Origin of the sequence: Rhizobium sp. S96 (genome assembly GCF_030382195.1) — a bacterium.
Taxonomy (GTDB): Bacteria; Pseudomonadota; Alphaproteobacteria; order Rhizobiales; family Rhizobiaceae; genus Rhizobium.
The window spans coordinates 171,775-227,389 of sequence record NZ_JAUDRY010000037.1 but is presented as its reverse complement, the minus strand read 5'-3'; the positions used below and the strand labels follow the sequence as shown (position 1 = coordinate 227,389).

The window sequence follows — 55,615 nt, the reverse complement described above, 5'->3', positions numbered from 1 at the left end:
CAGCGAGGTAGCCGAGCACCGTGCCCAACCGTAGCCATTTGAAAATGGGCGCCGAAACAACGGCGCCGCCGAGGAGCAGAATGGTTTCGGTGAAAACGGTGTTCGGCTCGGACATGGTGGCTGGCTCTCTCGATCGGCGGCACGCGAACTGTTTAAAAAAGAATCGGTGGTGTCGGCCTTGATGCTTTCCGTAGCGCACAATAAATGGAACGCGAAGGAAAGGCCAAATCATGTCCTCTGAAATCGACTCCTCGACGCTTCTTTCCCGCGCAAGCCAGCTGATCGATCTGGCAAAGAAGGCAGGGGCCGACGCCGCAGATGCCGTCGTCGTGCGCTCCCGTTCGCAGTCCGTCAGCGTGCGCCTGGGCAAGGTGGAGGGAACTGAATCCTCCGAAAGCGATGACTTCTCGCTGCGCGTCTTCATTGGCAAGCGCGTTGCCAGCGTCTCGGCCAACCCGGGTTTCGACCTCTCCGCTCTGGCCGAGCGCGCCGTCGCCATGGCCAAGGTATCGCCGGAAGACCCGTTTGCCTGCCTGGCCGATGAAGACAAGCTGGCAAAATCCTACCCGGATCTCCAGCTTCTGGACACGACCGAGGTCTCCGCGGATCAGCTTCGCGAAGGAGCGCTGGCAACCGAGGCTGCCGCGCTTGCCGTCAAGGGTGTCACCAATTCCTCCGGCGCCGGTGCGTCGGCCGGCATGGGTGGTCTCGTTCTCGTGACGTCGCATGGCTTCCAGGGCAGCTACATGGCCTCGCGTTTCGGCCGCTCGGTCAGCGTCATCGCTGGCGAGGGTACGGGCATGGAGCGCGATTACGACTTCGATAGCCGTCTTTATTTCGCCGATCTGGATGACGCCGCCGAGATTGGCCGGCGCGCCGGCGAGCGGGCGATCCGTCGTCTCAATCCGCGCCAGGTCGACACCGGCAAGGATATCACCGTCGTTTTCGATCCGCGCGTTGCGCGCGGCTTCGTCGGGCACATCGCCGGCGCGATCAACGGCGCGTCGGTCGCCCGCAAGACGAGCTTCCTGCGCGACAAGATGGGACAACAGGTTCTGAAGACCGGACTGTCGATCACCGACGACCCGTTGATCGTCCGCGGCCCGTCTTCGCGTCCCTTCGACGGTGAGGGCATCTCAGGCGAGCGGCTCGTGATGATCGAGGATGGTGTTTTGAAGCACTGGTTCCTGTCGACGTCGACCGCGCGTGAAATCGGGATGGAAACCAATGGTCGCGGCGTACGCGGCGGCAATTCGGTAACGCCGGCCTCCACCAATCTCGCGTTGGAACCGGGCGACATCTCGCCGGAAGACCTGATCCGCAGCGTCGGCAATGGTTTCTACGTCACTGAACTGATCGGCCAGGGCGTCAACATGATCACGGGCGAATACAGCCGTGGTGCCACCGGCTTCTGGATTGAAAACGGCGAACTGACCTTTGCCGTCTCGGAAGTGACGATCGCATCGAACCTGAAAGACATGTTCATGCGCGTCACGCCGGCAAACGATATCGACCGCAAGTACGGCGTTGCCGCCCCGACGCTGGCGATCGAGGGACTGACGCTCGCGGGACGCTGACAGATTGGATTGATGGAATGAGCGACTTGGATATGGCCCGCTGGCAAAGCGATCTTGAGTTGATCGCCGATGCCGCAAGGCAGGCGGGTATCGTCGCTCTCAGTCACTTCAACCAGTCGCCCGAGGTCTGGTGGAAGAACGAGGGCAGGTCCCCCGTCAGTGCCGCCGATTTTGCCGCGAACGAGAAGCTCGAGACGATCCTGCGCGGCGTGCGTCCTCAGTATGGCTGGCTTTCGGAAGAGACAGACGACGATGGCGTCCGGCTGTCGCATGAGACGCTTTTCATCATAGACCCGATCGACGGCACGCGCGCATTCATCGCCGGCCAGAACCTCTGGTGCGTAAGTGTCGCCGTCGTCCATCGGGGGAGGCCGGTCGCGGGCGTGCTTTACGCTCCGGCGCTGGATGAATTCTACGAGGCGACCGCGGACGGCATCGCGCTCAGGAACGGAAGGCCGATCGCGGTGTCGTCAGCCTCCGAGGGGCCGTCTCGCTTTGCGATCGCCGAAGATGTGCTCGCGGCATTTCCGCACGGGCTACGGCACTCGATCGAGCGGGTCAAACACGTTCCCTCGCTGGCCTATCGCATCGCCATGGTCGCCGACGGTCGCATCGATGGCACCTTCGTCAAGCGCAACTCCCATGATTGGGACCTTGCCGCCGCTGACCTTATCCTTGAGCGGGCCGGGGGGCGCCTGGTCGATCTCGATGGAAGGCCGCTTGTTTATAACCGTTCTCAGGTTAGCCACGGCGAACTTTGCGCGGCGCCCAACTCACGCCTGAACGACCTGCTAATAGGCCTTGCCGAACGACGAGGCAGTTGACGTTTCCGTCAAAATCCCTCAGATGAAACGGCGGAGGAGACGACAAAAGAAAGAGAAGAAAAATGACCGCATCGAGCGAAAAGAAACAGCTGTTGCACCTTGTATTTGGTGGCGAATTGGAAAGTCTTGACGACGTTCAGTTCAGGGACCTCAAGGACCTCGATATCGTCGGCATTTTTCCGGACTACGCGTCCGCACTGACGGCCTGGAAGTCCAAGGCGCAATCGACGGTCGATAACGCGCATATGCGCTATTTCATTGTTCACATGCATCGCCTGTTGGACCCGGAAGACAAATCCGCAAAGTAATTGCTGGTCCCGGCGCTCCTCCTCGCTGCGAAGTCGGCGGCTGACGCATTCTGAACAAACTGCTCGGCCATTGCGGCCGCAACGATAATTGGGAATGGGTTCATGTCGATCACCGTTGATCGGAGAGATACCAGATGAGCGGTCGCATGGCGCGTGTAGCGCTAGGCGCCTATCAGGCAACCGGCACCTTGCTGGCCCCGTTCGTCGGTGGCTACCTGGCGTATCGGGCCGCCAAGGGCAAGGAAGACCGCGCCCGGCGGCTGGAGCGCTCGGGCTATGCCAGCGCCGACCGTCCGGCAGGTCCGCTCGTGTGGTTCCATGCTGCAAGCGTCGGCGAGATGAATGCGGTCATTCCGTTGATCCGCGAAATCCGCCGCCGCGACATTCACGTCATTTTGACGACCGGCACGGTGACCTCCGCGAAACTGGCGACGCAGCGCATTGGCTCCGAAGCGATCCATCAATACGTGCCGCTCGACCTGAAGCCGGCTGTCAGCCGCTTCCTGGATTATTGGCAGCCCGATTGCGCGCTGATCGCCGAGTCCGAAATCTGGCCGGCCACCGTTATGGAGCTCGGCCGGCGCCGCATCCCGCAGATTTTGGTCAATGCCCGGATGTCCGACCGTTCCTTCGCCAGATGGAGCCGGCGTCCGTCGCTTGCCGAAGCGCTGTTTGAAAATCTCGCATTGGTCATCGCCCAATCCGACCTCGATGCCGAGCGTTTCCGCGATCTCGGCGTGCGCCAGGTCATCATGTCCGGCAATCTGAAGGTTGATACGGATGCGCCGTCCTATGACGCAGCCGTCTTTGCCCGTTACAAGAAGCAGATCGGCGACCGAAAGACCTGGGCTGCGATCTCCACATTCGACGGCGAGGAAAAGGCGGCCGGCATCGTCCACCGCACGCTCAAGGAGCGCGACGGCCAGCTCACTATCATCGTTCCCCGCCATCCCGAGCGCGCCGATGCCATCGAGGAAGAGCTGGTCAAGCAGGGGCTGAAGGTCGCGCGGCGAACGCGAGAAGATGTACTCTCGCCGGATGTCGATGTTTTCCTCGGTGACACGATCGGCGAGATGGGACTTTATCTCAGGCTTACGGAAGTGGCCTTCGTCGGCCGCTCGCTTTTTGGCGAAGGTGGGCAGAACCCGCTGGAGCCGGCCATGCTTGGCTGCGCTGTGCTGTCGGGCAGCAATGTGCAGAATTTCCGCGAAGCCTATCAGAAGCTTGCCCGCCGCGGCAGCGCTCGCATGGTTCGCGATACCGAGATGCTCGCCAAGGGCGTCCATTATTTGCTGTCCAACGACGACGCGCGCCGCAAAATGATCGAGGCCGGCATCGGAGCTGTGCAAGAAATGCGCGGTGCGCTGACAGCGACGGTGAAGGGGCTCGAACCCTACATCAACCCGCTGACGGTAAAGGCAAGGCTGCTGCCGAAGACGGCGGCGCAACGCTAAGGGCGACTGACATGCGAGCGATCAAGGGCATCCTCTTCGACAAGGACGGCACGCTTCTCGACTATGACGAGAGCTGGCTGCCGGTAAATCGCGAGCTTGCGCGTATTGCATCCAACGACGACCCGGACCTAGCCGATCGCCTGTTGCTGGCGTGCGGCATGGACCCGGTGACCGGCCACATCGTTCCAGACAGCCTGCTCGCCGCCGGTAACACGCGCCAGATCGCCGACGGTCTTGTCGCTGCCGGCTCCCCGATCGACGTTGTGGCTCTCACGGTTCAGCTCGATGAGCTCTTCTCGAATGCGGCCGAGTTCTCTGTTCCGGTGACGGACCTTGCCGGCTTCTTCGCTCGTCTTCACGCGCGCGGTTTTCGCCTCGGCATTGCGTCCAGCGATAATGAACGGTCGATCCGGCAGACGGCGCTGCGCTTCGGTTTTGCCGAGTTCGTGGATTATGTTGCGGGCTATGACAGCGGTTTCGGCACCAAGCCGGAGCCCGGCATGGTTCTCGGCTTCTGCGAGGCGACGGGTCTTCATCCTTCCGAGGTTGCCGTCGTCGGCGACAACAATCACGATCTCCACATGGGGCGCAATGCCGGTGCCGGCCTGTCCGTGGCCGTGCTGACGGGCACCGGATCGCGCGAGTCGCTCGCTGCGGCGTCCGACTATTGCCTCAATGACATCACCGAGCTTGAGGGGCTGTTGCCCGATCTCCAGCTCGCCTGATTGACCAAAGGCTTGCTTTTTCTTGAAAATTGCCTTCTCTTTTCGCCCGGTTGAGGATGAGAGCCGCCGGCTACCGGCCTGCGGTCCGAAAGGCAGGACGGGAAGAATGGTATCCGAAGCGCCGCCGTTTTGGTGGACGAAGGCCGATTGGCGCGCCTGGACACTCTATCCTGTTTCCTTCCTTTACGGTCGCATCGCCGGTTATCGCATGGCGCATGCCAAGCGCGCCTCCGTACCGATCCCGGTCATTTGCGTTGGCAATTTCACCGTCGGCGGCGCCGGAAAGACGCCAACGGCGCTGACGATCGCTCGTGCTGCGAAGGCAAAGGGCCTGAAGCCCGGCTTTCTCAGCAGGGGCTATGGCGGCTCGCTCGACGTGACCACCGTGGTCGATCCCGCGCATCACCGCGCCGTTGCCGTCGGCGATGAGCCGCTGCTTCTCGCTCGCGAGGCGATGACGGTCATTTCCCGCCGCCGCGTCGAAGGTGCGCAGCGCCTCGTCAAGGAGGGCGCGGACCTGATCATCATGGATGACGGCTTTCAGAGCGCGCGGCTGGCGATCGACTATGCCCTACTGGTGATCGATGCAACGCGTGGCCTTGGCAACGGCCATATCGTGCCGGGCGGCCCGGTGCGCGCGCCGATCCGCCAGCAATTGAGCTACGCGACCGCGCTGCTCAAGGTCGGCACCGGCACGGCTGCCGATACCATCGTCCGCATCGCGGCCCGCGCCGCCAAGCCTTACTTTACGGCTGCCTTGAAGGTGTCTGACGGCGCTGATCTGGCCGGGCGCCGCGTTCTTGCCTTCGCCGGTATTGCCGATCCCGCCAAGTTCTTCAGGACAGTGGAATCCGTGAGTGCCGAGATCGTGGTGCGGCGCTCCTTCGGAGATCACGAGCACCTGACGGACGACGAGATTGACGATATCCTGTCAACCGCCGATCGCGAGGATCTTCTGATCGTGACGACGTCGAAGGATTTCGTGCGGCTGGCCGGCCATCACGGCAAGGCCGAGCAATTGGCCGCGCGATGCAGGGTCATCGAGGTCGAGATGGCCTTTGCCGATCATCGGGCGCCTGATCTCATCATCGAGCGCGCGCTCGAAGCCTGCCGTACGCGGCGGCTCAGGGAAAAGACGAAAAGCTGAGGCTCAGCGCTTCTGGTTCGGCAGGACGCCGGCGCGCTTATCCGCTTCCAGGGACGTCATGGCATCGGCATAGGGCTCCTGCCGGGCAACACTCCAATAGCGCAACTCGTCAAGCGGGATCTGCTTGCCCGATATGGCACAGACGACATAGGAACCTGGCGACAGGATCTGAAAATCCGCATCGAGATACCGTATCTGCGCCTCGCGGTTTCCATGTCCTTCAAACAAATTCATACGCTCCGTTCCTTGCGGCTGGTTGTTTCCCTGCCATACTCCGCCGCCGCCGGCATTGCCAGCATTTTTCAGCTCCTGCCGAACAGGCGCTCGATATCGGACAGCTTCAGTTCGATATAGGTCGGGCGTCCGTGATTGCACTGGCCGGAGCCGGGGGTCACTTCCATTTGACGCAGCAAGGCGTTCATTTCCTCCGGCCGCAGGCGCCGGCCCGAGCGCACGGACCCGTGGCAGGCCATGGTCGCCGCAACATATTCGAGCTTTGCAGAAAGGCCGGAAGCCGTGTCCCATTCCGCGATCTCGTCGGCGAGCTGGCGAATGAGGCCGGTGGCATCCACTTCGCCGAGCATCGCCGGCGTCTCGCGAACAGCGATCGCACCGGGACCGAAACGCTCAATTGCCAGCCCAAGCTCGCCCAGCTCGGCGGAAAACTGCATGAGCCGATCGCAATCCTCTTCCGGCAGGTCGATGATTTCAGGGATGAGCAGAACCTGGGAAGCGAGCCGCTTCGAATGCAGCGCCTTGCGCATCGCCTCGAATACCAGCCGTTCGTGCGCCGCGTGCTGGTCGACGATCACCAGGCCGTCGTCGGTCTGCGCGACAATGTAGTTCTCGTGGATCTGCGCGCGGGCGGCACCCAGCGGGAAGCGGGACGGTGCCTCGGCTTCAATCGGTGTTGGGGGCTGTGAAATGGGTGCCGGTGCTTCGGCACGTGCGGTGGGCGATACCAGACCGTCGAACGAGGCCTGCGGCCGTTCGCTGAAACGGCTATCGCTGGCCGGTGGCTGGTAAGGTCGGGAAGGGGAGGTCTCCGGCGTCCACGGCTGGGGCCGATAGCCATTCGGCTGGAAACCGGGCCGGAAGGATCGAAGCATCCCGTCTGCGCCGGTCGTCGCTGCCCGGCTACCGTCGCGGGCAAGGGCCTCGCGGATGGCGCCGACGATCAGGCCGCGCACCAGTTGCGGATCGCGGAAGCGCACATCAGACTTGGCGGGGTGAACGTTGACGTCGACCAATGCGGGATCGATCGTGATGGAAAGGACCGCGACCGGATACCGCCCCGACGGAATGGTTTCCGCATAGGCACCCCGGATGGCCGAGAGGATGAGCTTGTCCTGAACCGGGCGGCCGTTGACGAAGGCGTATTGATGCGCCGAGTTTCCGCGATTGAATGTCGGTACGCCGGCAAAACCGGTCAGCGTCACATCTTCGCGCTCGGCATCGATCTCGATGGCGTTGTCGCGGAATTCCTTGCCGAGGATCTGCGCCATGCGCGCAAGATGGTCGTCGCCCGTCGCCGGGAATTCCAGCGTCGTCCGGTCCGTGCCGGAGAGCACGAAGCGTACGCCGGGGAAGGCGATTGCCATCCGCTTGACGATCTCGGTGATCGCGGCCGCCTCGGCCTTTTCCGTCTTCAGGAACTTCAGTCTTGCAGGCGTCGCGAAGAACAGATCGCGGACCTCGACGATGGTGCCGGGGTTCGATGCGGACGGGCGCAGATGCAGGAGCTTGCCGCCGGCAACCGCGATCTCGCTGCCGCCGGCGCTATCCTTGCGGCGGCTGGAAATGCTGAGGCGCGCCACCGATCCAATCGAAGGCAAGGCCTCGCCGCGGAAGCCGAGCGTGCGGATATCGTCGAGCGTGTCCGAGATCTTCGAGGTGCAATGCCGCCGGACGGCAAGCTCGAGATCGGTGACATCCATGCCGGAGCCGTTGTCGGACACCCGCAGCAGGCTCTTGCCGCCGCCGGAGGTTGCGATTTCGATGCGCGTCGCGCCCGCATCGAGCGCATTCTCGATCAGTTCCTTCGCAGCACTTGCCGGTCGTTCGATGACTTCGCCGGCGGCGATCTGGTTGATGAGCGTCTCGGAAAGCTGTCTGATGGCCATGCGCTTATTTTCGCGGATTCGCAGGCCTTAGGGAAGGGCGAAAGCGCAGCCGGCAATGCTTGTACGGCCCCTAATATTCCACTGCTTAATGTTAAGCGCACCTTAAGACAAAGCTGGCATTTTGCCACTTGCCTCCGAAGAATACTTGCAATCGGACAGATGTGGGACGCGTAAGAATGGGTGCCGGCTTCGAAAAAGCGGACACATCATCTATGAATGGCGAAGGGCCGGCTGAAGCCAGCCTGCAGACAGCGCTATTCGACGCGGTTTGCGAGAGCCTTTCCTCCGCGTTCATTGTCTACGACAAGACAGACCACCTGGTCTTCGCCAGCCGTCAGGTGCTGGATTTCTTTCCGATTGCAGCGACGATGCTGAAGCCCGGCACGCGGCTTCGCGATTTTCTCGGCGCGATCTACGACACCGGCATCCGCAACCAATCCGCCGGAAAGAAGAGCGCGCTCAACCGCGAAGACTGGCTGTCCCAGAAGATCGCCTCGCATTGGCGCGAACGCTTCGAGTCCGTCGAACAGGCCAGCGATTGCTGGATCCGCTTCCAGAAGCGGCGCCTGGCGAGCGGCTTTGGTGTCTGCGTCATCTCGGACATCTCGGAAGACAAGAAGCGCGAAGAGCAGTGGCGGCTCGATCTCGAACGGGTGCAGCTGACCGAGGATATTCTCGACAATCTGCCGTTCCCGCTCTTCGTCAAGGATCGCAATCTCAACTACGTCGCGGTCAACATCGCGTTCTGCGAGAAGTATCAGTCGAGCGTCGACGAAGTGCTGGGGCGCAAGAGCTCGGATCTGTTTTCGCCCGAGATCGCCGAGCGCTTCGAGGAAAGTGACCGGCATGTGCTCGAAACGGGCGAGATGTCGATCTCGCGCCAGCGGCAGGTTTCCCGCGACGGCGCCGAGCGCGATATCGTCACGCGCAAGCATCGCATCGGAAAGCCGGGTCGCTATTTCCTGGTGGCGACGATGCAGGATCTGCCGCGGGACGGCGCCGATCTTGATGAGTTCGAGCTCGCCTCCGCGGTAACCACATCGAGCAAGAATTCCTATCGCAGAGCCTATGTACCGATGACGGCGAGCACCGAGCGTCGCGAGCCCGCGGCGATGGAGGCGATCGTCCCGGAGAACTTTTCCGGCCGCAAGATCCTGGTGGTTACGGCCGATATCGCTGCCGAAACGGCGGCGCTGCGGATGCTGGCGAAATACGGCTTCGAAGCCTGCTCGGTGCGCGGCGAGGACGAGCAAGAGCATTTCCTGGAGCTTGCGGGGCAGGAGGGTATCGCCCTCGACCTGCTCATCATCGACAACCAGATGGGCATGCGATGCCTGGAACTGGCCGATCAGCACGGTATCCCGTCGCTTGTCATGGACGGCTTTCAGCTCGCCAATGAACTGACGTTCCAGATCGCGCGGCACTTCAACCGCAACAAGCGCGGTGTGCAGCTCGACCCGATCGACACAGACTGGGAAATCACCACCGTCGAGGAGGTGCGCTCGCTCGACGTCCTTGTTGCCGAAGACAATGATATCAATCAGATCGTCTTCTCCCAGATCCTCGAAGGTCTTGGCTATCGCTACCTGATCGCCGCCAGCGGCGACGAGGCCGTGCGGTTGTGGACCGAGCATAAGCCGAAGATTGTCCTGATGGACATCTCGCTGCCTGGGCTCAATGGCTTCGAGGCGGCCCGGATGATCCGGCAGATGGAAGAAGGAACAGGCTCCACCACTCCGATAGTCGGCGTGTTGACGCAAGCCTTCGAGCGCGATCGTGCCGAGTGCACGAAGGCGGGCATGAATGATGTGATCATGAAGCCGGTCAGCCCCGATATTCTGGAGACGGTTTTCCAAAATCATCTGGCAAAGGCGTTTACGCAGGCCAGCGGGTAGCCCGATCCCGGTCAACTCCCAAAATCTGGGGATAAGGGAGGGGCTGGATGAGGTTGTCCTAATATCGAATTTTTAAGACTTGCTCGCCATTCTCCGTGGTATTGCAAGGTCCTGGGTCGGAATGATGATGCTGGCTGATATGCCTTTGGTGCCCGTAAGCCAGAACGAACTTCAGACGATGGCGTATACGGATTCGCTGACCGGCCTTGGAAACCGCTATCGCATGCGCGACCGTATCGCGCAGATCTCGGCCGAGCGCGCCAGTGACCCCGCGCCCTTTACCATCGGCATCGCCAATCTCGACTCTTTCAAACCGATCAACGACCTGTTCGGCTCCAGCGCCGGCGACGAAATCCTGTGCCAGGTTGCACACCGCCTGAAGGCCTGCATTCCCGATGGCGCCTTGGTGACGCGTCATGATGGCGACGAGTTCGCCTTCGTCCTGCCGCTCATCTTCGAACGGGCAAGTGCCGAGAAGTTCGGGCAAATGATCCGGGAGGTGCTGTCGGCCCCTTATGATCTTGGTGACCGCAACGTCCGTCTCTCGGCGTCCTTTGGGTTTGCCATCTATCCCTTCGCGGGCGAAGCCTATGAAGAGCTGCTGCTCAGTGCCGAGACGGCGCTCTACCGCTCGAAGCGCCGCGGTCGCGGCCAGATCACCGTCTACTCGCGCGAGATCGCGCAGGAAATGAAGCGCACGACGCAGCTCGAACAGGCGCTGCGCAATGCCATCATCTCCGATGCGATCGACGTGCATTTCCAGCCGATCGTGTCGCTGGCGAACAGCCAGGTCGTTGGTTTCGAGGCACTGGCGCGCTGGAACGACCCGGATCTCGGTTTCGTCTCGCCTGCCGTTTTCGTCCCGCTGGCCGAAGAGCGCGGCTTTATCGATGCGCTGTCCGAGGCCCTGTTGAGAAAGGCGGCGGAAGCAGCGCTCTCCTGGCCGCGCGAGCTGTTTCTGTCCTTCAACCTTTCCTCGGCACAGCTTATGGATCCGGGCACGAGCAGCAGCGTGCTTTCCATTCTCGGCCGCGTCGGTCTTGACCCGCATCGGCTCGAGCTCGAGATCACCGAGACCGCGGTGATGGGCTCTGCCGACACTGCCAATCGGATCATTGCCGACCTGCGACAGGCCGGCGTGCGCATCTCGCTGGACGACTTCGGAACCGGTCAGTCGAGCCTGGGGCGTCTGCGCGACTTCATGTTCGACAAGATCAAGATCGATCGCGCCTTCGTATCGCGCATCAATTCCGATCGCGCGTCCGAACACATCATCAAGGCGATCCTGACCATGTGCGAAGGGCTCGACCTGGAGGTCGTGGCGGAAGGAATCGAGGACTATTCCGAGGCCGCAAAGCTGCGATTGCTCGGCTGCGGCATGGGGCAGGGCTACCACTTCGGAAAGCCGGCGGACAGTATCGCCACCTTGCGCTTCCTGCACGAGAACTACTACGACGCCGAGCGCGTCAGCGCATAAAGACCGATGGCGCCCTTTCGGACGCCACCGGTTACGCTGTACTCACTGCGCAGTATCTTAGTTGTTCGTTGTCGAACCGGTTGCCGTAGTGTCTGTTGCACCCGGGGCCGGAGCCTTTTCGGCTGACAGCATCTTCAGCGTCTTGAATTCAGGCGCAGCCTTCAGGGACTCCGCGGTTTCCGATGTTGTCAGCTTGACGCTGCCGTCGTCGGTGTTTTGGGCCACGGTGACCTTGTCCATCGGAACGGCGACATTCTTCTCGCCGATCCCGAGGAATCCGCCGACACCGATCACCGCGGCAACGAGGCCGCCATCCTTCTTCATGATCAGGTCGTTGACGTTGCCGATGCTTTCGTTCTGGCCGTTATAGACCGGCTGACCAATATACGTGTTGGCGCTCACCTGGTCCTGAGCCTGCTCGGTCAGATATGCATCGCCGCCAGCCTGCGCGGTATCGGTTGTTGCTGCGGGAGCCGTTGTCTGAGCCGCGCTACCCGATGGCGTCATGGCATCCGGTGCCTTCGGCGGTGCGGCCGGATCTACAGGCGCTGATTGTGTGGCAGGCGCCCCCGGCGTCGCCGGCTGGGTCGCAGTCTGGGAGAATGCTACCGGTGCGAAAGCCGTGGCAAACAGGGCGCCAGCGGCAACGGTCGTCAGAAGTTTGCGTGTCATTTCGAACCTACCTTTTTTCATTCGTTGAGTGATCTCTAGCCTGACAGCGCCATTCTTATGTGGTGCTTCTGCCTGGCCGGTTCCCTATTGAAATGAATGGGTTGGCTATTGGTTCCCGAAAAAGACGCGCAAAAATTTCATGTTTTTTACGGAACTTTCCGGCGATTGCGGCCTCGGATCCATGTCGCGGCGGCCGGAAAAGAAATAGGGCGCCCGTGGTGGACGCCCTGTGACAACGCTGTTTTTCGAGCTGTTTTACACCACGTAGGCTGGGTCGAAAATGCCCTTGACGGTGACGCCCAGCTCGAGAAGGGAACCAGCTTGCGGTTGTGCCGCGCGCGTGTCCTCGTCCAATCCTTCCCATGCGGTCGTCACGGCAAGCCGGTCGGCATTGGGGCCGATGAAGGCAGGGCAGGAGGGTTGGGCGGCGGGAACCTTGTAGCGCGCGATGCGCAGGCCGTCCGGGCTGTAGCGATCGACCACGCCGGCGCCCCAGCGCGCATTCCAGATGTAGCCGTCTGCGTCCACCACGGAACCGTCGATGCCGCCCTGCTCGTCCATCGTGTCCACGAGGACAATCGGCTCGCCGGTCGGAAGGCCCGTCCGCGGGTCGACCATGACGCGCATGAGCCGGCTGAGGCGGGTATCGGTGAAATAGCCGATCGTCCCGTCAGGCGAGAAGCAGATCGAATTCGGGATGCTGATCCCGCTGAAAATCTTCGTCACCTTGCCGCCTGCGACGTGATAGATCGCGCCCGCCTGCATTTCGGCGCGCTTGCTCATCGTGCCGATCCACAGAGCGCCTGACGGATGCGTGCGGCCGTCGTTCGAACGGTTCTCGTGATTGTCGCTCTCGAGGTCGGCATGGAATGTCAGTTCACCGGTCTTCACGTCACGGATGAACAGTCCCTGCTCGGTCGCCAGCAACTGCCGGCCGGCGTCGATGCGGGCAAGCACGCTCGCCATCATCGGCAGGGTATGCACCTTCTTCTCCTCGGTGGAGAGGTTCAGTTCGTGCAGTTCCTTGCCCAGGATGTTGAACCACCACACGGTGTTGGTGTCAGGGTCGTAGGTCGGGCCTTCGCCCAACACCGAATTCGTGTTGGAAAGCGACTTGCCTTCGAACTCATGGATATCAGTCATGCAATCAAGCTCCTACCGCGGCGTCGTAGGCATAAATGGTCGCCTTGGCGCGCTCGGCAACCTCTGACGCGCTCATGCCCGGCTTGTAGAGGCTCGTGCCGAGGCCGAATGCGAGGATGCCCGCCTTGGTGTAGTCGCTGAAATTCTTGTCAGAAACACCGCCGACGGCGGCGATCACGAGATCAGGCGGCAGAATGGCGCGGATCGCCGTGATCCCGGATGGGCCAAGAACGCTGGCCGGGAAGAATTTCAACCCGGTTGCGCCGGCGCGCGCGGCAGCAAGGGCCTCGGTCGGGGTGAAGACGCCGGGCATGGTGACCATGCCGTATTCGCGGGCGCGGATGATGACCTCGGGTTCGACGTTCGGCGTCACCAGCAGCTTGCCGCCTGCCGAATGCAGACTGTCGACCGCTTCGGTCGTCAGCACTGTACCGGCGCCGATCAGGCAATCTGCCGGCGCCATCTTGGCGGCGATCTCGATCGACTTGAAGGGTTCCGGCGAGTTCAGCGGAATCTCGATCGCTGTCAGGCCGTTCTCGATCAGCGCGCCAACGACGCTTTCGGTTTCTTCCGGCTTGATGCCGCGAAGAATGGCGATCAGCGGGCGTTTCATGGAGGGGAAAGGAATACGGTTCATCGCTCTTTTGCTTTCTCAGTTCGGCCAGATGGCCTTGGCGGCCGCCGCGAGACCGCCGCGCACGGCGGTGTCGGCATCGATGGTGGTGTAGGATAGAGATAGTGTCTTGAAGGCAGTTTCATAAAGACCCTGCAGCCTGCCCGAGGCAACCAAGCTGATGTTGACGGCGCTTCCTGCATCCGAAAGGCCGCCGGCGATCTCCATGCCGATCAGCGTGCCTGAAATCTTCGCCTGCGCGCCGGCAGCCGTCAGGCCGTGCAGCAACTGCCCGGAACGCGCCGTGAAGAACAGGTTGGTCGCCATCGCGGGGCGCTCGAAGGCGGCCTTGACGGCGGCCTCGAACGCAGCCGTGTCGGCCGGCATCTGGTCGGCGCCGGCGACCGCATGCGCGAGGATCGTATGCTTGCTGATCGCGTCGAACAGCTCGCCGGTCATGAAGCTCGAGAACCCCGTGACATGGCCGTCGCGGACATGCACCCATTTCGAATGCGTGCCCGGCATGCAGACCGCCTGAGATCCTTTGCTTTCGGGTCCGAGTGCGCCGAGCAGCTGAGTTTCCTCGCCGCGCATGACATCCGGCATTGCCTTGTCGCGTTGGGCGAGGCCCGGCAGAATGCGCACATCCCTATCTTGGCCGGGAACCGAGACGGCGCCGGTGAGGATTGCCGAAAGCGAGGTCGGGACGTCGATGTAGCCCGCTTCCACCCAGCCTTGCTTCGCGCCGGCCATGCCGCAGACGATCACCGGAACATCTTCGGGCGCGCCGACCTTGGCGAGGTGCGCGGCAAGCACGGCGGCAAAGCCGGTCTTGGCGGCGGTCGTCATGCCTTCGTCGCTTCGGCTTTCGCCGAGAACGCTGCCGTCCTTGCCGATCAGCCAGAGCCGAAAGCTGCTGGTGCCCCAGTCAACGGCAACGTAAGCGGGGTTTGTCATCAGAAAATGCCTCCATCGACAATAAGGGACTGCGCGCTCACGGCGGCGGCGCAGTCGGATGCTAGAAACAGACACGGGCCGACGATTGCGTCGGCATGCAAGATCTTTTTGATACACTGGCGCTGCACGGTCTGGGCGATCCCTTCTTCCGTCAGCCAGAGCTTCATCTGGCGGTCGGTGACGATCATGCCGGGCAGAATGCAATTGACGCGGATATTGTCCGGACCGAGCTTGCCGGCAAGGCTCTTCGTCAGTCCGATAACGCCGGCCTTGGCGGTCGAGTAGGCCGGGAATTCCGGCATGTTCAGCAGGAACGCGATCGACGACATGTTGATGATGGCGCCACCGCCAGCCGCGCGCATGGACGGAACAACCGCCTGGGTGGTGAAGAACACATGGCGAAGATTGGTCGCCTGATTGTTGTCCCAGTATTCCTCGGTCACGGCTTCCAGGTCATGCCGGTCGTCGCGTGCCGCGTTGTTGACCAGCACGCCGATCGGGCCGGAGTGCGCGACGATGGCATCGACCGTGCTGCGGATGGCCGCGATGTCGCGAAGGTCGGCATGATGGAAACGAACGGGATGCAGGCTGTCGCGTGAGAGGCGTTCCGCCAGTTCGCGTCCGTCGGCATCGGCGATGTCGATGAACGAAACCTTTGCGCCCTGTCGCGCAAACCCTTCGACGATCGCCGCGCCTATGCCCGAGCCGCCGCCGGTTATCAGTACGCTGCGATCCCTGAACTCGGGAAACTGCGCCCCAGCATGTGCCATCATCTCCTCCCGATGTTCCATTATTTGGAACTTAATTTGACTATGTGGAATTATCCAATTACGTTGATGCCTCTGTCAAGGCATAGGAATGATGATGAAAGCAGGCAACGATGGCCCGCAGCGGCAGGAGACCGGCACCCTTGGCAAGCTGATGGTGCTGCTGGATCTCATCGCCCAGGCTGACGGCCCCTTGCGCTTCACCGAGATCTTGGCCGCTAGCGGCCAGCCGCGTGGCACGCTGCATCGCCAGCTCGGTCATCTTGTCGAAGAGGGCCTGCTCGAATTCGACGGGGAGGGGCGCTATCGCGTCGGGCTTCGCCTGCTGGACCTCGCCTCGCGCAGCTGGGCTCGAAACGAGTTTCGCGCGATCGCGGAGCCGCATTTGTCCGCGCTGCAACAACTGACGGGAGAGACAGTGCATCTCGGTGTCCTTCGCGGTTCATCCGTCATCTACCTCGATAAGGTTGAGGGACGTCAGTCGGTCCGCATGTATTCGCAGATCGGCAACGCATCGCCGGTGTACTGCACCGGTGTCGGCAAGGTCGCGCTGTCGGTCCTTCCCGAAGAGCGGCTTAACGCCGTCGTCGCGGAGCTGACATTCGAGCGCTTTACCCCAAGCACGCACACACGCGACACGCTTCTGTCCGAGATCGAAGACATCAGGGCCGACGGGTACGGCTACGATCGAGAGGAGCACGAGGTCGGAATTCGATGCGTCGCCGCGCCTCTCTGGTCCGACGATCTTTCCTTCGTTGGCGGCGTCTCGGTCACCGGCCCGGCTTACCGCCTGACACTCGAGCGGCTGGCGGAATGGTCCCTGCCGGTTCGCGAGGCGGCTACGGCAATCATGACCGATATGCGCATCGCCCTGGGGCCCCGGCGTTTCCGCTAAATTGGCCGGAACTCATATATTCATCGGCGTATTGTGATTTTCTGACGAATCGTCACAATTGTTGTCTGTCAATCCCCCGTCTTGGGGTGTATCAGCTTCCATGCCATGGTCGGCGATACGCCACAAGACGTCGCGGACGACTTGGTTACCCCTAGAAAACGCTGAAATTTGAGTTGAATGAAATCATGACATCATCGTCGCCAGCTGCTTCCGTAGACGTCTACGTAAGCGAAATAGCCAAGCTGCATACGCAGTTTGACATCTTCCGCTTCCTGAAAAAGGTGACGGAAGCGTACCGGGCGCGTGCCTTTATGGTCTTCAACCTGCCGCACTCGACAGCGAGTGATCTTCAAAGCAATACCGTCATCACAAACTGGCCAGTGGAGCTGCTGTCGGCCTACGATAGCGAACGGCTGGTGTCGAACAGCCCGGTCATGCGTCGGCTGCGGGCATCGACAACGCCATTCTTCAACGACGTATCCACAGCAAAACTCGAGCGGCCGGACGGCAAGTCGAACATCGTCTCAGCCCTCTTCGAGCGCTTCCGGATGATGCGGTGTGCTTATTTCCCGACGCATGAGCCTTCCGGCGCGCGCGGCGCGGTCTCGTTCTCCGGCGATCGTGAGGCCTTCACCACCGAGGAAATGCGGGAACTCCACTATATCGCCATTCATGTCTACGACAGGCTGGCAGAGATCCGCACGATCGATAGCCGAATGACCGACACGTTGACTGATCGCGAAATCGACTGCCTGAACTGGACCGCCGCAGGTAAGACGAGCGTGGAGATCGCCGACATCCTTGGGTTGTCGGAACACACGGTCAATCACTACCTCAATCGTGCCACCAAGAAGCTCGATACGGTCAACCGGGCGCAGGCTGTTGCCAAGGCTCTGCGGATCGGCCTCATCAAGTGAACCTTGCTCAGATTATGGGCGGGTCGCGCGAATTAGCCTAATTTGGCGGCAATCGCGCTCCCCGCCTCGGGCGAGGTTTTCGGATTGATCCTTGTTTCCAGTGTCCTGGCTAACTGGCACGTTTTCTGCTTCTGTATATCCAGCGGTCCAGAGGGGGCCTGGTAACGACGCCGGATCAATGGCGCGACCTACAATCCGCCGTCCGATGCCGGGGCGCCTTTTTGGCGTGCGGCATTGGGCGGCGGTTTGTTGTTTTTGAGCTACGCTGCGGTGGCATCGATATTGCCCGGGCGCTTTTTCCGCTCTTTACCGCTGGTCTTTTGGCATATGTGCGCTAACCCTTACATGTTCTTGGCAGAAGACCGTTGCGTCACCAGGGCGAAAGCCCGGCGGACTTGGAGGCGCAACGGCTCCTTCCCAATCTGAGCGGCACGATTCCGCGTGCTGGCGGGCCTGTTCGCTGATTTCGTTTGGCGAAGCTGCGGCTCTCCTCTATCTAAGAGCCGAAACAGGCAATGAGGATGCAATGGCGGCCGTCACCAAGGAACAGGTTCTCGAAACGCTCAAGACGGTTCGAGGCCCCGATCTCGAGCATAACATCGTTGAGCTCGGCATGGTCTCCGATGTCTTCATTTCCGATGGCAAGGTCTATTTCTCGATTACCGTTCCGGCCGATCGCGCCAAGGAGCTGGAGCCGCTGCGGCTTGCCGCCGAACGCGTCATCAAGGAAATCCCCGGCGTGCAGGGCGCGCTTGTCGCGCTGACGGCCGACAAGAAGGCCGGCTCGACCCAGCCGCAGGCGCCCGCTGCTACCCCGCACGGCGCTCACGGTTCGCACGGTCACTCGCACGCTCCGCAGGCGCAGCCGCCGCGTGCCGGCAAGATCGGCGTTCCCGGTATCGGCGCGATCATCGCCGTTGCGTCGGGCAAGGGCGGCGTTGGAAAGTCGACCACGGCGGTCAATCTGGCCCTCGGCCTGCAGGCGAACGGCCTTCGAGTCGGGATCCTCGACGCGGATATCTATGGTCCGTCCATGCCCCGGCTGCTGAAGATTTCCGGTCGCCCCACCCAGATCGACGGCCGCATCATCAATCCCATGGAAAACTACGGCCTCAAGGTCATGTCCATGGGCTTCCTCGTCGATGAGGAAACGGCGATGATCTGGCGCGGTCCGATGGTGCAGTCGGCGCTGATGCAGATGCTGCGCGAAGTCGCCTGGGGCGAACTCGACGTGCTGGTCGTCGATATGCCGCCCGGTACCGGCGACGCGCAGCTGACGATGGCACAGCAGGTGCCGCTCGCCGGTGCCGTCATCGTGTCGACGCCGCAGGACCTGGCGCTTATCGATGCGCGCAAGGGCTTGAACATGTTCAAGAAGGTCGAGGTTCCCGTTCTGGGGATCGTCGAGAACATGAGCTATTTCATCGCTCCCGACACCGGTGCGCGCTATGACATATTCGGCCACGGCGGCGCGCGCAAGGAAGCCGAGCGCATCGGCGTTCCTTTCCTCGGCGAGGTGCCCTTGACCATGAACATCCGGGAGACCTCTGACGCGGGAACGCCGCTGGTCGCCTCTGAGCCCAACGGGATCGTTGCCGGCATCTACCGCGATATCGCATCGCGGGTCTGGCAGCAGCTTGGAGGGCAGCAGCCAAGACCGGCTCCGGCCATCGTCTTTGAATAACTGCTTCGCCGGCGCTAGACTCGAAATTGCGGGCGAAATGTGATCAAAAGGCGCAGTTCACGTAAGATGTCTTGATTCTTCCGTGGGTTTCCGTCATATGGCGCGCCGTCGCCATGAGGGCGGCAATAGGCAATGCTTGATGGCGGCTGGTTCCTCGCGGGGTCACCGTTGCATGTTCGGAGTTCTCTTGTCGGTCGAAGGTTTGATGGCTGCGGTGCGGTCGAGCATGGCGCATATTCCGACTTCGCTCGGATATGTCAGGAGCTTTATGGACATTGATCAATCGCTTTCGTTAGGATCTAAGAACAGCGAGCGTCGCATTGCCATGGCTGCCGGCGCGCTGCGGAAGGTTTTCTGATGGGACAGGCGACAGCTGCACGTTGCCCTGCGTGCCGGAGACACCTCCGGTGATCACGGCCTACTGCTCCAACTGCGAGTCAATCGAACTCACCGACCTGTCGCAAGTCGCCGCGCTGCGCGACGATGTCGTATGGATCGACATGATCGAGCCGACGCATGAGGAAGAGATCTACGCGGAAAAGGTCCTCGGCATCGAGGTGCCGACCCGCGACGATCTCAAGGACATCGAACCGTCCGCGCGCCTCTATGTCGAAAACGATGCGGTCTTCATGACCGCTTCCCTGCTTTGCAAGGCCGAGACCGAGGCGCCCATGTTGGCTGACGTCGCTTTCGTTCTTGCCGGCAAGCGTCTGGTCACCATCCGCTATGCCCGCCCGAAGTCCTTCACGCTTTTCATCGCGGCACTTCATCGTCTGCCACAACAGTGGCGCACAGGCGCCGCATTGCTTGCCAAGCTGTTCGAGACGATCATCGACCGCACCGCCGAGATCCTTGAGCTGTCGGTCGCGCGCATCGACATTCTCTCGACGCATGTGTTCGGCGACCGCGCTAAGAAAGTCCGCAAGCCGTCGAACTACCTCGAAATGAAGCTGCGCGATATCGCCGGCTATCATCGTCTTGTCAGCAAGGTGCGCGATAGTCTGGCATCGCTGTCCCGCTTGATGACTTTCTTCTACAACGTTCCAGCCGTTCAGCAGGACCGCGAGACGAAAGAACTCTGCCGCACGGTTTCCCGGGACATCCAGTCGTTGTCCGAACACTCGTCGTTCGTCGCGGGCAACATCACCTTTCTTCTTGATGCGTCGCTCGGGTTGATCAACATCGAACAGAACTCGATCATCAAGATTTTCTCGATCGCGTCCGTGGTCTTCTTGCCGCCGACGCTGGTCGCCTCCATCTATGGCATGAATTTCGAGTCGATGCCGGAACTGCACTGGGTGCAAGGCTATCCCTATTCGCTCGGGCTCATGGTGATATCCGCCATCATCCCCTTTTTCTTTTTCCGATGGAAAGGCTGGCTCTGAAGAGCCTGTTTTCATTTTATGTCCGAAGACAGCCATTCACAGGATGAAAAAATGAGCCCGCGCAAGCTGTTCTATCTTGCGCTCGGCTCTGTCGGTGTCGTCTACGGCGATATCGGTACCAGCCCGCTTTACGCGTTTCGCGAAGCGCTGAAGCCCGTCGCGATCGACGGCCTGACCCGTTTTGAAGTCATCAGCCTGATCTCGCTGATGATCTGGGCGCTGACGATCATCGTCACCATCAAATACGTGCTGTTTCTGCTGCGCGCCGACAACGAAGGCGAGGGCGGTACGCTTTCGCTGCTGGCGCTGCTTATGAAGACGGCCAACGGGCACACGGCGCTCCTGATGCTGCTGGGTCTGGTCGGCGCGGCGCTGTTCCTTGGCGACGCGATGATCACGCCGGCGCTATCGGTGCTGTCGGCTGTCGAAGGTCTGAAGCTCGTGGCGCCAAGCATGACGAGCTATATCGTGCCGATCTCGGTCTTCATCCTGGCGCTGCTCTTTGCCGTGCAATCGCGAGGAACCGGCGCTATGGCCCGCTTCTTCGGGCCGATCACCGCTCTCTGGTTCATCGTCATGGCGGTCGCCGGCATTTCGCATATTTCCGACGATTTCGGCATTCTTGCCGCCTTCAACCCATATTACGCCGTCAGCTTCCTGCTGCATGAAGGCTTCTATGGTGTCGTCGTCCTGGGTGCGGTCTTCCTGACCGTGACAGGCGCCGAAGCGCTCTATGCCGACCTCGGTCACTTCGGCCGCCGTCCGATCCAGTGGGCCTGGTTCGCGCTGGTCTTTCCGGCGCTCACGCTCAACTATCTCGGCCAGGGCGCGCTGGTGCTCGGTAATCCGCAGGCGATGTCGGATCCCTTCTATCTGATGTATCCGCAATGGGCTATTTTGCCGGTTGTCATCCTGGCGACCGCTGCCACGATCATTGCCAGCCAGGCCGTGATCACCGGCGCCTTCTCGCTCGTCCGGCAGGGGATCAACCTCGGCTTCCTGCCGCGCATGGAAATTCTGTTCACGTCCGAAACGAATACCGGGCAGATCTTCCTCCCGTCGGTCAACGCCGTGCTCTTCTTCGGCGTTATCTTCCTGGTGCTGAGCTTCAAGACGTCGGATGCGCTGGCAACCGCCTACGGGATTTCGGTCACCGGCGCGATGGTGGTGACCTCGATCATGGCCTTCGAATTCGTTCGTGTTCGCTGGAACTGGTCGATCCCGGTTGCAACGTTGGTGCTGGCACCGTTGCTTGCGCTTGAACTGATCTTCCTCGGAGCAAACCTCCTGAAGATCCACGACGGCGGCTACATCCCGGTCCTGATCGCAACCGCGTTCACGATCATCATGTGGACATGGCGGCGCGGTTCGGCGCTCCTTATGGAAAAGACGCGTCATACCGACATTCCGCTGGCCTCCTTCGTCAGTTCGATCGAGCGCAAGAGCGATCATTCGCCGGCGCACGTGCCGGGAACGGCGATCTTCCTGACGAGCGACCCCGAATCCGCACCGGCCGCGCTGCTGCATAACCTGAAGCACAATCACGTCCTGCACGACAAAAACGTGATCCTGACGATCCGCACGGTCAACAAGCCGCGCGTTCCGAGCGCCGATCGCTATAAGGTCGAGCAGATCTCCGAGCGTTTCTCGCGCGTCGAGCTGCTGTTCGGCTTCATGGAATCGCAGAACGTCTCGCAGGCGCTCGCGACGCTCCGCAAGACAGGCCTGAAGTTCGATATCATGTCGACGTCCTTCTACCTCGGCCGTCGCAAGCTGGTTCCTGACGCAAAGTCGGGCATGCCCTATTGGCAGGACCGTCTTTATATTGCGCTGGCCAACGCCGCCGCCAATCCTTCGGACTACTTCCGACTGCCGGCAAACCGCGTGGTGGAACTGGGCTCGCACGTCATCATCTGATGGCGCTGCCGCCAAGCAAAGAGCCCGGCCATCGTGCCGGGCTTTTGCGTTTTGCCTTGGGCTGTACGTCTTTGGGTAAATTAGGTCGGCCGCATTAACCAAGCATCAAGGTTAATGAGACATTTTCATCGGCATGTTCATGCGTCCATGCCGGAGTCTGGTGTTGCGTCGAAATATCCGTTCCCGTGGCAAGCTGCGTCTCTTGCTTCAAAACTGGAGTTCACCCGCTCTCTTCGGTGTCTGCGGCTGGCTGATGTTTCCCACCATGGCATCGCATGCCGATCTGGCCGCACTGCTTGCCGGTCTGGATCAGGGTCGGGAAAACTGGCGCATGGTGCTGACCAACTCGCCGGCGGGGTCGATCCACCAGGCAGAGCTGGCCTTTGCAGACCCGCTGGTGACGGGCACGATTGCCTCCGGTGCCGGCATGGTACTCTCCGACGGTCGTAAGGTCGCCTTCATGGCCAAGGACAAGGGCCACGAGGCAACCCCCGACGAGGATCGCGTCAACCGCCAGTCCAAGAAGGGCAGGGTGGTCGCCGTCGAGCAGATGCAGCCGCCCAAGGATTTCTCCGCCGGTTCCATCCTCCACCGGACCAAGCTCCTTTTCCAGCCGACCTTCGATCTCAAGGATAAGTCGGCCTTCGTGAAGCCGAAGATCAAGGGCAAGGAAATCCAGATCGCTACCAACTTCTATAAGAAGGAGCCGCCGAAGCCGGATCGCGGCGTTTCGCCGATGCTGGCCGGCCTAGTTACGAACGATAAGGCCGACGTGCTCGCAACCGCTTTCGCTCCCGCCGCTCCCGACTACGCCCGGCAGTCGCCGTTCGACTCGATCCTCACCGAAAAGGCGGACGATGGTCGTTTCGTTCCGCAGATCGGTCCGCGCGACCACGCCTGGGCCGCAAGCGTCCTGCCGCCGAGCGTCTTCTCCGCAGCCGAGCAGCAGTGCCTTGCCTCCGGCATCTACTTCGAAGCCCGCGGCGAAACCGTCAAGGGACAGGCGGCCGTCGCCCAGGTCATCCTCAACCGCGTCCGCAATCCCGCCTATCCGAAGACCATTTGCGGAGTCGTCTATCAGAACGAGGATTGGCGCAACCGCTGCCAGTTCTCGTTTGCCTGCGACAACATCAAGGACCGTGTGAACTCGCAGTATCATTGGAGGATCGCCCGCGATGTCGCCATGGCGGTGACGGCGGGCAAGATCTGGCTGCCGCAGGTCGGCTCCGCGACTCACTATCACGCTGTCTACGTTCGTCCGAAATGGGCGAAAACGATGGAAAAGGTCGGGCGCATCGGCCTGCACGTCTTCTATCGCACCTATGGCGGCGGTTGGAGCTGACAAAAAAGCCGATCCAGGCGCGTTTTTGCGCCGGATCGCCTCGCCTCAAAGCGGATTCTTTCGGTCGATTTTGGCTCCAGTCTGCCAAATCAATCTAAGTATATGTTTTTCAGTGATTATTTTAAGGCTGGACATAAGTCCCCCACGCCTTGACTATGCTTTTTGCTAAAACTATGTTGCGCGCGACTTCAGAACGGGCCGAAAGGTTCTCGAACCCTTGGGGTCGTTGTCCTGAAACCGGGGTAGCGGGATCGCGGACAGCGGCAAGCGGAGGAGAGCACCATGACGGATGACCGCGAGGAAGGTCTGGAAGAGCGCCGGGCGCAGTTGGGGGCAAAGCTCGCAACCAAGCGTATCGAGGCGGGGAAGGACGAGGCCGATGAGGCCCGCGCCGAAGTGAGTCGCAAGGGCTATGCCCAGGCGATGAAGCTTTCGAGCGAGTTCATTTCCGCCATCGTTGTCGGTGCCGTTCTTGGCTACCTCGTCGACCGTTTTGTCGGCACGGCGCCTTGGGGATTGATGATTCTTCTTCTTCTTGGATTCGGTGCTGGCGTGTTGAACGTCCTGAGGGCGGCTGGAAAGGTTTCAAGACCCGACCCTGCTGATCGTGGGCGAGACAATAAATAGGGCAGAGCGCGCAGGCGTTCGATCCAGTGCAATGATCCCGTGTTACGCGGGCCAAAGATAGAGAGAACAAGCGGTGTCCAACGATCCGACCCATCAGTTCCTGATCCAGAAGATTGTGCCGATCGAAGTCGGCGGGATTGATTTCTCGTTCACGAACGCATCGCTTTTCATGGTTGCATCCGCAGCCGTTGCCGCAGGCTTTCTGTATTTCTCGACGTCCAACCGCGCCATCGTTCCCGGCCGCTCGCAGTCCGTCGCCGAGATGTCTTATGAATTCATCGCAAAGATGCTTCAGGAAGGCGCCGGCACCAAGGGGATGAAGTTCTTCCCGCTGGTCTTCTCGCTCTTCATGTTCGTGCTGACGGCCAACCTGCTCGGCATGTTCCCATACTTCTTCACCATCACCAGCCAGATCATCGTCACCTTTGCTCTTGCTTTGCTCGTCATCGGTACGGTTCTGGTCTACGGTTTCTACAAGCACGGCTTCCACTTCCTGAATGTGTTCGTCCCGCAAGGCGTTCCCGGCATTCTTCTGCCGCTGGTCGTGGCGATTGAAATCATCTCGTTCCTGTCGCGTCCGATTTCGCTCTCCGTTCGTCTCTTCGCCAACATGCTGGCTGGTCACATCACCCTTAAAGTGTTCGCAGGCTTCGTTGCCTCGCTCGGAGCGCTGGGTGCGGTCGGTATCGGTGGCGCCATTCTCCCACTCATCATGACGGTCGCCCTGACCGGTCTAGAGTTCCTCGTCGCCTTCCTCCAGGCTTACGTCTTTGCGGTGCTGACTTGCATGTACCTCAACGACGCGATCCATCCGGGTGGCCACTAAGGGATACCGACGTTGACGCCCGCGGGCGTCAGTCAATTCGCCGCAACACCATTTCAAAGGAGTTCAACATGGACGCGGAAGCAGCAAAGTTCATCGGTGCAGGCCTCGCTTGCTTCGGTATGGCCGGTACGGCTCTTGGCCTTGGCAACATCTTCGGCAGCTATCTTTCGGGCGCTCTGCGCAACCCGTCTGCCGCTGACAGCCAGTTCGGCCGTCTGGTATTCGGCTTCGCCGTTACGGAAGCTCTGGGCATCTTCTCGCTGCTCGTCGCTCTCCTTCTGCTGTTCGCCGTTTAATTTCGGCGCACTGAGGGATCACGGCCTGCGAACAGCGAGCCGTGATCCTTTGTATTTGCAGTACACCTGGAGGTGAGCATGTTTTTTGTGACCCCGGCTTACGCTGAAGAAGCCCCGGCGGGAACCGCAGAAACTGGTGCAGCGACCGGTACAGACGCGCATGCTGCCCCGGCCGCAGGCGAGGTCCATACCGAGACCGGCGTGCCAGCCGAACACCATGGCGGTGTGTTTCCGCCTTTCGATTCGACGACTTACGCATCACAGCTCCTGTGGCTGGCGATCACGTTTGTTGTCTTCTTCGTGCTCATGCAAAAGGTCATCGCGCCGCGCATTGGCGCTATCCTGGAGCAGCGCCACACGCGCATCGCGCAGGATCTCGATGAAGCTGGCCGTCTGAAGGCAGAAGCCGACGCCGACGTGGCAGCCTATGAAGCCGAACTCGCAGCAGCCCGCGCGAAGGCAAACACGATCGGCTCGGCCGCTCGTGACGCTGCCAAGGCAAAGGCCGAGGCTGATCGCCGTGCAGTTGAAGCAAGCCTTGCTGAAAAGCTGAAGGCTGCCGAAGGCCGCATCGCTGACATCAAGGCGAAGGCTTTCGCTGACGTCGGCACGATCGCCGAAGAAACCGCAACAGCCGTTGTCGAGCAGCTGATTGGTGGCACCGCCGCCAAGACTGACGTCGCCGCTGCCGTTGCCGCTGCCAAGAAGGAGGCTTGATCGTGGAATTTGCATTGGACGCAACATTCTTCGCCTTTGTCGGTCTCGTCCTCTTCCTGGCGCTGGTCGTATATCTGAAGGTTCCGGGAATGATGGCAAAGTCGCTCGACGACCGCGCCGATCAGATCCGCAATGAGCTGGCGGAAGCCAAGCGTCTGCGCGAAGAGGCACAGCACCTGCTGGCCGAATACCAGCGCAAGCGTAAGGAAGCCGAAGCGGAAGCCGCACACATCGTGGCTGCTGCCGAGCGCGAAGCCGACATGCTGACTGCCGAAGCCAAGAAGAAGACGGAAGAATTCGTCGCAAACCGCACCGCGGTTTCCGAGCAGAAGATCAAGCAGGCCGAAGCCGATGCAATGAAGGCGGTTCGTTCCGCTGCCGTTGACCTCGCGATCGCGGCTGCCGAGACCGTCCTCTCCAAGAAGGCCGATGCGAAGGTTCAGTCCGAACTCTTCAGCGACGCCATCAGCCAGGCAAAGAGCCGCCTCAACTAAGTTGAGCGGACAGCTTTCGAAAGGCCCCGCATTGCGGGGCTTTTTTGTTTGTGCAGAAGATGCGTGCAGGGGAGGCGTGGATGATCGAGGAAGCCGGCGATGGGCCATTTATCCGCGACGGACTGGTCTGGCGCCGTGCGCGCCCATGGAGCGCAAATATACATCTCCTGCTCGCGCATCTGCATGCAAACGGCTTTGATGCTGCGCCTCGCCCTGCAGGTTGCGATCGCGAATGGGAGCGCGTCACATTTCTGGACGGCAGGACAGCAGACCTGGATCTGGACCAGGATGCGCGCAGCGACCGCGCCCTGACGTCGGCAGCGCGCCTCCTGCGCCGCTATCACGATTGCACCGTGGACTTTGCCGCCGCGCACGCCGGCGCGGTTTGGCAGCTGCCCGCTCAAATACCATTCGAGATCATCTGCCACGGCGATTTCGCGCCCTACAATGTCCTCTTCGCCGGCCAGGAGGTGAGCGGTATCATCGATTTCGAGACCGCCCATCCGGGGCCGCGGCAGTGGGACCTCGCCTATGCCGTCTATCGCTGGGCGCCGCTCTCGCTGATCGCTCCGGGCGAGTTGTCGGCAACCGACATCCAGATCGGGCGCGCCCGACGCTTTCTCGACGCCTATGGATTGGCCAACGGTCTGCGAGCCGGCGTCATCGATATGGCAATCGAACGACTGGAAGCGCTGGTCGCTTTCATGGAACGGGAGGCTGCGGGCGGATCAGAAAAGTACCGCGCTCATATCAAGGCCGGGCACGACGAGCTTTATCGCGCGGATATCGCCTATATCAGGCGCCGGAGAGCGGCGATTATCGCTGCGATCTGCTGAGCAAGGCCTATTCGCCGACGAGCTCGGTGCGCCTTAGCGGCCGAAAGGTCATACGATGCAGCGAGCACGGGCCGTGGGTCTCGATGCCGGCGCGATGCTGGGCTGTACCGTAGCCCGCGTGGGCGGCGAAGCCATAAGCGGGGAAAATGATATGGGCCCGGGCCATCATCCGGTCGCGCGTCACCTTGGCGACGATCGATGCTGCTGCGATGGAAACGGAGCGGGCATCACCTTTGACGACAGCCTGGCCGGGACAGTCGAGGCCAAGTGGCACATCGAGACCGTCGGTCAGCACATAGCTTGCCGGGACCGCCAGCCCGAGGATGGCGCGTCGCATCGCATCCAGGCTGGCCTTGCGGATATCTGTCGCATCGATCCGCGTCGCGCTCGACGAGGCAATTGAAACAGTGGCCGTTGCCAGAATCTGCTCGAAAAGCTCTTCCCGCTTCTGGGCGGACAGCTGCTTCGAATCGTTCAGTCCATCTGGAATTCGTTTCGGATCGAGGATCACCGCGGCGGCGACGACAGGCCCGGCCAGAGGTCCACGTCCGGCCTCGTCCGCACCGGCAACCGGCCAATGCCCAGCCTTGCGCGCCTTCTGCTCCAGCCGGAAATCCGGCACGAGCGGGACGTCTTCGAAAAGCATAGGAGAATCGGGTGGCGTGCGACGTTTCATGCGGCAGAACTTCGCACGCCAACCCGACTTCCTGCAAGTCCCCGGATCAGGGCGGCGGGCCGGGGACCTGGATGCGGACGGGCAGGGGAGCCATCCGCAGAGCTGAATTCATCAGAGCAGCGACAACTGAACTCCGCTGCCATCCGGCGGGACAAAGAGATCGTCACGCAGCGGCATGCTTCGCCTCGTCATGCCGAGCCGCTTCGTCGCCATCTCGAAACGGCGAGCGATCTGCCAGGCGTACGGGCCCGCGCCCTTCATACGTTTGCCGAACTCCGCGTCGTAATCCTTGCCCCCGCGCATCGACCGCACCAGGGACATGACATGGCGGTAGCGGTCCGGATAGTTCTGCAGCAGCCAATCCCGAAAGAGCGGCGAGACCTCCAGCGGCAGACGCAGGATGACATAGCCCGCTTCCAGTGCGCCCGCTGCCCTTGAAGCTTCGAGAATGCGCTCCAGTTCGTGATCGTTGAGCGCCGGGATCATTGGCGCGGCCATCACCGAGGTCGGAATGCCAGCCTCGCTGAGAAGCTTCACTGCCTCCAGTCGCCGTGACGGCGTCGAAGCGCGCGGCTCCATCGTCCGCGCCAGCTTGCGGTCGAGCGTCGTGATCGACAGCGACACACGCACGAGGTTCTTCTCGGCCATCTTTTTGAGAATGTCGATGTCTCGCAGGATCAGCGCCGACTTGGTGACGATCGAAACCGGATGGTTGGCCTTCTCAAGCACATCAAGGATCTGCCGCATGATACGCCATTCCTTTTCGATCGGCTGATAAGGATCGGTATTGGTGCCGATGGCGATGACACGCGGCTTGTATCCGGGCTTTGCCAGTTCGCGTTCGAGAAGCTTGGCAGCATCCGGCTTGGCAAACAGCTTCGCCTCGAAGTCGAGACCGGCAGACAGCCCCATATAGGCGTGGGTCGGCCGCGCGAAACAGTAGATGCAGCCGTGTTCGCAGCCACGATAGGGATTGATCGAACGATCGAATGGAATGTCCGGCGACTCGTTGCGCGTGATTGCCGTGCGCGGCTTTTCGATCTGTACCTCGGTCTTGAAGGGTGGAAGATCTTCCAACGTCTCCCAGCCATCGTCGAACGTTTCCCGACGCTGGGGTTCGAAGCGTCCGCCTGGGTTCAAGCCCGCTGCCCGCCCGCGACGACGGTCCACCTCGATCCGCAGACCGGAGGCAACGAGCATTGCGTCGGCAACGTCTGCCGTATTGGCAGGCGCAAACGCGGCCTGCCCTGCAAGGGACTGTTCGTTCATCGGATTCTCCGTCGACGGAAGACTTTGCTTCCGCCCGTTTTGATGATTAAATTCCTATCGGCAAAATGAGAACAATGCAAGAACAAAATAGGGAAAGTGCCGCTGGCAATTTTTTGTGCGGCGCTTTAAGAATAGGCAATGCTGACTGTTGTACTTGAATGCCAGGATCAGGAGCCTGAACTGGCGCAGACGTTATCGGTGTTGGTTGCAGGCGCAGTGGAGGGGCTCGTCAGTGACGTCGTGGTGCTTGATCACGACTCGCGGGACGGCACGTCGAGGGTGGCCGATGCGGCCGGCTGCCGGTTCCATTCCCAGTGGGATATCAAGGATATACTGGACTCGGCCCGCGGCGAGTGGCTGTTGTTCGTGGAGCCCGGTGCGCGGCCGCAGACCGGGTGGATCGACGAAATCGCGGAGTACATGGCGCTGAACAAGCTGCCGGCGCGGTTTACGGCGTCGCGTGGTTACAGGCGTCCGTTGCTGCAGCGCATCGGCCGCGCCTCATCTCCGCTGGAGTTTGGTTTTCTCGTTCCGAAGAAGCTTGCGATCACGGCGGCAAGAAGCGGGATGCGCCTCTCCGAGTTCGCGAAAGGGCAGAAGCTGCGCAAGCTGAGCAGCGAGATGATTCCGTCCTGGGTGGCCCGCGCCGCGCGATAGAAGCCGGGTGCCCGAAGCTATTTCTTCGGCGCGCCGCGTTTCAGGTGCTCATCAAGGCGCGGCATGATCTCCACGAAGTTGCAGGGCATGTGGCGATAGTCGAGCTGAGACTTCAAAATGCCGTCCCATGCATCCTTGCAGGCGCCGGGCGAGCCGGGCAGCGCGAAGATGAAGGTCGCGTTGGCGACGCCGGCGGTGGCGCGCGACTGGATCGTCGAGGTGCCGATCTTCTCGTAGGATATGCGGTGGAAGACTTGCGAAAACCCGTCCATCTTCTTTTCGAACAGCGGTTCCAGCGCCTCTGGCGTGACGTCCCGGCCGGTAAAGCCGGTCCCACCGGTGGTGATCACCACGTCGATATCGTCACGATTGGTCCAGGCCGTCACTTGTGCTGCGATCGCCGCGACATCGTCCGGGACGATCGCGCGGTCGATAAGCGTGTGGCCTGCGTCCGCGATCCGCGCGACAAGCGTGTCACCCGACCGGTCGTCGGCCAAGGTCCGCGTATCGGAAACGGTAAGGACCGCAATGCCGACGGGAAGAAATGGGCGGGTTTCATCAAGTCCTGCCATCACTGCTCTCCAACACGTGTCGTCGTTGCCTGGAAGTACCAGTCCGGTCGCCTGCTGTGAAGCGCGCGTGCCGCCGCCTCTGCCTCGGCCGCGCTATCGAAAATCCCAAAGCACGTAGCACCCGAGCCCGACATGCGCACGAACGTCGCGCCGCTGTCCTTCAGCATGGCGGACACTTCGGCAATAACGGGCAATATGGCAGTCGCAGGCTGCTCGAGGTCGTTGCGCATCGACCCGATCGCGGCGAGCCAGGATCTCCGTGAGCCGATGTCGAGCGGGGTGTTGTCCTTGGTTGCGAGCTTGCGGAAGACTTCTGGCGTCGAAACGGCCTGCAGCGGATTGGCAAGGACCATGGCAAAGGAGGGCAGGTCGCCAACCCGGACGATCGTCTCGCCGATGCCGCGCGCAATCAGCGGCTTGCTGACGAGGCACATGGGAACGTCCGCGCCGAGCCTGAGGGCAATCTGGTCGATCACGTTTTCCGGCAGGGCAGCGTTCCAGAGACGCAGCAGGCCGCGAACCGTCGCTGCAGCGTCGGCGGAGCCCCCGCCTATGCCCGAAGCAATCGGCAGGTTCTTCTGTAGGGAGATCCGAACCGGCGGCGCCGCGCCGCCTGCGTCAACGACTGCCTGGCGCAGCAGGTCGCGCGCCTTCAGCACGAGGTTCGTCCCGCTCTCGCTACCCAAGGCGTCACCGAAGCGTCCCGACAGCGCGAATTCGTCGGATTGCGCTGGCGAAAATTCCAGCCGGTCGCCATGCTCGGCAAAGGTCACCAGCATATCGAGAAGGTGGTAGCCATCGGCTCTCTGGCCCGTCACATGCAGGGCCAGATTGATTTTCGCAAAAGCGTCTTCGCTGACGATCGCGTCGCTCTCGCCACCGTTCTCAGACATGGATCGTCAGGACTTCTTGTCGACCGGCTTGGCAACAACCGGCGCCGGGTCAGGCTGCTTCTTGTCCGCGGCCTTCGGGTCCTCGCCGTCCTGCGGCAGGCCGTTGGCGATCTTGTCCTTGATCTTCGGGATCTGATCGGCTTCCGGTTCGAAGATCAGTGCGCGGTTCCACTGGAAGACGGCTTCGAGCTTGCGCCCGACGCGCCAGTAAGCGTCGCCGAGATGGTCGTTGATCGTCGAGTCGCCAGCCTTGATGGATGCTGCGCGCTCAAGCTCTTCCACGGCATCGTCAAAGCGGTTGAGACGGAAATAAGCCCAGCCGAGCGAATCGATGATGTAACCGTCGTCAGGACGAAGCTCGACAGCCTTCTTGATCATGGCCAAGCCCTCGTCGAGGTTCTTGTTCATGTCGATCCAGGAGTAGCCGAGATAGTTCAGCACCTGCGGCTGGTCCGGATTAAGTTCCAGTGCCTTGCGGAAGTTGGGCTCGGCCTGATCCCATTTCTTCAGGCGCTCGTAAGCGATGCCGCGCTGGAAGAACACGGTCCAGGTTTGCTTTCCGGGCAGGGGACCAATGGCTTCGACGGCCTTGTCGTAGTTGTCCGCCATGGCCGCATAGTCCTTGGCGTCGGAAAGCACGCTGCCATAGGCGAGGTAGCTGCGAATGTCCTTCGGATCAGATCCGATCAGGCCCTGCAGGTGCGTCTTGGCTTCATCAACCTTGCCGCTTTCGGCAAGCGCCAGCCCGAGCTGCAGCTCGGAAATGCGGCTCATCGGCGAATTGTCCGGCACTTCCTTGTAGAGCGCGATGGCCCGGTCCATCTGGTTCTGCTTTTCGGCAATGCCGCCCAGCATCACCAATGCATCCGCGCTCACGGGGTCGAGGTTCCGGGCGATCTGCAGATAGAGCGAAACGATGTCTTCGGCACCGTCACGGTTGAGCGCTCCGGCGAAGGAGAACAGGACGCCTGCCGCGCCCTCCTTGGCAGTCGTGATCTGCTGGGTCTGCTTTTCGCCGTTGTTGATGCTCTGGCGAAGCGCATTGAGCGGCGCGTAGTTGGGAAGCAGGTTGTCGCCGACCGAAACCGTGTCGAGGGCCTTCTGCTTGTTGCCCTGCGAGGCTTCGAGCCGCGCCAGTGCAATGACGGCGCGAACGAACGTATCAGGTGCCGTTGCTGCGCCATCCTTGTCGAGGATCGCATCATTCAGATGCTTGCGCGCCGACCGGACGTCACCGTTGACGATCGCGATCGTGCCGGCGTTGTAGGCCTGGAAGATGTTAAGCCAGTCCGGTCCCTTCATCTTTTCGACGAGAGCCAGGGCTTCCTTGCCTTTTCCGGCGCCCTGGCGCGCCCAGGCGGCCAGCAGGTCGTTCATCACGCGGTCGAGATCGGTCGGCCCGGTCGTCTTGAGCGTTGATTCAGCCGTCTTGTATTCGCCGCGGCGGATCGCATCGACGCCTCGCACGATCGTCGCCAGACGCTCGATGCTCGGGTCGTTCTTCAGGTCGTTCGCGTATTTGACGCTGTCCTTGAGGTCGCCGTTCAACAGCAGAGAGATCATCAGGCGCTGCCGGATTTCGGGATTGCCTGGCTCGATCTGCAGCGCCTTCTTGTAAAGGGCGATAGCGGTTTCATAGTCGTGATCGACGTCAGCGGTACGGGCAGCAAGCAGGGCGCCCGCGAAGGTATTCACGCTGTCGGGGTCAAAGATTGCACTGCTGCTGGCTGCATCAACTTTGGCCGCGTCTTCGGCATTCGCGCCGCCGAACGCGCCAAGTGACAGCATCGCTGCCAAGGCCGCGCTCGAAAGAAGACGAATGGCAAACTTCTGCCGCATTAGAAAACCTTTCTTCCAGGGCAACCGGCCTCGTCCGGCTGCAAAATCAGTTGCAAAGACTGATTCACGTCAGGATGGCTTTTTTGAAGCGGCCCCGCAAGAAATTCAGCCCGCGATCAATGGCGGTCGATTAGTTGACGCGCTCGATGCAGAAATCGATGACTTCCATCAGGGCTGATTTCCATGCCGTGTCCGGAAGTGGGGCGAGCGCGTCCCGCGCTATCGTTCCATAGTGAATGGCCCGGCCGATCGTGTCGGTAAGAGTACCATACTTCGTGATCAAACCGAGCGCCTTTTCGAGATTCTGGTCGCTGCTGTTGCCGTTTTCGATCGCGTCGCGCCAGAACGCACGCTCGTCCTCGGTGCCGCGCCGGTAGGCGAGAATGACAGGAAGCGTGATCTTTCCTTCACGGAAGTCGTCGCCGACATTCTTGCCGAGATCCGCAGCCTTGCCGCCATAGTCCAGCGCATCGTCGACGAGCTGGAAGGCGAGGCCGAGGTTCATGCCGTAGGACTTCAGCGCGTTGCGGCCGGACTTGCCGGCATCGGCAACGATCGGGCCGACTTCGGCGGCAGCGGCAAAAAGCGCGGCCGTCTTGGCGCGGATGACCGCGAGATAATCGTCTTCCGTCGTTTCCATGTTCTTGGCGACGGAAAGCTGCAGCACCTCGCCTTCGGCAATGACGCAAGCGGCAGAGGAGAGCACGTCGAGCGCATCGAGCGAGCCGACATCGACCATCATGCGGAAGGCCTGGCCGAGCAGGAAGTCGCCGACCAGGACGCTTGCCTGGTTGCCCCAGATCACGCGGGCGGTCGATTTGCCGCGGCGCAGATCGCTTTCGTCGACAACGTCGTCATGCAGCAGCGTTGCGGTGTGCATGAATTCGACCGATGTCGCGAGCTTGATGTGGTTTTCGCCGGTGTAGCCGAAGAGTGCCGCGGATGCGAGCGTCAGCATCGGACGCAGGCGCTTGCCGCCGGATGAGATAAGGTGGTTCGCCACCTCCGGAATCATCTGGACGTCGGAGCCTGCTTTCGAAAGGATAAGCTGGTTCACCCGCTCCATATCCGCCTTGGTCAGATCCACCAATGGCTTGACGGATGCCAGTTTGTTTTTGCTTTCTTCAAGCGGTATGACCACGCCCAACGACCCGGACTCCTGTTCACTCATTGAGTTTGACAATAGAAAGGGGCGATAGGCGCGGCAAGGGGTGAAATCGTCGCGTAGCGGAAATTTGAAAGGGATTCCACGGCAAATGCATGAACTTATCCGCGCCAATGATCCTGTGTTGCTGTCTTTTGCCGAGAGCCTGATGAAAGACGCCGGCATTCACTGCCTCATCGCCGACCAGGGCATGAGCGTATTGGAAGGCTCGCTCGGCATGTTGCCGCGCCGTCTTCTGGTCGACGACGACCGCGCCGAACAGGCGCGCCGCATTCTGATCGATGCCGGCCTCGGCAACGAACTGCGGACGCAGAAATGAGCGACACGACGAGCGCATCAGTGGCCGAAACGGTCGACGCCTTTCATCGCGGCCTGTTCCATGTCCTGCAGCCGAAGGGCAGGGGACATCGATCCGGCATGGATGCGATGCTGCTTGCGGCTCTTGTCGACGATGATCGCGCGATCAAGGTTGCCGATCTCGGCGCCGGCGCCGGTGCTGCGGGTCTGGCCGTCGCTTCGCGGCTGGCGAACGCCGATGTCGTGCTTTTCGAACGCTCGCCCGAGATGGCCGATTATGCCCGGCGCAGCGTTCAACTAACTGATAATGCACATGTTTCTGGCAGGGTTTCCGTCGTGGAGGCGGATGTCACCCTGACGGCGAAGGCCCGCAACGATGCCGGCCTTGTCGATGAAAGCTTTCATCACGTCATCATGAACCCGCCCTTCAACGATGCCGGCGACCGCCGGACACCCGACGCATTGAAGGCCGAGGCTCACGCGATGACCGATGGGTTGTTCGAGGCCTGGGTCCGCACCGCGGGCGCGATCATGATCCCCGGCGGGCAGCTGTCGTTGATTGCCAGACCTCAATCCATCGCCGAGATCATCGATGCCTGCGGGCGGCGGTTCGGCGGCCTGGAGATAACGGCCATTCATCCGCGGGAGGGCGAGAATGCGGTCCGCATTCTGGTGACGGCGATAAAGGGATCGCGCGCGCGGCTTTCGCTGCGCGCGCCACTCATCATGCACGGGGAGGGGACGCACAAATTCAGCCCCTTCGTGGACGATCTGAACAATGGCCGTAAGGCCTACGCCCGTCGCTAACCCGCGACGAAATCGAAAAGCAGCTTGACGTTCAGTCCGGCGATCAGCACTGCGATCAGGTAGGCGACGCCGCTCAGCCAGCGGGGCGCGACCAGTTCGCCCATCTTCGCTTTGTTCGCTGTGAACATGACAAGCGGGAATACGGCGAAGGAAAGCTGCAGGCTGAGCACCACCTGTGTCAGGATCAGAAGCTCGGCCGTTCCGCTATCCCCGAACCAGATGGTCACACCGGCCGCCGGAATGATGGCGAGAGCACGGGTGATGAGGCGCCGCACCCATGGCTGAAGCTTCATCTTCAGGAAGCCTTCCATCACGATCTGGCCGGCAAGCGTGGCCGTAACCGTCGAATTCAGGCCGCAGCAGAGCAGCGCGATGCCGAAAAGCGTGGGAGCGATCGCCAGCCCGAGCAGCGGTTCAAGCAGAGCGGAAGCTTCGCCGAGTTCCACGACATCGGTCTTGCCGTTCGCATGGAAGGCGGCTGCGGCAAGGATCAGGATGGACGCATTGATCAGCAGGGCAAAGCAGAGCGCGACAGTCGAGTCGATCGTCGCGTAGGTCAGCGCCTCGCGCTTTTCCGGCAGTGTATGGCCATAGGCACGCGTCTGCACGATGCCGGAGTGCAGGTAGAGATTATGCGGCATCACGGTCGCCCCGAGAATGCCGAGCGCCAGGTAGAGCATCTCCGGGTTGGACACGATCTCGGTGGTCGGGAAGAAGCCCTTCAGCACCGCGCCCCATTGCGGATCCGCAAGCAGGATCTGGACCCCGAAGCAGACCGCGATCACGCCGAGCAGGACGATGACGAAGGCCTCGACCCAGCGGAAACCGACTTTCTGCAGGTAGAGAATAAGGAAGACGTCGAGCGCGGTGATCAGGACGCCAAGTTCCAGTGGAATGCCGAACAGCAGGTTGAGACCGATCGCGGTGCCGATGACCTCGGCGATATCGGTCGCGATGATGGCGATCTCGGCGAAAGCCCAGAGCGGCACCGACACATAGCGAGGGAAGGCATCGCGGCAGGCTTGCGCCAGGTCGCGTCCGGACGCGATCGCCAGCCGAGCGCACAGCGATTGCAGCACAATGGCCATCAGGTTCGAAAGCAGGGCGACCGTCAGCAGCGCATAGCCGAACTTGGAGCCGCCGGCGAGCGAGGTCGCCCAGTTGCCGGGGTCCATGTAGCCGACGGCGACCATATAGCCCGGACCAAGGAACGCAGCCATCCGGCGCCAGCGCGATGCATGCTGCGAACTGCCGACGGAGCGGTAGACATCCGACAGCGAAGCTTCGCCGCGCTCATGCCGCCAGCCACTCTTCGCCTTCGGATTTACGATGTCCATGAAAAGCCTGCCTCTTGATTGTTGAAATCAATATGGCCGATTAGAATGATAATGCAAGTCATTCGCAACAAGAAATGCGATCGGCAGATGTTTTGTGTGCGGCCCATTGCGTTTGGCGTAGTGTTGCATACATGGAATGCGTTCGCTCAAATCGATGCAAAGGATTGGAAATGGCCGGATTTTTGAGAAAGCTGATGCCCAAGCGGTTCCGCAAGGAGGGTATCGTCATTCCCGTGGTCCGGCTTCAGGGCGCGATCATGAGCGGAGGCAGCCAGTTCCGACCGGCCCTCAATCTCGCCTCGACCGCACAGGTTCTCGAGAAGGCCTTCAGCTACAAGAGCGCGCCCGCCGTCGCCATCTCCATCAATTCGCCGGGCGGCTCCCCTGTCCAGTCGCGCCTGATCTTCAGCCGCATTCGCGAGCTCGCGCGTGAAAAGCAGAAGAAGGTGCTCGTGTTCGTCGAGGATGTCGCCGCGTCCGGCGGCTACATGATCGCGCTCGCAGGCGATGAGATCATCGCCGATCCGACATCGATCGTTGGCTCGATTGGCGTGGTGTCCGGCGGTTTCGGTTTCCCGGAGCTGCTGAAAAAGATCGGCATCGAGCGTCGCGTCTATACCGCCGGCGAAAACAAGGTGATCCTCGACCCGTTCCAGCCGGAAAAGGAAAAGGACATCGAATATCTGAAAACCCTGCAGCTCGAGATCCACCAGGTCTTCATTTCCATGGTCCGGGAGCGGCGCGCCGGCAAGCTCAAGGATGACGAGACGGTATTTTCCGGTCTCTTCTGGACGGGCACCCGTGGTCTGGAGCTCGGCCTGGTCGACGGACTGGGCGACATGCGGCAGGAAATGAAGCGGCGCTATGGCACGAAAACGAAGCTTGAACTGGTAACGCCGGCGAGGGGGCTTTTCGGCCGCCGTATTCCGGGCATATCATCGGGCTCGCTCGAAGGTGCTGCCTCAGGATTCGCAACTGGACTTGTGGAGACCGCCGAGGAAAGGGCATTGTGGAGCCGCTACGGCTTCTGAGGGAGTGAAAAACAGGCGATATGCCGCAACTGATAATCATGGGCCTGCTGGTCGCGGGCGCCTGGCTTCTCTACCGCCGCTTCGTCGCGGAAGCCCAGAGGCTTTCCGAACGATCGCGCCGCGCCCAGAAGGAGCGGCAGACCGGCGCGATCGGTACGCTGGTCAAGGACCCGGTGACCGGGGAGTATCACCTGAAGAAGGACGATGACGAGTAGCCTCATGTCGGCTTCCTTGTGCGGCGAGCGAATTGCGGCAGGTTTGATGCTTCTCCTTTTTCATGATATACAGGAGGGCAGTGTATATCATGAGGTGTGCCATGCAGGTTGCCAAATGGGGCAATAGCCTTGCCGTCCGCATCCCCAGTGTCGTCGTCGACGCGCTTGAGCTGAAAGAAGGCGACGACGTGACAATCCGCGTCGCCGAAGACATGGCGTTTGAGATTGCGCGCAACGACGTGCGAGAGAGAGCATTTGAACGCATCAAGGCGTTCAAACTGCAGCTTCCGTCGGACTGGAAGTTCGACCGAGAAGACGCGAACAGGCGATAATGGCGGAGGTTGTCAATTTCCTCGACACCAACATCATCGTCTATGCTCTATCAGAGGATAGCAAGGCACTGGTGGCGCAAAGTCTGTTGCTAGAGCCGTTCGCGATGAGCGTTCAGGCATTGAATGAATTCGCAAATGTCGGACGAAAGAAGCTCAATCTCTCATGGCCTGAAATAGAGAGTGCGGTCGACGCTTTGACGACCATGGCGGCAACCATAAGCAGTTTGAACCTGAGCACGACCAAAGGCGCAATTGATCTGGCCAAGCGCTATAATTTGGCGTTTTACGACGCCACGATGCTGTCCGCAGCGCTGGCGATGGGCTGCACACGTTATTATTCCGAGGATTTGCAGCACGGTCTGATCATAGATGGGCGGATGACCGTCATTAATCCCTTTCTGTAATCACGCTCGCCCCCACCCATCCGTGCGAAATGCTTGACCCTCACCGCCGCTCGTGGCACCTGTCCCCGACCGAACCAATTGAAATGGCGACTAACCTCATGTCTGCATCCAGCATTCCCGACCACATGAACCCCAAGCGCTCCTTTCAGGCGCTGATCCTGACGCTGCACAGCTACTGGGCGGACAAGGGTTGCGCGGTGCTGCAGCCTTACGACATGGAAGTCGGCGCCGGTACCTTCCACCCGGCGACCACGCTGCGTGCGCTTGGTCCCAAGCCATGGAAGGCTGCCTATGTGCAGCCGTCGCGCCGCCCGTCCGATGGTCGCTATGGTGAAAACCCCAACCGCCTGCAGCACTATTACCAGTACCAGGTCATCCTGAAGCCGAACCCGCCGAATCTGCAGGAACTCTATCTCGGTTCGCTCGCCGCCATCGGCCTCGATCCGCTGCTGCACGACATCCGTTTCGTCGAGGACGACTGGGAAAGCCCGACGCTCGGCGCCTGGGGGCTCGGCTGGGAGTGCTGGTGCGACGGCATGGAAGTCTCGCAGTTCACCTATTTCCAGCAGGTCTGCGGCCTCGAATGCTCGCCTGTCGCGGGCGAACTGACCTACGGCCTCGAGCGCCTCGCGATGTATGTCCAGGGCGTCGACAACGTCTACGACCTGAACTTCAACGGCCGCGAAGGTGCCGAGAAGATCAGCTACGGCGACGTCTTTCTGCAGGCCGAACAGGAATACTCGCGCCACAACTTCGAATACGCCAACACCGAGATGCTGCATCGCCACTTCATCGATGCCGAAAAGGAATGCCAGGCGCTTCTCGCCGCCGGCGCACCCGGCGACAACGATAACCAGAAGCTGCACAGGTGCGTTTTCCCGGCCTACGACCAGTGCATCAAGGCGTCGCACGTCTTCAACCTGCTGGACGCGCGCGGCGTGATCTCGGTGACGGAGCGCCAGAGCTATATCCTGCGCGTGCGTACGCTCGCCAAGGCCTGCGGCGAAGCCTTCCTGCTGACGGACGCCGGCGGCGTCAACCTCGGCAAGGCAGCCGCATAATACTGTGACTTAACCCAGCGCACCCGTTGTCACGGCTGGGTGTGGCGTCCTATTGAAAAGCAACCCTTGATGGCAGATGCCGTTGAGGTGGTAGTTTTCACGTGGGGGTCACATGCGAACAGAAGTCGAGTTTCGTTACGAGGCAGTAAAGAAAGTCAGCAGCGCCCTAAAGCATTCTCTCCATATTTGTGTAGCGTTGGCGCTGATCGCTCTCATTTTTGAGTTTCTGGCATTCCGTATACTTGTTTCTCTGCGGGATCATTCGTTTGCAGACGCAACAGCGATCGTGGCCGAGGCGGCTGCCAGTGATCACAATCAGAACATAATAACGGCGCTGCAGATAGTCGTGTCTATTGCGAGCTTTGTCTTGCTGCTCCTCTGGGTATTCAAGAGTAACAAGCTGGCAAGAGCGTTAGGCGCGACCAATATGCGCTACTCTCCGGGTTGGTCCGTTGGTTGGTTCTTCGTGCCGATCATGAATCTAGTTCGACCCTATTTTGCAGTGAAGGAAATTTATCTGGCGACCCTGTCGCTACATGGATTTAATTCAAGCAAGGAAGCAGATCAGCAACCCGAAACGCTCAACTTTGTTATTCTGTGGTGGGTGCTCTGGATTGCGGATATTTTTGTTTCAAAGGCCGCGTTTCGCTATGCGGCCACATCCGAAGTCATCGATGATTTGGTATTTTCCAGCAAGTTCACGATGGTTGCTGAAGGCCTCGGCATAGCGTCGTTATTCGCGACACTCGCGATGGTGAAGCATGTGTGGAGCACACAGCAGGATGCGTTCGGGTTGCGGGATCGTCCGAAGCTCGAACACTACGCTGCCACATAGCTGAAGGACGGAGTGGCAGTCGCGTGGTATCTGGTACCCTGCTTCTTCATCAACTACGCCTGCAAATGCCGGATGACAAGCCGAGGCAAGCCGCATAGTCTCGCGGGCAACTTTACGTCGTTGCGGGGGATTCTCGATGTTAATAGCTCTCGGCGTCATCGTCCTGATCGCGCTCTATGCCGTCTTCATCTACAATGGTCTTGTTCGCGCCCGGCAGATGGCAGAGGAAGCTTGGTCCGGCATCGACGTACAGTTGAAACGCCGAGCCGACCTGATCCCCAATCTGATCGAGACCGTCAAAGGCTACGCCACGCACGAAAAGACGACGCTGGAAGAGGTGGTCAAGCTCCGAAACCAGGCGCAGGCCGTGCCCACGGGCGATGTCGCCGGCCGCGCCCAGGCGGAAGGCTTGCTTGGTGCTGCGCTTGGTCGTGTCATGGCGCTGGCCGAAGCCTATCCTGATCTGAAGGCCAACGAGAATTTTCGCGAGCTCCAGTCTTCGCTCGAGACGATGGAAAGCGAAATCCAGATGGCGCGGCGCTATTACAACGGCGCTGCCCGCGATCTCAACGTCAAGGTCGAAAGCTTCCCGTCCAATCTGGTCGCCGGTCAGTTCGGTTTCAGCAAGCGGGAGTATTTCGAGATCACCAACGAGGCCGATCGCGCTGTCCCGACCGTAAAGTTCTGATATCCGCCATTTGCCTTTGCGTAAAAGCTGCTATGAGCAGGGCATGATCGTGGCCCGACAAGGCCGTTGCGCAAAGACGGAAAAGACAAGGTAATGAGTAAAGACAAGCTCACCATCATCCCGGCGGCCAAGCCGCTGTCCGGTCGCGCCGTACCTCCCGGCTCGAAGTCGATCACCAATCGCGCGCTGCTTCTGGCCGGTCTCGCCAAGGGCACCAGCCGGCTGACCGGCGCGCTGAAGAGCGACGACACGCGCTATATGGCCGAAGCTCTGCGCGCCATGGGCGTGACGGTGGATGAGCCCGATGCGACGACCTTCGTCGTCACCAGTTCCGGCGAGCTCAAGTCTCCCTCGGCGCCGCTCTTTCTCGGCAATGCCGGCACCGCGACACGCTTCCTGACGGCAGCGCTGGCGCTCGGCCATGGCCGTTATGTCGTCGATGGCGACGAGCACATGCGCAAGCGGCCGATCAAGCCGCTGGTCGATGCCCTGAAGGCGCTCGGTGTCGCGATCGAGGCACCCACCGGTTGCCCGCCCGTCACGATCGACGCCAACGGCCGCTTCGCCAGCAACAAGGTCGTCATCGATGCCGGCCTCTCCAGCCAGTATGTGTCCGCCCTGCAGATGGCGGCCGCCTGCGGTTCCGAGCCGTTCACGATCGAGCTTGCCGGCGCCGATATCGGCGCGCGTGGCTATATCGATCTGACGCTCGCTGTCATGCGCGCCTTCGGCGCCAAGGTCACGCAGCCGACGCCGTCCTTGTGGGTGATCGAGCCGACCGGCTACACCGCCACCGACTTTGTCATCGAGCCGGACGCCTCCGCCGCCACCTATCTCTGGGCCGCCGAAGTGCTGACCAAGGGTGCGATCGACCTCGGCGTCGCCAATGAGGATTTCACTCAGCCGGACGCCAAGGCATACGACGTCATCAAGCAGTTCCCGAACTTGCCGGCCGAAATCGACGGCTCGCAGATGCAGGATGCGGTGCCGACCATTGCCGTGCTGGCCGCCTTCAACGAAACGCCGGTGCGCTTCGTCGGCATCGCCAACCTGCGCGTCAAGGAATGCGATCGCATCCATGCCGTCTCGACCGGCCTCAACAATATCCGCGCGGGGCTTGCCACCGAGGACGGTGACGACCTGATCGTCGCATCCGACCCGGCACTATCAGGCCAGCATCTGCCGGCCGATATCGACACCTTCGCCGATCACCGCATCGCCATGAGCTTCGCGCTGGCCGGCCTGAAGATCGACGGCATCACCATTCTGGATCCGGATTGCGTCGGCAAGACCTTCCCGTCCTACTGGCGAATGCTGGCGGGGCTTGGCGTGACCTATGCGGATGAGGACTGACACTATCTGAGGCGGCGGGAAGCCGCGGGCGGGGGAATGGAATGATCCGGCGGCTTCTCGGTTTTTGCTTTGCACTGCTCCTGATGCTTGCCGCTGGCCCCTCTCTTGCCAAGGAGGTGATCAATTCGTTTGCCTCCGACATCGTGCTCGACAAGAGCGGCTCGATGACGGTGACGGAATCCATATTCGTCAATGCCGAGGGCAATCGCATCCGGCGCGGCATCTTTCGCGACTTTCCGCTGACCATGAAGAATGCCGATGGGCGCACCATCCGCGTCGATTTCGACGTCGTCTCGGTGAAGCGTGACGGGCGCGATGAACCCTGGCACACCGAAGCCATCACCGGCGGCATTCGTATCTACGCCGGGTCGGAAGACGTCATGCTGAACTATGGCCGGCATCAGTACGACATCACCTACCGCACCAACCGGCAGATCCGCTATTTCCCCGATCACGACGAGCTCTATTGGAACGTCACCGGAAACGGGTGGATCTTTCCGATCATGGCGGCGACGGCCTCCGTGAAGCTGCCCGAGGGCGTGCGTTCGATCGACACGGCCTTCTTTACCGGCCCGCTTGGCTCCACGGACCGGAACGCGCGTGTCTCCACAAGCGGCGATCGCCTGGTGTTTACAGCCAGCCAGCCGCTGGATGCCGGTGAAGGTTTAACGATCGCGGTCAAGATGCCGAAGGGATCGATCGATCCTCCGAGCGACGCGGACACCAAGCGCTGGTGGTTGAGCGACAATCGCGACTATCTCATCGGCTTCGGCGGCTTGATCCTGGTCTTTCTCTACTACACGCGCTCCTGGCTGAAGGTCGGCCGCGATCCGGCGCGCGGTATCATCGTGCCGCGCTGGGATCCGCCGGATGGCATCTCGCCGGCGCTGGTGAACTATATCGACAATCGTGGCTTCTCCGGTCAGGGCTGGACGGCGCTTTCGGCAACGGCGCTCAATCTCGCGGTGCGCGGCTATGTCGTGCTCGAGGACCTGAAGAACTCGATTATCATCCGCCGCACCGACAAGCCCGTCGGCAAGGAAAAGTTGGAAGCGGGCGAGGCGAGCCTGCTGAACGCCGTCGGCAGCAGGGGATCGCTCACCATCGACAAGGCGAACGGCCAGCGCGTGAAATCGGTCGGCGAGAGCTTCCGCTCGGCCATAGAGCGTGAGCATCGCGGCCAATACTACAACTCCAACGCCGGCTACACCGCGGGCGGCATTATCCTCAGTGCGGCGGCGCTGGTCGCTCTCTTCGTCTTCGGCACGCTGGAGCCCGATGCGATCGCCCTAATGGTGATCCCCATCATCGTCACCGTTTTCGTCTCGATCTTCATCGGCAATATCGCCAAGTCCTTTCGCCCGGGCCGTTCGCTGGGCGGCAAGATCGTGGCGGTGATCTCGATTGCCATCGTAGCCTTCATCGGCTTCAGCATTCTTTCGAGCCTGGGGCTCGCCCTGTTCTCGTCGCTAATGGAACTCCACGAGACGCCGATGCTGTTTGCGATCGGCGGCATCGTGTTGTTGAACGTGCTCTATGTCTTCATCATGGGAGCGCCGACGCCGCTCGGCGCGAAGCTGATGGATGGCATCGACGGATTGCGCCAGTATCTGACGCTTGCCGAAAGAGACCGCATGAACATGGCAGGCGCGCCCGAGATGTCGCCGCAACATTTCGAAAAGCTGTTGCCCTATGCCGTCGCGCTTGGCGTCGAGAAGCCGTGGAGCCGGACCTTCGAACTCTGGCTCGCGGCCGCCGCCGCAGGGGTGGCTGGCGCTGCCGCCTATCATCCCGGCTGGTATTCCGGCAATTTCAGCAGCGGTAATTTTTCCGATCGGATCGGCGGCTTCTCGTCGTCGATGGCTTCGACCATTGCTTCCACGCTACCGAGCCCGCCACCCAGCTCCTCGTCGGCCTTCTCCGGCGGCAGCGGTGGCGGCGGTGGTTTCTCCGGTGGCGGTGGCGGCGGCGGTGGCGGCGGGGGCTGGTAAGCCTTCATCCATCCTCTAAGGCAGCTTTCCGCTTGACCGGTGGAGCATGCTGCTTGACCCCGGGCAAGCATTCTCGCTTGACCCCGGCAAGCATTCTCGCTTGACCCCGGCAAGCATTCTCGCTTGACCTTTGGGCCCACTCCCCTTAACCGCCAGACGGAAACGCGAAAGGGACGGGCATGAAGGTTCTGTTGATCGGATCGGGCGGACGCGAGCACGCATTGGCCTGGAAGCTGGCGCAATCGCCTCTCATGACGGAATTCTACGCCGCACCCGGCAATCCCGGTATCGCCGATCATGCGACCCTGGTTGCCGTCGATGTCGACGACCACGCCGCGGTCATTGCCTTCTGCAAGGAAAAGGCAATTGACCTTATCGTCGTCGGCCCGGAAGCGCCGCTGGTCGCGGGCATTGCCGACAAGCTGCGCGCCGCAGGCTTTGCCGTCTTCGGCCCCTCGGCTGCTGCTGCCCAGCTCGAAGGCTCCAAGGGGTTCACCAAGGACATCTGCGCCCGCTACGACATTCCAACCGGCGCCTACCAGCGCTTCAACAACGCCCCCAAGGCCAAGGCCTATATTCGCGAGCAGGGCGCCCCGATCGTCGTCAAGGCCGATGGCCTCGCCGCCGGCAAGGGTGTGACCGTCGCCATGACTATCGATGAAGCGCTCGCCGCTGTCGACGATTGCTTCGAAGGCGCGTTTGGCGCCGCCGGCGCCGAAGTCGTGGTGGAGGCCTATCTCGATGGCGAAGAGGCAAGCTTCTTCTGCCTCAGCGATGGCAAGCACGCGCTGGCGCTGGCCACCGCCCAGGACCACAAGCGGGTGGGCGAGGGCGATACGGGCCCGAACACCGGCGGCATGGGCGCTTATTCGCCGGCGCCCGTGATGACGGCTGAGATGGTCGAGCGCACGATGAAGGAGATCATCGAGCCCACGATGCGGGGCATGGCCGAAAGCGGCTATCCCTTCTCCGGCGTCTTCTTCGCCGGCCTGATGATCACCAAGAAGGGCCCGGAGCTGATCGAATACAACGTCCGCTTCGGCGATCCCGAATGCCAGGTGCTGATGATGCGCCTGAAGAGCGACCTGCTGCCGATCCTCTATGCGACGGCAACCGGCACGCTGGATAAGGTCACGGCCGAGTGGAGCGACGATCCGGCGCTGACGGTCGTCATGGCATCGAAGGGCTATCCTGGAAGCTACGACAAGAACACGCCGATCAACTCCATTCCCGAAGCGGGCGAGGGCGCCAAGGTGTTCCATGCCGGCACAGCCCTGAAGGATGGCGCCCTGGTCGCCACCGGGGGCCGCGTGTTGAACGTCACAGCATCAGGCAAGACCGTCGGCGAAGCCCAGTCTCGCGCCTATGCCCTGCTCGACAAGGTGGAGTGGGACAATGGTTTCTGTCGCCGCGATATCGGCTGGCAGGCAATCAAGCGCGAAAAAGCGTGAGCAAACCCGAAATCGGGTCAGTTCTCTAAATTTTTACCCTTTCCCCTGACGGGATGGAAACAAAGCCGCGCTAGTCTCTTCTCAACGTGAGACGGAGAGTTCCATGCGTCAGGTCATTTTGGGTGCGATAGCTGTGTTTGCGGCCGGCTCTGCCTTTGCCTCCTCGATCGAGGTCGTCGGGACCGGTGCCGGCAGCGGTAGCAGCAGCATCCTCACGAAGGTGTGCACCACGTGTCCGCCGCTCCAGCCAAAGCAGATGAAAAAGGACTACATCGTCCCTACGTTGGCCGATGGCGCGCTCGAGCATTCGCAGATCCGCGACATCGACGGCGAGAAGAAGCTTTATCGCACGGAAGGCTGGATGGGCGGTTCGCCCGTCGTCTTCGTCACCAAGGCGCCCACGACGACCGCGATTGTCTCCGCGCCAGACGGCATTGATGAGACGGCAACCACCGCAGCCGTCATCGGCACCAATACCAAGCCCGTCGCTGCCGGCGTTGCGGGAGCGCGGGAACAAATCGCCCCGCTCGACGTTTCATCTTTCGAGCTGCGGCCCTAATTCAAAGTTCCCTGCCCCTCCGATCAAGGTTTCGATTGAATGGGGTTCCACCCCTGCGGTGGATAAATGCGCTCCTGAAGAGAAGCAGGGGCGCATTTTCTGTATCTGCCTGCCATATCGTGCCGGGCGCAGATTGCGTTCGCCTGCAAAAAGATACGGGTTAGATCTCGCATAGGCCGCATGCCGCTATGGGGTCTGATCTTAAACGATAATTCAACCATTCACTCTAATTTTATCGATATGCCGGAGGGCGCATGATTGCGCTCGCCATGCGTGCTGCTGCGCGAAGGTCGGGAGTTGACCGGTCCGGAATTTCCCGTTCATCCATATTCGCGAGACATTCATGAAAAAGCTCAAGATTGCGCACCAGCTTTTCGCCCTTGTCGGCGTGCTGATGGCCGCCTTCGCCATTGCCACTTTCTTCCAGATCCGTACCACATCGCAGGCGATCTACGACGATCGCTTCGATCTTCTGCGCACGCAGGTGGAATCAGGCATCTCCGTACTGGATGCCTATTATCAGCGCGAGAAGTCGGGCGAGATGACGCATGAAGCCGCCCAGGCTGAGGCCTTCAAGATTCTCTCCAAGGTCAAGTTCGAGCCGGCTGGCTATCTGTTCGGTTACGACTACAGCGTGGTTCAGCGCTTCCATCCGAGCCCCGTCAACATCGGCAAGGACATGAGCAGCCAGGTGGATCAGAACGGCACCTATTTCAGCAAGGACATGGTTGCCAAGGGCCGCGCCGGTGGCGGTCGGACGATCTATTACTGGAGCAAGCCGGGCCAGCCTGCTGACCAGCTGTTCGAGAAGGGCTCATACTCGGCCTCCTTCGAACCGTGGCAGCTCGTCGTGTCCAGCGGCGTCTATCTCGATGACTTGCAGGCGCAGATCAATGCTGCGATCTGGAAGGCGCTGATTGCCTGCGCGATCATCGCGGTTGCCGGCATCGCTGCCGCCTACTACTTCATTCGCGGCATCTCCAAGCCGCTGCAGGATGTTCACCAGGCACTGGAAGCGGTCGCCGACGAAAACGTCACGCTCGCGATCCCGCATGCCGAAATGAACAACGAGATCGGCATGATGGCACGGGCGACCCAGTCGCTGCAGCAGAAGGTCAAGGAACGGCACGTGATGTCCGAGCGCGAAACCGCGCAGCAGATGGCACTGGATGGCGAGCGTGAGAACAGCCAGCGTCTGCAGCGCGATGAAGCGGCGGCTCAGACGCGCGTCGTCGCGACGATCGGCCAAGCCCTCGAGCAGATTGCGCGTGGCGATCTGACGGTTCGCTGTGCCGACCTCGGCGGCAAGTACGAGGCCCTCCGTGACAACTTCAACGATGCTCTCTCGCATCTTGAGGCAGCCATGGCTCGGGTCAACGCCAAGGGCGGCGACATCAGTGTCAGCAAGGAAGAGATCCGCCGCGCCTCCAACGACCTCTCGCAGCGCACCGAGCGCCAGGCCGCAAGCCTCGAAGAGACGTCTGCCGCGCTGGATCAGCTCACCGTCGCCGTTCGCCAGACTGCCGAAGGCGCGCACGAAGCAAGCAAGCGCGTCCATGCGGTCAGCACCGAAGCAACCCGCAGCGATGCGGTCGTGACGGAAGCCATCGCTGCCATGAGCGGTATCGAGAAGTCATCCGACGAAATCGGCAAGATCATCGGCGTCATCGACGACATCGCCTTCCAGACCAACCTGCTGGCGCTGAACGCCGGTGTCGAAGCGGCCCGCGCCGGCGAATCCGGCAAGGGCTTCGCGGTCGTGGCGCAGGAAGTGCGTGAGCTCGCGCAGCGTTCGGCTGCTGCCGCCAAGGAGATCAAGGACCAGATCGCACGGTCGTCTGGCCAGGTCGACCAAGGCGTCAAGCTGGTCGGCGAAGCCGGTGAAGCCCTGAAGCGCATTTCCGATCAGATCAAGGCTGCCAACGAAATCGTCGCCAAGATCGCCCACAGCGCCTCCGAACAGGATACGACGCTGCGCTCGATCTCGTCCTCGATGAACCAGCTCGACGCCGCGACCCAGCAGAACGCCGCGATGGCGGAGGAAACGACGGCTTCGGCGGAATCGCTCGCCAACGACACCGACGAACTGCTGAACCTCATTCGCGGCTTCCGCATCAGCAACGGCAGCGAACTCACGCAGCAGGTCCGCCGCGCCGCGTAATCAGCTGTCATCCCTTGTCGAACTTTTACAGCCGCTGGAGAAATCCGGCGGCTGTTTACGTTGTAGGCTTTTCGATCTCGGCCAGTCGCGTCAGCAGCGCCTCGATATCCCGGTCGGAATAGACCTCGACGCCTGCCTGCTGCAGCAGCGCTGCGGTGACGCCGCTGCCACTCAGCCTCGTGCCCGCAAATGACCCGTCATAGATGAAGCCCGAGCCGCAGGAGGGGCTTCCGTCGATCAGCAGCGCAAGGCGGCAACCTTCCTCCGTGGCAAGTCGCAACGCGTTCTCCGCCGCCTGCCAAAATTGCGCGGTGACGTCACCGCCGGTGATCTCGACGACCCGGGCCGTTCCCGCCAGGACATCCGCGCCGGTGGCGCCATTCTCGATTTCCGCCGGCGGTCGCGGTACCGGCATGCCTGCGGACATCTCCGGACAGATCGTCACCAGCCGGCCCTCCGCACGCCAGCGCTCGATGGCTGGATGGAGAAGCGGTTTCGACCGGCCGTCATAACGGACCGCGTGACCCATGAGGCAGGCGCTGACGAGAATCTTCTGCATGGCGTTGGGCATAACGCAGCGGACATGATAGTTCCAGCCTTTGTCCCCTGGCCGCCGCCATCGCCAAAAGTCATCACGAAGAGGATTTCGTCATTCCGAGACCGTCCAGCCGTATGGCGGCGCTGCCGTCGGACATGCCATGACTGGCCTTGCGATCTATGCAGGGTTGTTCGCAATGTCGTTTGCGGCGGCGACGATCTTCCCGATGCAATCCGAAGCCGGGCTGGTCGCCCTCATTCTGGCAGGGGAGTACTCGATTGTCCTGCTCGTCGCCATTGCCAGCGCGGGAAATGTGCTTGGCTCGCTGCTGAACTGGCTGCTCGGACGCGGGATAGAGCGTTTCCGCGACAGGCGTTGGTTTCCCGTCGGCGGGGCTGCGCTCGACAGGGCTCAGGGCTGGTATCGTCGCTACGGCAAGTGGTCGCTGCTTGCCAGCTGGCTGCCTGTTGTCGGCGACCCCATCACTGTCGTCGCCGGTGTTCTCAAGGAGCCGTTGCCGACATTTCTGGCGCTCGTGACGATCGCCAAAACCGCGCGCTACGCGGTTCTGGCTGCTGCAACGGCGGGCGTTATGGGCTGACGCCGATTAGCCGGCGATCTTCGAGAAGTCGGCAACCGTGCCTGTCGCTTCGCGGATGAGGCGGAGCAAGGCAAGTCGGTTGGCACGGATCGCCGCGTCCGGGTCGTTCACGAGCACGTCGTCGAAGAAGCGATCGACGGGTTCGCGCAGCTTGGAGAGTGCCGCCATCGCCGAGCGGAAGTCTTCCTTCGAAACAGCCTCTGTCGCTTCTGCGGAAGCGGTGGTGATCGCCGCGAAGAGCTCACGCTCGGCATCGAGCTTGAGCAATGCTTCGGAAACGCCATCAGTAACGACGGTGCCCTTCTTCTCCTCGGCGGCCAGCAGCTGCACGGCGCGCTTCGTGCCTGCAAGCAGGTTCTTGCCGTCTTCGGAGGTGATGAACGCAGTCAGCGCCTCGACACGACGGGCAACCATGCGCAGGTCATCGGTCTCGGGCGTCAGCACCGCATCGATGAGATCGTGGCGGGCACCCTGGTCACGCAGGTAGACCTTCAGGCGATCGTGGAAGAAGGACAGCAGATCCAGCTGTCGCGACATGTCGTCGGCGTCAACGGTGTTGCCGATATCCATGTCGATCCGGCCCATGTGGCTGACGATCCGCGGCAGCAGCGTCAGGTGGACGCCACGCTCCAGGATGATGCGGATGACGCCAAGCGCGGCGCGGCGCAGTGCAAAGGGATCCTTCGAGCCGGTCGGCTTTTCGTCGACAGCCCAGAAACCGATCAGCGTGTCCAGCTTGTCGGCCAGCGCGACAGTGATCGCAACCTTGTCCTGCGGCAACTGGTCGGACGGACCTTGCGGCTTGTAGTGCTCTTCGATGGCGGTCGAGACGACGGCGTCTTCGCCCTGGAGGGCGGCATATTTCCGGCCCATCACGCCCTGCAGTTCCGGAAACTCGCCGACGGCTTCGGTGCGAAGGTCTGCCTTTGCCAGCACGACCGCGCGATCGACCAGCTTGTAATCGGCGCCAGCAGGGAAGGCGACCTTCGCCGCCATGGCGCGGATGCGCTCGACGCGCTCGCCCTGGGTGCCGAGCTTGGCATGGAAGGTGACGTTGAGCGAATCGAGCTTCGCCATGCGCTGGTCGAGCGGCTTCTTAAGGTCGAGGCTGAACTTCTTGGCCGAGGCCTCAAGCGTTTCCAGATCCGGTAGGTTGCCCTGGTCGCGTTTCCAGAAATGCAGCGCGTCGGAAAGACGGGCGCGCACGACCTTGCCGTTGCCGTGAATGATTTCCTTGCCGCCGTCGCTCGCCTCGATGTTGGAAACGAGGATGAACTTGTTCGACAGCGTGTCGCCGCCGACGGGGCGCGTCACGAAGCACTTCTGGTTCGTCTTGATCGTCAGGCGGATGATCTCGGACGGGATCGAGAGGTAATCCTCCTCGAAACTGCCCATGAGCACCTGCGGCCATTCGACGAGGCCGGACACCTCTTCGAGCAGGCCCTCATCTTCCACCAGTTCCAGGCCGTTCGCGAAGGCGACATCCCGGGCGTCGTGCAGAATGATGTCCTTGCGGCGCTCGCCGTCGAGGATCACCTTGGCCTTCTCCAGGCTCGCAACATAATCGTCGAAGCGCTTGACGGTAATCGCGTCCGGCGCGTGGAAACGGTGCCCGTAGGTCACGTTGGAGGCGACGATGCCGCCGACCTCGAACGGGATGACCGTCGTTTCCTCATGCTCGGTGCCGAATAGGCAGATGATCGATTGCAGCGGGCGAACCCACCGCAGCGAACCCGGCTGCGCGGACGCCTTGCCCCAGCGCATAGGCTTCGGCCATGGGAAATCGCGGATGATGGCAGGCATGATGCCGGCGATGATTTCTTCCGCGTTGCGGCCCGGCTTGGAGATCACGGCGATGTAGAAATCGCCCTTCTTCGGGTCGCTCTGAACCTGCGCCTCGGAAATCGAGGCAAGGCCGGCACCGCGCAGGAAGCCTTCGATCGCCTTTTCGTTGGCGTCGGTGCGTGGGCCTTTGCGCTCTTCGCGCACGTCGGCGGAGCGGGCCGTCAGCCCGCGGATGTCGAGTGTCAGCCGGCGCGGCGTCCAGTATTCACGCGCACCTTCGTAGGAAAGGCCTGCTTCGACGAGTGCATCGGTCACGAGCTTCTTCAGGTCGCCGGCGGCCTTGCGCTGCAGGCGGGCCGGGATCTCTTCGGAGCGGAGTTCTAGGAGCAGATCGGGCATGTCACTTTCCTTGCCTTCTCGGGGGAAGGCGCCACAAGGCGGGGCTAAAAACGGTCGCCTCTGCTAGCAAAGAATGGCGCATCTGCACAACCGCAAAAAAGGGATGAGGGAGGCGGGAACGGGATTTTGGCAGCCAGTGTGCCGTGCCGCCGCCTTTCTTGTTTGGAAATAGGCTCTTACCGCACAGCCGAATGTCGATGTTGGCTATCGGGCCAATGCCGTCATTTGAAAGCAGCGGAGCGATTAACAGCGGCTATCTGTGACGAGAGGTGTCGCAACGAACTCCGCCGAGTGCGACACCAATTCTCCAGTTAGAGCAGACGTACGGACATACCCCCATCGACGATCATAGGACTGCCGGTCATGAACTGGGACCGATCGGAGAGCAGGAAAACCGCGGCCTGAGCAATCTCCGAGGCGGAAGCCATCCTCTTCATCGGGTGCAGGCCAGAAACGAAGGTCAAAGCATCAGGATTGCCTTCGCCACCTGCAGGGGTGACGGTGCCTCCGGGCAAGAGTGCGTTGATCCGGATGCCGTCAGCAGCGTGCTCGGAAGCAAGCGATTGCACGAGCCCGTTCAGCCCCGCCTTGGAGGCGGCGTAGGCTCCCATGCCGGGCAGCCCACCGTTACTGAACCCGACGAAGGAGGAGGTGAAGACAATGGAACCGCCGCCCTGTTCCTTCAGGGCTGGAACTTGTGCTTTCGCAGCCCAGAACGCGCTGGTCAGATTTGTCGCGATTACCGCATTCCAGTTGTCGATGGACATCTCAGGCACCGCGACCATATCGCCGACGATCCCGACATTGTTGAACGCGCCATTCAGGCCGCCGAAGCTCTGAAGAGCCAATTCGGTCAACATGGCAAGATAAGCTCCATCAAGCACATCGCCTGAGCGCCAGACCGCTCGACCGCCGCTTCTGGTGATATCCTCCGCCACTGAGCGGAGTTCGTCTGACCGTCTGGCCGCCAAGACGACGTTCGCACCCTCGGATGCGAATAGTCTCGCAGCGGCAGCTCCAATCCCGCTGCTCGCTCCGGTGACGATGATTGTCTTGTTTGTCAGTTCCATCTCTACCTCCTGATTGTGATGCAGGAGATGGCTATTGCTCCCTCCCATTCGCCGCCACCCGTTTCCTGTCAGTGCGATAGCAAACGGTGGATGGTCTGCTCGACACCGCTGTGTCTATCCCGACGCTGCCCTCAATCTTCGAATTCAGTAACCACCAATAGCGCAAAGCAGCCGACCGTCGATGTCGGCTATCGGCCGGAAGCGGACAACCGATGACGGGGCGGTGGAGGCGTAGGCGTCACGCCGATGTCACGCGACAGAGCCCGACTAGACGGACATAATTGTTGCCATGCTAAATTTGCTCTTCAACTTTCTGCGCAGTTTCTGGGGCCTCGATCAGCCACAACACTGGCGACGATGCTACACATCGGCCCCCGTAAAGACGATTGATGGCACGTGGACACCGACGAGCGGCAAGACGTGGCGACGACTAAGCTCGGAAGGCAAGTGGGAATATCGCCACGAAGCCTGATTTGTCGGAGGCAGCTTGATGGCGTCGTTGGTGAAAGATTGTCATCTGCCTACGAACTGGCGTCACCGCGAACCTGAATCCGATCGCGAAACGCTGAGTAAAGGCGACGGCACGCTCCCAACGGTGCCGGTTGTCGGCCCAGTGCCGCCATGTGGAACTCCTCTCGCTGATGAGCAATTTGCGCTCCGCCTAACTTGGTCGGCTGCTCGGCAAGCCGAAACCGGCGCTCCCTCCCCGTGATTAACGGCATCAAAAGCATTTTGCCGTAACGGGGAGCGATGACTTCGAGCGGACTTCGAAAAACGCTTTCGGCGGCCTTCCTATTACTGGTGATGCTGGTGCAATTCAGCGCCGCATCGGCTGGCCCGGCGGATTCGTCTAAGATTCGCAGTTCTTGCTGGGCATCCGGCAGTCTGTCGGAAGACGTGGTCGCGATCGCCCGGAACGAAGAGCGATGGTCCTGCGGCACCGGGGAATTCTCCATCGACGCCGAACGCGTGTTTCTTCGCTTCGACATTTCCGGCGATACCCTTCCCAGATATCTCCTCTCGAGGCGTAGCGCACTTGAGGCAGTGCATCTGCTTGCAATCGATCGGGACGGCACGGTGCGCGAAAACACCATTCCCGCCGCCGCGTTGTCGAGTTCGATGGCCGGCGGCTACTTCAAGGCTTCCCTGCCGGATGTGACCAGCGAGACCCGGCAGGTCGTCGTCGCAATTGACCTGCCGAGCCACCGAATGACGCTGGAGAGGGCCTATGTCGCACCCGAAGACGAAGACGCAGCCGACAGCATCGGTGATATGCGGTTCCTGCTCGTTCTGGCGGGACTTGCCGGCATGCTCGTCATGCCTCTCATCTTCAACGCAGCCTTCTATCGGGCGCTCCGCGAACCCTTCGTCCTCTGGCACTCGGCTCTCACATTGTCGCTGCTGATGACCATTCTGGTGTCATCCGGCCTGTCGGTCATGCTGTTCGATCCTCCAGCGATGACGCTGAGCTGGATGACGACGGCGATCTTCGGGATGACGGTCGCATCGGGTGCAATGTTCACCCATAGCTTCGTTGAATCGGGATTGATGCATCCGCTGCTGCGCCGCCTGCTGCCCTATTGCGCGGCATGGGCAATATTCCTGAGCGCGTTTCACGCCGCCTTTCCCTTTGTTGCGCGCCCCATCCAGTCGAGCGCGTACACGGCGGCATTCGCGCCGGTGCTTATCGTCTTCATGGTGTCGGTGATCGATGCATTGCGTCGCGGCAGCCGCGCCGCGAGGTACCAGGCAGTCGGTTACACGCCGATGGTTCTGGTCGGATTGATCCGTCTGGTGACGGGCGTCGTTCCCTGGTTGCACAGCACCGACGCCACCCTGTTGTTCTATATCGGTTGTGTCTGTGAAGTCGTTTTCACGACGCTTGGCGTGGCAGAGCGCTTCGTCACCATCAAGCGCGAACGAGACGGCGCACGCAACGAAGCCGAATTGCTCGAACGACTGTCCGAAACAGACCCGTTGACCGGATTGCTGAACCGGCGGGCGATCGAGC

Annotated in this window: 55 protein-coding genes (2 of these 55 running past the window's edge); 37 read left to right on the top strand and 18 right to left on the bottom strand. The window is 61.2% G+C overall.

All coding sequences use genetic code 11. From position 1 onward, the window contains the following. A protein-coding gene (locus QTL94_RS25955) for a monovalent cation:proton antiporter-2 (CPA2) family protein (protein ID WP_289803511.1) crosses the window boundary here: on the bottom strand, positions 1 to 115 show its start. Its footprint begins 1,694 nt before the window's first position; only the first 115 of its 1,809 coding nucleotides appear in the window; it begins with the start codon at positions 113 to 115; its stop codon lies beyond the left edge, outside the window. 115 nt (positions 116 to 230) lie between these two features. On the opposite strand from QTL94_RS25955, the gene QTL94_RS25950 reads away from it, so the two are divergent. The 6 genes from QTL94_RS25950 (at position 231) to lpxK (ending at position 6,035) form a co-directional block, all read left to right on the top strand. Beyond that, entirely contained in the window at positions 231 to 1,577 is a 1,347-nt protein-coding gene (locus QTL94_RS25950; protein ID WP_289803510.1) for a TldD/PmbA family protein, read from the top strand. 17 nt (positions 1,578 to 1,594) lie between these two features. Then, positions 1,595 to 2,401 (top strand): 3'(2'),5'-bisphosphate nucleotidase CysQ, encoded by an 807-nt coding sequence (locus tag QTL94_RS25945; RefSeq protein WP_289803509.1) that lies wholly within the window; start codon positions 1,595 to 1,597, stop codon positions 2,399 to 2,401. Positions 2,402 to 2,463: 62 nt separating this feature from the next. Further along, positions 2,464 to 2,709 carry a DUF4170 domain-containing protein gene (locus QTL94_RS25940; RefSeq protein ID WP_065689641.1) on the top strand — a complete coding sequence of 82 codons (246 nt, stop codon included), beginning with the start codon at positions 2,464 to 2,466 and terminating at the stop codon, positions 2,707 to 2,709. 134 nt (positions 2,710 to 2,843) lie between these two features. Continuing rightward, positions 2,844 to 4,163, top strand: a complete 1,320-nt coding sequence (waaA, locus tag QTL94_RS25935) for a lipid IV(A) 3-deoxy-D-manno-octulosonic acid transferase (RefSeq protein ID WP_065689642.1) — start codon at positions 2,844 to 2,846, stop codon at positions 4,161 to 4,163. A gap of 11 nt (positions 4,164 to 4,174) precedes the next feature. Beyond that, positions 4,175 to 4,888 carry an HAD family hydrolase gene (locus QTL94_RS25930; protein ID WP_065689643.1) on the top strand — a complete coding sequence of 238 codons (714 nt, stop codon included), beginning with the start codon at positions 4,175 to 4,177 and terminating at the stop codon, positions 4,886 to 4,888. A gap of 106 nt (positions 4,889 to 4,994) precedes the next feature. After that, complete coding sequence (lpxK, locus tag QTL94_RS25925; protein ID WP_065689644.1) at positions 4,995 to 6,035, top strand: tetraacyldisaccharide 4'-kinase; 1,041 nt, start codon at positions 4,995 to 4,997, stop codon at positions 6,033 to 6,035. 3 nt (positions 6,036 to 6,038) lie between these two features. Here lpxK and QTL94_RS25920 read toward each other — a convergent pair whose 3' ends face one another. Next, on the bottom strand, positions 6,039 to 6,269 hold the full coding sequence (locus tag QTL94_RS25920; protein ID WP_065689645.1) for a DUF2093 domain-containing protein: 231 nt from the start codon (positions 6,267 to 6,269) through the stop codon (positions 6,039 to 6,041). Positions 6,270 to 6,337: 68 nt separating this feature from the next. Next, the gene (mutL, locus tag QTL94_RS25915; protein ID WP_065689646.1) at positions 6,338 to 8,158 is read right to left on the bottom strand and encodes a DNA mismatch repair endonuclease MutL; all 1,821 of its coding nucleotides are present in this window, start codon (positions 8,156 to 8,158) and stop codon (positions 6,338 to 6,340) included. 176 nt (positions 8,159 to 8,334) lie between these two features. On the opposite strand from mutL, the gene QTL94_RS25910 reads away from it, so the two are divergent. Together QTL94_RS25910 and QTL94_RS25905 are read left to right on the top strand one after the other, a co-directional pair. Further along, positions 8,335 to 10,053 (top strand): response regulator, encoded by a 1,719-nt coding sequence (locus QTL94_RS25910; RefSeq protein WP_065689647.1) that lies wholly within the window; start codon positions 8,335 to 8,337, stop codon positions 10,051 to 10,053. A 121-nt stretch (positions 10,054 to 10,174) separates the two neighbouring features. After that, complete coding sequence (locus QTL94_RS25905; protein ID WP_065689648.1) at positions 10,175 to 11,530, top strand: putative bifunctional diguanylate cyclase/phosphodiesterase; 1,356 nt, start codon at positions 10,175 to 10,177, stop codon at positions 11,528 to 11,530. 57 nt (positions 11,531 to 11,587) lie between these two features. Here the strand turns inward: QTL94_RS25905 and QTL94_RS25900 are convergent, their stop codons facing one another. From QTL94_RS25900 to QTL94_RS25880, 5 genes are all read right to left on the bottom strand, one after another. After that, positions 11,588 to 12,202, bottom strand: a complete 615-nt coding sequence (locus tag QTL94_RS25900; protein WP_289803508.1) for a PRC-barrel domain-containing protein — start codon at positions 12,200 to 12,202, stop codon at positions 11,588 to 11,590. Positions 12,203 to 12,457: 255 nt separating this feature from the next. Then, complete coding sequence (locus QTL94_RS25895) at positions 12,458 to 13,345, bottom strand: SMP-30/gluconolactonase/LRE family protein (RefSeq protein WP_065689650.1); 888 nt, start codon at positions 13,343 to 13,345, stop codon at positions 12,458 to 12,460. A gap of 4 nt (positions 13,346 to 13,349) precedes the next feature. After that, on the bottom strand, positions 13,350 to 13,982 hold the full coding sequence (locus tag QTL94_RS25890; protein WP_065689651.1) for a 2-dehydro-3-deoxy-6-phosphogalactonate aldolase: 633 nt from the start codon (positions 13,980 to 13,982) through the stop codon (positions 13,350 to 13,352). Positions 13,983 to 13,997: 15 nt separating this feature from the next. Further along, the gene (locus QTL94_RS25885; protein ID WP_065689652.1) at positions 13,998 to 14,915 is read right to left on the bottom strand and encodes a 2-dehydro-3-deoxygalactonokinase; all 918 of its coding nucleotides are present in this window, start codon (positions 14,913 to 14,915) and stop codon (positions 13,998 to 14,000) included. Then, complete coding sequence (locus QTL94_RS25880; protein WP_502944187.1) at positions 14,915 to 15,685, bottom strand: SDR family NAD(P)-dependent oxidoreductase; 771 nt, start codon at positions 15,683 to 15,685, stop codon at positions 14,915 to 14,917. The genes QTL94_RS25885 and QTL94_RS25880 overlap by 1 nt, the downstream gene beginning before the upstream one ends. 91 nt (positions 15,686 to 15,776) lie before the next feature. On the opposite strand from QTL94_RS25880, the gene QTL94_RS25875 reads away from it, so the two are divergent. From QTL94_RS25875 to QTL94_RS25820, 12 genes are all read left to right on the top strand, one after another. Then, complete coding sequence (locus QTL94_RS25875; protein WP_289803566.1) at positions 15,777 to 16,577, top strand: IclR family transcriptional regulator; 801 nt, start codon at positions 15,777 to 15,779, stop codon at positions 16,575 to 16,577. 185 nt (positions 16,578 to 16,762) lie between these two features. Next, positions 16,763 to 17,494, top strand: a complete 732-nt coding sequence (locus QTL94_RS25870) for a LuxR family transcriptional regulator (protein ID WP_113520649.1) — start codon at positions 16,763 to 16,765, stop codon at positions 17,492 to 17,494. 526 nt (positions 17,495 to 18,020) lie between these two features. Further along, a complete protein-coding gene (gene apbC, locus QTL94_RS25865) occupies positions 18,021 to 19,178 on the top strand; it encodes an iron-sulfur cluster carrier protein ApbC (protein WP_065690225.1) in 1,158 nt (385 codons plus the stop codon). A gap of 407 nt (positions 19,179 to 19,585) precedes the next feature. Next, positions 19,586 to 20,563: a magnesium/cobalt transporter CorA gene (gene corA / locus QTL94_RS25860; protein WP_065689654.1), complete on the top strand. Its 978-nt coding sequence runs from the start codon at positions 19,586 to 19,588 to the stop codon at positions 20,561 to 20,563. Positions 20,564 to 20,581: 18 nt separating this feature from the next. Then, positions 20,582 to 22,480, top strand: a complete 1,899-nt coding sequence (locus tag QTL94_RS25855; protein WP_065689655.1) for a potassium transporter Kup — start codon at positions 20,582 to 20,584, stop codon at positions 22,478 to 22,480. Between the two features lie 139 nt (positions 22,481 to 22,619). Next, entirely contained in the window at positions 22,620 to 23,822 is a 1,203-nt protein-coding gene (locus QTL94_RS25850; protein WP_289803565.1) for a cell wall hydrolase, read from the top strand. 282 nt (positions 23,823 to 24,104) lie between these two features. Then, positions 24,105 to 24,449 carry an AtpZ/AtpI family protein gene (locus tag QTL94_RS25845; protein ID WP_065689656.1) on the top strand — a complete coding sequence of 115 codons (345 nt, stop codon included), beginning with the start codon at positions 24,105 to 24,107 and terminating at the stop codon, positions 24,447 to 24,449. A 73-nt stretch (positions 24,450 to 24,522) separates the two neighbouring features. Further along, on the top strand, positions 24,523 to 25,275 hold the full coding sequence (locus QTL94_RS25840) for a F0F1 ATP synthase subunit A (protein WP_065689657.1): 753 nt from the start codon (positions 24,523 to 24,525) through the stop codon (positions 25,273 to 25,275). 68 nt (positions 25,276 to 25,343) lie between these two features. After that, a complete protein-coding gene (locus QTL94_RS25835) occupies positions 25,344 to 25,571 on the top strand; it encodes a F0F1 ATP synthase subunit C (RefSeq protein ID WP_015338972.1) in 228 nt (75 codons plus the stop codon). Between the two features lie 78 nt (positions 25,572 to 25,649). Beyond that, the gene (locus QTL94_RS25830) at positions 25,650 to 26,288 is read left to right on the top strand and encodes a F0F1 ATP synthase subunit B (RefSeq protein ID WP_289803506.1); all 639 of its coding nucleotides are present in this window, start codon (positions 25,650 to 25,652) and stop codon (positions 26,286 to 26,288) included. Positions 26,289 to 26,290: 2 nt separating this feature from the next. Beyond that, a complete protein-coding gene (locus QTL94_RS25825) occupies positions 26,291 to 26,782 on the top strand; it encodes a F0F1 ATP synthase subunit B (RefSeq protein ID WP_065689659.1) in 492 nt (163 codons plus the stop codon). Between the two features lie 80 nt (positions 26,783 to 26,862). Beyond that, positions 26,863 to 27,618, top strand: coding sequence for a phosphotransferase (locus tag QTL94_RS25820; RefSeq protein WP_289803505.1), 756 nt, complete (start codon positions 26,863 to 26,865; stop codon positions 27,616 to 27,618). Positions 27,619 to 27,625: 7 nt separating this feature from the next. Here QTL94_RS25820 and rnhB read toward each other — a convergent pair whose 3' ends face one another. Next, positions 27,626 to 28,294 carry a ribonuclease HII gene (gene rnhB, locus QTL94_RS25815; protein WP_289803504.1) on the bottom strand — a complete coding sequence of 223 codons (669 nt, stop codon included), beginning with the start codon at positions 28,292 to 28,294 and terminating at the stop codon, positions 27,626 to 27,628. A 111-nt stretch (positions 28,295 to 28,405) separates the two neighbouring features. Next, positions 28,406 to 29,563 carry a PA0069 family radical SAM protein gene (locus QTL94_RS25810; protein ID WP_289803503.1) on the bottom strand — a complete coding sequence of 386 codons (1,158 nt, stop codon included), beginning with the start codon at positions 29,561 to 29,563 and terminating at the stop codon, positions 28,406 to 28,408. Positions 29,564 to 29,701: 138 nt separating this feature from the next. Here QTL94_RS25810 and QTL94_RS25805 point away from each other — a divergent pair, with 138 nt between their 5' ends. Next, positions 29,702 to 30,220, top strand: coding sequence for a glycosyltransferase family protein (locus QTL94_RS25805; RefSeq protein WP_289803502.1), 519 nt, complete (start codon positions 29,702 to 29,704; stop codon positions 30,218 to 30,220). A gap of 17 nt (positions 30,221 to 30,237) precedes the next feature. Here QTL94_RS25805 and moaB read toward each other — a convergent pair whose 3' ends face one another. From moaB to QTL94_RS25785, 4 genes are all read right to left on the bottom strand, one after another. Continuing rightward, on the bottom strand, positions 30,238 to 30,792 hold the full coding sequence (gene moaB, locus QTL94_RS25800) for a molybdenum cofactor biosynthesis protein B (RefSeq protein ID WP_289803501.1): 555 nt from the start codon (positions 30,790 to 30,792) through the stop codon (positions 30,238 to 30,240). Next, positions 30,792 to 31,685, bottom strand: coding sequence for a 4-(cytidine 5'-diphospho)-2-C-methyl-D-erythritol kinase (locus QTL94_RS25795; protein WP_289803500.1), 894 nt, complete (start codon positions 31,683 to 31,685; stop codon positions 30,792 to 30,794). The genes moaB and QTL94_RS25795 overlap by 1 nt, the downstream gene beginning before the upstream one ends. A gap of 6 nt (positions 31,686 to 31,691) precedes the next feature. Then, on the bottom strand, positions 31,692 to 33,524 hold the full coding sequence (locus QTL94_RS25790) for a tetratricopeptide repeat protein (RefSeq protein WP_289803499.1): 1,833 nt from the start codon (positions 33,522 to 33,524) through the stop codon (positions 31,692 to 31,694). A gap of 130 nt (positions 33,525 to 33,654) precedes the next feature. Beyond that, entirely contained in the window at positions 33,655 to 34,671 is a 1,017-nt protein-coding gene (locus QTL94_RS25785; protein WP_289803498.1) for a polyprenyl synthetase family protein, read from the bottom strand. A 109-nt stretch (positions 34,672 to 34,780) separates the two neighbouring features. Here QTL94_RS25785 and QTL94_RS25780 point away from each other — a divergent pair, with 109 nt between their 5' ends. Together QTL94_RS25780 and QTL94_RS25775 are read left to right on the top strand one after the other, a co-directional pair. Then, positions 34,781 to 35,008 (top strand): putative signal transducing protein, encoded by a 228-nt coding sequence (locus QTL94_RS25780; RefSeq protein WP_065689668.1) that lies wholly within the window; start codon positions 34,781 to 34,783, stop codon positions 35,006 to 35,008. Further along, the gene (locus QTL94_RS25775; protein WP_289803497.1) at positions 35,005 to 35,793 is read left to right on the top strand and encodes a tRNA1(Val) (adenine(37)-N6)-methyltransferase; all 789 of its coding nucleotides are present in this window, start codon (positions 35,005 to 35,007) and stop codon (positions 35,791 to 35,793) included. The genes QTL94_RS25780 and QTL94_RS25775 overlap by 4 nt, the downstream gene beginning before the upstream one ends. Here the strand turns inward: QTL94_RS25775 and QTL94_RS25770 are convergent. After that, positions 35,790 to 37,130: an Nramp family divalent metal transporter gene (locus tag QTL94_RS25770; RefSeq protein WP_065689670.1), complete on the bottom strand. Its 1,341-nt coding sequence runs from the start codon at positions 37,128 to 37,130 to the stop codon at positions 35,790 to 35,792. The two genes, QTL94_RS25775 and QTL94_RS25770, sit on opposite strands and share 4 nt — an antisense overlap. A 170-nt stretch (positions 37,131 to 37,300) precedes the next feature. On the opposite strand from QTL94_RS25770, the gene QTL94_RS25765 reads away from it, so the two are divergent. The 12 genes from QTL94_RS25765 to QTL94_RS25710 all read left to right on the top strand — a co-directional run bounded on the left by QTL94_RS25765 (position 37,301) and on the right by QTL94_RS25710 (position 49,211). Then, complete coding sequence (locus QTL94_RS25765) at positions 37,301 to 38,161, top strand: S49 family peptidase (RefSeq protein WP_065689671.1); 861 nt, start codon at positions 37,301 to 37,303, stop codon at positions 38,159 to 38,161. A 20-nt stretch (positions 38,162 to 38,181) separates the two neighbouring features. Further along, entirely contained in the window at positions 38,182 to 38,376 is a 195-nt protein-coding gene (locus QTL94_RS25760) for a hypothetical protein (RefSeq protein ID WP_065689672.1), read from the top strand. Between the two features lie 101 nt (positions 38,377 to 38,477). Further along, entirely contained in the window at positions 38,478 to 38,708 is a 231-nt protein-coding gene (locus QTL94_RS25755; protein ID WP_289803496.1) for an AbrB/MazE/SpoVT family DNA-binding domain-containing protein, read from the top strand. Continuing rightward, complete coding sequence (locus tag QTL94_RS25750) at positions 38,708 to 39,112, top strand: PIN domain-containing protein (RefSeq protein WP_289803495.1); 405 nt, start codon at positions 38,708 to 38,710, stop codon at positions 39,110 to 39,112. The genes QTL94_RS25755 and QTL94_RS25750 overlap by 1 nt, the downstream gene beginning before the upstream one ends. Before the next feature lie 98 nt (positions 39,113 to 39,210). Beyond that, positions 39,211 to 40,173 carry a glycine--tRNA ligase subunit alpha gene (locus QTL94_RS25745; RefSeq protein ID WP_289803494.1) on the top strand — a complete coding sequence of 321 codons (963 nt, stop codon included), beginning with the start codon at positions 39,211 to 39,213 and terminating at the stop codon, positions 40,171 to 40,173. Between the two features lie 112 nt (positions 40,174 to 40,285). Then, positions 40,286 to 41,008 (top strand): DUF4328 domain-containing protein, encoded by a 723-nt coding sequence (locus QTL94_RS25740; RefSeq protein ID WP_289803493.1) that lies wholly within the window; start codon positions 40,286 to 40,288, stop codon positions 41,006 to 41,008. 136 nt (positions 41,009 to 41,144) lie between these two features. Then, positions 41,145 to 41,696: a LemA family protein gene (locus QTL94_RS25735; RefSeq protein WP_289803492.1), complete on the top strand. Its 552-nt coding sequence runs from the start codon at positions 41,145 to 41,147 to the stop codon at positions 41,694 to 41,696. Positions 41,697 to 41,789: 93 nt separating this feature from the next. Then, entirely contained in the window at positions 41,790 to 43,049 is a 1,260-nt protein-coding gene (locus QTL94_RS25730) for a 3-phosphoshikimate 1-carboxyvinyltransferase (protein ID WP_289803491.1), read from the top strand. A 41-nt stretch (positions 43,050 to 43,090) separates the two neighbouring features. Further along, positions 43,091 to 45,040: a DUF2207 domain-containing protein gene (locus QTL94_RS25725; RefSeq protein WP_289803490.1), complete on the top strand. Its 1,950-nt coding sequence runs from the start codon at positions 43,091 to 43,093 to the stop codon at positions 45,038 to 45,040. 179 nt (positions 45,041 to 45,219) lie between these two features. Next, positions 45,220 to 46,491, top strand: a complete 1,272-nt coding sequence (purD, locus tag QTL94_RS25720; protein WP_289803489.1) for a phosphoribosylamine--glycine ligase — start codon at positions 45,220 to 45,222, stop codon at positions 46,489 to 46,491. Between the two features lie 103 nt (positions 46,492 to 46,594). Then, positions 46,595 to 47,050: a plant virulence effector HPE1-like domain-containing protein gene (locus QTL94_RS25715; protein ID WP_289803488.1), complete on the top strand. Its 456-nt coding sequence runs from the start codon at positions 46,595 to 46,597 to the stop codon at positions 47,048 to 47,050. A 343-nt stretch (positions 47,051 to 47,393) separates the two neighbouring features. Next, the gene (locus QTL94_RS25710; RefSeq protein ID WP_289803487.1) at positions 47,394 to 49,211 is read left to right on the top strand and encodes a methyl-accepting chemotaxis protein; all 1,818 of its coding nucleotides are present in this window, start codon (positions 47,394 to 47,396) and stop codon (positions 49,209 to 49,211) included. Positions 49,212 to 49,266: 55 nt separating this feature from the next. Here QTL94_RS25710 and QTL94_RS25705 read toward each other — a convergent pair whose 3' ends face one another. After that, on the bottom strand, positions 49,267 to 49,770 hold the full coding sequence (locus QTL94_RS25705; RefSeq protein ID WP_289803486.1) for a 2-thiouracil desulfurase family protein: 504 nt from the start codon (positions 49,768 to 49,770) through the stop codon (positions 49,267 to 49,269). Between the two features lie 139 nt (positions 49,771 to 49,909). Here QTL94_RS25705 and QTL94_RS25700 point away from each other — a divergent pair, with 139 nt between their 5' ends. Continuing rightward, complete coding sequence (locus QTL94_RS25700) at positions 49,910 to 50,350, top strand: YqaA family protein (RefSeq protein WP_065690229.1); 441 nt, start codon at positions 49,910 to 49,912, stop codon at positions 50,348 to 50,350. Positions 50,351 to 50,356: 6 nt separating this feature from the next. Here QTL94_RS25700 and glyS read toward each other — a convergent pair whose 3' ends face one another. Both glyS and QTL94_RS25690 read right to left on the bottom strand, forming a co-directional pair. Then, positions 50,357 to 52,534 (bottom strand): glycine--tRNA ligase subunit beta, encoded by a 2,178-nt coding sequence (glyS, locus tag QTL94_RS25695; RefSeq protein WP_289803485.1) that lies wholly within the window; start codon positions 52,532 to 52,534, stop codon positions 50,357 to 50,359. A 311-nt stretch (positions 52,535 to 52,845) separates the two neighbouring features. After that, complete coding sequence (locus QTL94_RS25690) at positions 52,846 to 53,604, bottom strand: SDR family oxidoreductase (protein ID WP_289803484.1); 759 nt, start codon at positions 53,602 to 53,604, stop codon at positions 52,846 to 52,848. An 897-nt stretch (positions 53,605 to 54,501) separates the two neighbouring features. Here QTL94_RS25690 and QTL94_RS25685 point away from each other — a divergent pair. Next, positions 54,502 to 55,615, top strand: the 5' portion of a protein-coding gene (locus QTL94_RS25685) for a sensor domain-containing diguanylate cyclase (RefSeq protein ID WP_289803483.1). 464 nt of this gene lie beyond the right edge of the window; 1,114 of the gene's 1,578 nt are visible here — the first part of the coding sequence; its start codon is at positions 54,502 to 54,504; its stop codon lies beyond the right edge, outside the window.

What these genes read in the sequence shown, in the direction of transcription:
- QTL94_RS25950 (WP_289803510.1), top strand. Translation starts at nt 231, where the DNA reads ATGTCCTCTGAAATCGACTCCTCGACGCTTCTTTCCCGCGCAAGCCAG.
- QTL94_RS25945 (WP_289803509.1), top strand. Translation starts at nt 1,595, where the DNA reads ATGAGCGACTTGGATATGGCCCGCTGGCAAAGCGATCTTGAGTTGATC.
- QTL94_RS25940 (WP_065689641.1), top strand. Translation starts at nt 2,464, where the DNA reads ATGACCGCATCGAGCGAAAAGAAACAGCTGTTGCACCTTGTATTTGGT.
- waaA (WP_065689642.1), top strand. Translation starts at nt 2,844, where the DNA reads ATGAGCGGTCGCATGGCGCGTGTAGCGCTAGGCGCCTATCAGGCAACC.
- QTL94_RS25930 (WP_065689643.1), top strand. Translation starts at nt 4,175, where the DNA reads ATGCGAGCGATCAAGGGCATCCTCTTCGACAAGGACGGCACGCTTCTC.
- lpxK (WP_065689644.1), top strand. Translation starts at nt 4,995, where the DNA reads ATGGTATCCGAAGCGCCGCCGTTTTGGTGGACGAAGGCCGATTGGCGC.
- QTL94_RS25920 (WP_065689645.1), bottom strand. Translation starts at nt 6,269, where the DNA reads ATGAATTTGTTTGAAGGACATGGAAACCGCGAGGCGCAGATACGGTAT.
- mutL (WP_065689646.1), bottom strand. Translation starts at nt 8,158, where the DNA reads ATGGCCATCAGACAGCTTTCCGAGACGCTCATCAACCAGATCGCCGCC.
- QTL94_RS25910 (WP_065689647.1), top strand. Translation starts at nt 8,335, where the DNA reads ATGGGTGCCGGCTTCGAAAAAGCGGACACATCATCTATGAATGGCGAA.
- QTL94_RS25905 (WP_065689648.1), top strand. Translation starts at nt 10,175, where the DNA reads ATGATGATGCTGGCTGATATGCCTTTGGTGCCCGTAAGCCAGAACGAA.
- QTL94_RS25900 (WP_289803508.1), bottom strand. Translation starts at nt 12,202, where the DNA reads ATGACACGCAAACTTCTGACGACCGTTGCCGCTGGCGCCCTGTTTGCC.
- QTL94_RS25895 (WP_065689650.1), bottom strand. Translation starts at nt 13,345, where the DNA reads ATGACTGATATCCATGAGTTCGAAGGCAAGTCGCTTTCCAACACGAAT.
- QTL94_RS25890 (WP_065689651.1), bottom strand. Translation starts at nt 13,982, where the DNA reads ATGAACCGTATTCCTTTCCCCTCCATGAAACGCCCGCTGATCGCCATT.
- QTL94_RS25885 (WP_065689652.1), bottom strand. Translation starts at nt 14,915, where the DNA reads ATGACAAACCCCGCTTACGTTGCCGTTGACTGGGGCACCAGCAGCTTT.
- QTL94_RS25880 (WP_502944187.1), bottom strand. Translation starts at nt 15,685, where the DNA reads ATGGCACATGCTGGGGCGCAGTTTCCCGAGTTCAGGGATCGCAGCGTA.
- QTL94_RS25875 (WP_289803566.1), top strand. Translation starts at nt 15,777, where the DNA reads ATGATGAAAGCAGGCAACGATGGCCCGCAGCGGCAGGAGACCGGCACC.
- QTL94_RS25870 (WP_113520649.1), top strand. Translation starts at nt 16,763, where the DNA reads ATGACATCATCGTCGCCAGCTGCTTCCGTAGACGTCTACGTAAGCGAA.
- apbC (WP_065690225.1), top strand. Translation starts at nt 18,021, where the DNA reads ATGGCGGCCGTCACCAAGGAACAGGTTCTCGAAACGCTCAAGACGGTT.
- QTL94_RS25855 (WP_065689655.1), top strand. Translation starts at nt 20,582, where the DNA reads ATGTCCGAAGACAGCCATTCACAGGATGAAAAAATGAGCCCGCGCAAG.
- QTL94_RS25850 (WP_289803565.1), top strand. Translation starts at nt 22,620, where the DNA reads ATGCGTCCATGCCGGAGTCTGGTGTTGCGTCGAAATATCCGTTCCCGT.
- QTL94_RS25845 (WP_065689656.1), top strand. Translation starts at nt 24,105, where the DNA reads ATGACGGATGACCGCGAGGAAGGTCTGGAAGAGCGCCGGGCGCAGTTG.
- QTL94_RS25835 (WP_015338972.1), top strand. Translation starts at nt 25,344, where the DNA reads ATGGACGCGGAAGCAGCAAAGTTCATCGGTGCAGGCCTCGCTTGCTTC.
- QTL94_RS25830 (WP_289803506.1), top strand. Translation starts at nt 25,650, where the DNA reads ATGTTTTTTGTGACCCCGGCTTACGCTGAAGAAGCCCCGGCGGGAACC.
- QTL94_RS25820 (WP_289803505.1), top strand. Translation starts at nt 26,863, where the DNA reads ATGATCGAGGAAGCCGGCGATGGGCCATTTATCCGCGACGGACTGGTC.
- rnhB (WP_289803504.1), bottom strand. Translation starts at nt 28,294, where the DNA reads ATGAAACGTCGCACGCCACCCGATTCTCCTATGCTTTTCGAAGACGTC.
- QTL94_RS25810 (WP_289803503.1), bottom strand. Translation starts at nt 29,563, where the DNA reads ATGAACGAACAGTCCCTTGCAGGGCAGGCCGCGTTTGCGCCTGCCAAT.
- QTL94_RS25805 (WP_289803502.1), top strand. Translation starts at nt 29,702, where the DNA reads ATGCTGACTGTTGTACTTGAATGCCAGGATCAGGAGCCTGAACTGGCG.
- moaB (WP_289803501.1), bottom strand. Translation starts at nt 30,792, where the DNA reads ATGGCAGGACTTGATGAAACCCGCCCATTTCTTCCCGTCGGCATTGCG.
- QTL94_RS25795 (WP_289803500.1), bottom strand. Translation starts at nt 31,685, where the DNA reads ATGTCTGAGAACGGTGGCGAGAGCGACGCGATCGTCAGCGAAGACGCT.
- QTL94_RS25790 (WP_289803499.1), bottom strand. Translation starts at nt 33,524, where the DNA reads ATGCGGCAGAAGTTTGCCATTCGTCTTCTTTCGAGCGCGGCCTTGGCA.
- QTL94_RS25780 (WP_065689668.1), top strand. Translation starts at nt 34,781, where the DNA reads ATGCATGAACTTATCCGCGCCAATGATCCTGTGTTGCTGTCTTTTGCC.
- QTL94_RS25775 (WP_289803497.1), top strand. Translation starts at nt 35,005, where the DNA reads ATGAGCGACACGACGAGCGCATCAGTGGCCGAAACGGTCGACGCCTTT.
- QTL94_RS25770 (WP_065689670.1), bottom strand. Translation starts at nt 37,130, where the DNA reads ATGGACATCGTAAATCCGAAGGCGAAGAGTGGCTGGCGGCATGAGCGC.
- QTL94_RS25765 (WP_065689671.1), top strand. Translation starts at nt 37,301, where the DNA reads ATGGCCGGATTTTTGAGAAAGCTGATGCCCAAGCGGTTCCGCAAGGAG.
- QTL94_RS25760 (WP_065689672.1), top strand. Translation starts at nt 38,182, where the DNA reads ATGCCGCAACTGATAATCATGGGCCTGCTGGTCGCGGGCGCCTGGCTT.
- QTL94_RS25755 (WP_289803496.1), top strand. Translation starts at nt 38,478, where the DNA reads ATGCAGGTTGCCAAATGGGGCAATAGCCTTGCCGTCCGCATCCCCAGT.
- QTL94_RS25750 (WP_289803495.1), top strand. Translation starts at nt 38,708, where the DNA reads ATGGCGGAGGTTGTCAATTTCCTCGACACCAACATCATCGTCTATGCT.
- QTL94_RS25745 (WP_289803494.1), top strand. Translation starts at nt 39,211, where the DNA reads ATGTCTGCATCCAGCATTCCCGACCACATGAACCCCAAGCGCTCCTTT.
- QTL94_RS25740 (WP_289803493.1), top strand. Translation starts at nt 40,286, where the DNA reads ATGCGAACAGAAGTCGAGTTTCGTTACGAGGCAGTAAAGAAAGTCAGC.
- QTL94_RS25735 (WP_289803492.1), top strand. Translation starts at nt 41,145, where the DNA reads ATGTTAATAGCTCTCGGCGTCATCGTCCTGATCGCGCTCTATGCCGTC.
- QTL94_RS25730 (WP_289803491.1), top strand. Translation starts at nt 41,790, where the DNA reads ATGAGTAAAGACAAGCTCACCATCATCCCGGCGGCCAAGCCGCTGTCC.
- QTL94_RS25725 (WP_289803490.1), top strand. Translation starts at nt 43,091, where the DNA reads ATGATCCGGCGGCTTCTCGGTTTTTGCTTTGCACTGCTCCTGATGCTT.
- purD (WP_289803489.1), top strand. Translation starts at nt 45,220, where the DNA reads ATGAAGGTTCTGTTGATCGGATCGGGCGGACGCGAGCACGCATTGGCC.
- QTL94_RS25715 (WP_289803488.1), top strand. Translation starts at nt 46,595, where the DNA reads ATGCGTCAGGTCATTTTGGGTGCGATAGCTGTGTTTGCGGCCGGCTCT.
- QTL94_RS25710 (WP_289803487.1), top strand. Translation starts at nt 47,394, where the DNA reads ATGAAAAAGCTCAAGATTGCGCACCAGCTTTTCGCCCTTGTCGGCGTG.
- QTL94_RS25705 (WP_289803486.1), bottom strand. Translation starts at nt 49,770, where the DNA reads ATGCAGAAGATTCTCGTCAGCGCCTGCCTCATGGGTCACGCGGTCCGT.
- QTL94_RS25700 (WP_065690229.1), top strand. Translation starts at nt 49,910, where the DNA reads ATGACTGGCCTTGCGATCTATGCAGGGTTGTTCGCAATGTCGTTTGCG.
- glyS (WP_289803485.1), bottom strand. Translation starts at nt 52,534, where the DNA reads ATGCCCGATCTGCTCCTAGAACTCCGCTCCGAAGAGATCCCGGCCCGC.
- QTL94_RS25690 (WP_289803484.1), bottom strand. Translation starts at nt 53,604, where the DNA reads ATGGAACTGACAAACAAGACAATCATCGTCACCGGAGCGAGCAGCGGG.